The organism is Devosia sp. Root635 (assembly GCF_001427605.1).
GTDB lineage: Bacteria > Pseudomonadota > Alphaproteobacteria > Rhizobiales > Devosiaceae > Devosia.
The window spans coordinates 102519-158609 of sequence record NZ_LMGZ01000020.1 but is presented as its reverse complement, the minus strand read 5'-3'; the positions used below and the strand labels follow the sequence as shown (position 1 = coordinate 158609).

At 62.9% G+C, this 56091-nt stretch carries 54 protein-coding genes and 3 pseudogenes; 33 read left to right on the top strand and 24 right to left on the bottom strand.

The genetic code is table 11. The features are described 5' to 3' along the window. Positions 1–2: 2 nt before the first annotated feature. Genes ASD80_RS13710 through ASD80_RS13695 form a run of 4 tightly spaced genes read left to right on the top strand, consistent with a single transcriptional unit; the run spans position 3 to position 5200 of the window. Positions 3–854, top strand: a complete 852-nt coding sequence (locus tag ASD80_RS13710; protein WP_244489009.1) for a type IV toxin-antitoxin system AbiEi family antitoxin domain-containing protein — start codon at positions 3–5, stop codon at positions 852–854. Beyond that, the gene (locus ASD80_RS13705; RefSeq protein ID WP_056233770.1) at positions 844–1761 is read left to right on the top strand and encodes a nucleotidyl transferase AbiEii/AbiGii toxin family protein; all 918 of its coding nucleotides are present in this window, start codon (positions 844–846) and stop codon (positions 1759–1761) included. Before ASD80_RS13710 ends, ASD80_RS13705 begins: the two co-directional genes overlap by 11 nt. A gap of 45 nt (positions 1762–1806) precedes the next feature. Continuing rightward, positions 1807–3882, top strand: coding sequence for a hypothetical protein (locus tag ASD80_RS13700; protein ID WP_056233767.1), 2076 nt, complete (start codon positions 1807–1809; stop codon positions 3880–3882). A gap of 55 nt (positions 3883–3937) precedes the next feature. Next, positions 3938–5200, top strand: a complete 1263-nt coding sequence (locus tag ASD80_RS13695) for a CocE/NonD family hydrolase (protein ID WP_244489008.1) — start codon at positions 3938–3940, stop codon at positions 5198–5200. A 394-nt stretch (positions 5201–5594) separates the two neighbouring features. Here the strand turns inward: ASD80_RS13695 and ASD80_RS13690 are convergent, their stop codons facing one another. Further along, on the bottom strand, positions 5595–5861 hold the full coding sequence (locus tag ASD80_RS13690; RefSeq protein WP_056233762.1) for a hypothetical protein: 267 nt from the start codon (positions 5859–5861) through the stop codon (positions 5595–5597). A 34-nt stretch (positions 5862–5895) separates the two neighbouring features. Continuing rightward, complete coding sequence (locus ASD80_RS13685; protein WP_082555285.1) at positions 5896–6567, bottom strand: helix-turn-helix domain-containing protein; 672 nt, start codon at positions 6565–6567, stop codon at positions 5896–5898. Between the two features lie 116 nt (positions 6568–6683). Here ASD80_RS13685 and ASD80_RS13680 point away from each other — a divergent pair, with 116 nt between their 5' ends. Further along, entirely contained in the window at positions 6684–7409 is a 726-nt protein-coding gene (locus ASD80_RS13680) for a response regulator (RefSeq protein ID WP_056233758.1), read from the top strand. Here ASD80_RS13680 and ASD80_RS13675 read toward each other — a convergent pair. Continuing rightward, the gene (locus ASD80_RS13675) at positions 7384–8943 is read right to left on the bottom strand and encodes a PAS domain S-box protein (RefSeq protein ID WP_056233756.1); all 1560 of its coding nucleotides are present in this window, start codon (positions 8941–8943) and stop codon (positions 7384–7386) included. The genes ASD80_RS13680 and ASD80_RS13675 overlap by 26 nt on opposite strands. A gap of 109 nt (positions 8944–9052) precedes the next feature. Then, the gene (locus ASD80_RS13670) at positions 9053–9499 is read right to left on the bottom strand and encodes a pseudoazurin (protein WP_056233754.1); all 447 of its coding nucleotides are present in this window, start codon (positions 9497–9499) and stop codon (positions 9053–9055) included. Positions 9500–9721: 222 nt separating this feature from the next. On the opposite strand from ASD80_RS13670, the gene nirK reads away from it, so the two are divergent. The 4 genes from nirK (at position 9722) to ASD80_RS13650 (ending at position 14220) form a co-directional block, all read left to right on the top strand. After that, positions 9722–10852, top strand: coding sequence for a copper-containing nitrite reductase (gene nirK, locus ASD80_RS13665; RefSeq protein ID WP_056233752.1), 1131 nt, complete (start codon positions 9722–9724; stop codon positions 10850–10852). A gap of 65 nt (positions 10853–10917) precedes the next feature. Then, positions 10918–11808: an SUMF1/EgtB/PvdO family nonheme iron enzyme gene (locus tag ASD80_RS13660; protein WP_056233750.1), complete on the top strand. Its 891-nt coding sequence runs from the start codon at positions 10918–10920 to the stop codon at positions 11806–11808. Positions 11809–12099: 291 nt separating this feature from the next. After that, positions 12100–12795: a Crp/Fnr family transcriptional regulator gene (locus tag ASD80_RS13655; protein ID WP_320410359.1), complete on the top strand. Its 696-nt coding sequence runs from the start codon at positions 12100–12102 to the stop codon at positions 12793–12795. A 210-nt stretch (positions 12796–13005) separates the two neighbouring features. Then, on the top strand, positions 13006–14220 hold the full coding sequence (locus ASD80_RS13650) for an NnrS family protein (RefSeq protein ID WP_056233746.1): 1215 nt from the start codon (positions 13006–13008) through the stop codon (positions 14218–14220). Here the strand turns inward: ASD80_RS13650 and ASD80_RS13645 are convergent, their stop codons facing one another. The 4 genes from ASD80_RS13645 to ASD80_RS13630 are packed head-to-tail and all read right to left on the bottom strand — an operon-like array spanning position 14221 to position 16654. Then, on the bottom strand, positions 14221–14529 hold the full coding sequence (locus tag ASD80_RS13645) for a metal-sulfur cluster assembly factor (RefSeq protein ID WP_156460453.1): 309 nt from the start codon (positions 14527–14529) through the stop codon (positions 14221–14223). It lies immediately after the preceding gene. After that, entirely contained in the window at positions 14526–15035 is a 510-nt protein-coding gene (locus ASD80_RS13640) for a DUF2249 domain-containing protein (RefSeq protein WP_056233742.1), read from the bottom strand. Before ASD80_RS13640 ends, ASD80_RS13645 begins: the two co-directional genes overlap by 4 nt. Next, positions 15032–16390, bottom strand: coding sequence for a hypothetical protein (locus tag ASD80_RS13635; RefSeq protein ID WP_056233740.1), 1359 nt, complete (start codon positions 16388–16390; stop codon positions 15032–15034). The genes ASD80_RS13640 and ASD80_RS13635 overlap by 4 nt, the downstream gene beginning before the upstream one ends. A 12-nt stretch (positions 16391–16402) precedes the next feature. Continuing rightward, the gene (locus ASD80_RS13630) at positions 16403–16654 is read right to left on the bottom strand and encodes a DUF2249 domain-containing protein (protein WP_082555304.1); all 252 of its coding nucleotides are present in this window, start codon (positions 16652–16654) and stop codon (positions 16403–16405) included. A gap of 262 nt (positions 16655–16916) precedes the next feature. On the opposite strand from ASD80_RS13630, the gene ccoN reads away from it, so the two are divergent. Genes ccoN through ccoS form a run of 8 tightly spaced genes read left to right on the top strand, consistent with a single transcriptional unit; the run spans position 16917 to position 23795 of the window. Continuing rightward, complete coding sequence (gene ccoN / locus ASD80_RS13625; RefSeq protein WP_056233736.1) at positions 16917–18560, top strand: cytochrome-c oxidase, cbb3-type subunit I; 1644 nt, start codon at positions 16917–16919, stop codon at positions 18558–18560. Positions 18561–18564: 4 nt separating this feature from the next. Further along, positions 18565–19293: a cytochrome-c oxidase, cbb3-type subunit II gene (gene ccoO / locus ASD80_RS13620; protein WP_056233734.1), complete on the top strand. Its 729-nt coding sequence runs from the start codon at positions 18565–18567 to the stop codon at positions 19291–19293. Further along, on the top strand, positions 19293–19469 hold the full coding sequence (locus ASD80_RS18545) for a cbb3-type cytochrome c oxidase subunit 3 (protein WP_082555284.1): 177 nt from the start codon (positions 19293–19295) through the stop codon (positions 19467–19469). Before ccoO ends, ASD80_RS18545 begins: the two co-directional genes overlap by 1 nt. Continuing rightward, the gene (gene ccoP, locus ASD80_RS13615) at positions 19457–20341 is read left to right on the top strand and encodes a cytochrome-c oxidase, cbb3-type subunit III (RefSeq protein WP_056233732.1); all 885 of its coding nucleotides are present in this window, start codon (positions 19457–19459) and stop codon (positions 20339–20341) included. The genes ASD80_RS18545 and ccoP overlap by 13 nt, the downstream gene beginning before the upstream one ends. Further along, positions 20338–20553 (top strand): hypothetical protein, encoded by a 216-nt coding sequence (locus ASD80_RS13610; RefSeq protein WP_056233730.1) that lies wholly within the window; start codon positions 20338–20340, stop codon positions 20551–20553. Before ccoP ends, ASD80_RS13610 begins: the two co-directional genes overlap by 4 nt. A gap of 19 nt (positions 20554–20572) precedes the next feature. Further along, entirely contained in the window at positions 20573–21376 is an 804-nt protein-coding gene (locus tag ASD80_RS13605) for a DUF2189 domain-containing protein (protein WP_056233728.1), read from the top strand. Next, on the top strand, positions 21373–23625 hold the full coding sequence (locus tag ASD80_RS13600) for a heavy metal translocating P-type ATPase (RefSeq protein WP_056233726.1): 2253 nt from the start codon (positions 21373–21375) through the stop codon (positions 23623–23625). Before ASD80_RS13605 ends, ASD80_RS13600 begins: the two co-directional genes overlap by 4 nt. Beyond that, positions 23622–23795 (top strand): cbb3-type cytochrome oxidase assembly protein CcoS, encoded by a 174-nt coding sequence (gene ccoS, locus ASD80_RS18540; protein ID WP_082555283.1) that lies wholly within the window; start codon positions 23622–23624, stop codon positions 23793–23795. Before ASD80_RS13600 ends, ccoS begins: the two co-directional genes overlap by 4 nt. On the opposite strand, the gene ASD80_RS13595 is transcribed toward ccoS, so the two are convergent. Continuing rightward, entirely contained in the window at positions 23792–24247 is a 456-nt protein-coding gene (locus tag ASD80_RS13595) for a hypothetical protein (protein WP_056233724.1), read from the bottom strand. The two genes, ccoS and ASD80_RS13595, sit on opposite strands and share 4 nt — an antisense overlap. Positions 24248–24385: 138 nt before the next feature. Here ASD80_RS13595 and ASD80_RS13590 point away from each other — a divergent pair, with 138 nt between their 5' ends. The 3 genes from ASD80_RS13590 to hemN are packed head-to-tail and all read left to right on the top strand — an operon-like array spanning position 24386 to position 26858. Further along, complete coding sequence (locus ASD80_RS13590) at positions 24386–24832, top strand: hemerythrin domain-containing protein (protein ID WP_162247365.1); 447 nt, start codon at positions 24386–24388, stop codon at positions 24830–24832. Further along, on the top strand, positions 24829–25515 hold the full coding sequence (locus ASD80_RS13585) for an NnrU family protein (protein ID WP_056233722.1): 687 nt from the start codon (positions 24829–24831) through the stop codon (positions 25513–25515). Before ASD80_RS13590 ends, ASD80_RS13585 begins: the two co-directional genes overlap by 4 nt. Further along, positions 25512–26858 carry an oxygen-independent coproporphyrinogen III oxidase gene (gene hemN, locus ASD80_RS13580; protein WP_056233720.1) on the top strand — a complete coding sequence of 449 codons (1347 nt, stop codon included), beginning with the start codon at positions 25512–25514 and terminating at the stop codon, positions 26856–26858. The genes ASD80_RS13585 and hemN overlap by 4 nt, the downstream gene beginning before the upstream one ends. Here the strand turns inward: hemN and ASD80_RS13575 are convergent. Together ASD80_RS13575 and ASD80_RS13570 are read right to left on the bottom strand one after the other, a co-directional pair. Continuing rightward, entirely contained in the window at positions 26855–27421 is a 567-nt protein-coding gene (locus ASD80_RS13575; protein ID WP_056233715.1) for a UbiX family flavin prenyltransferase, read from the bottom strand. The two genes, hemN and ASD80_RS13575, sit on opposite strands and share 4 nt — an antisense overlap. Further along, entirely contained in the window at positions 27418–28926 is a 1509-nt protein-coding gene (locus ASD80_RS13570) for a UbiD family decarboxylase (protein WP_056233713.1), read from the bottom strand. Before ASD80_RS13570 ends, ASD80_RS13575 begins: the two co-directional genes overlap by 4 nt. A gap of 106 nt (positions 28927–29032) precedes the next feature. On the opposite strand from ASD80_RS13570, the gene ubiT reads away from it, so the two are divergent. The 5 genes from ubiT to ASD80_RS13545 are packed head-to-tail and all read left to right on the top strand — an operon-like array spanning position 29033 to position 32211. Beyond that, complete coding sequence (gene ubiT, locus ASD80_RS13565) at positions 29033–29527, top strand: ubiquinone anaerobic biosynthesis accessory factor UbiT (protein ID WP_056233712.1); 495 nt, start codon at positions 29033–29035, stop codon at positions 29525–29527. Between the two features lie 2 nt (positions 29528–29529). Beyond that, positions 29530–30507, top strand: coding sequence for a ubiquinone anaerobic biosynthesis protein UbiU (gene ubiU / locus ASD80_RS13560; protein WP_056233710.1), 978 nt, complete (start codon positions 29530–29532; stop codon positions 30505–30507). 5 nt (positions 30508–30512) lie between these two features. Continuing rightward, on the top strand, positions 30513–31439 hold the full coding sequence (ubiV, locus tag ASD80_RS13555; RefSeq protein ID WP_056233708.1) for a ubiquinone anaerobic biosynthesis protein UbiV: 927 nt from the start codon (positions 30513–30515) through the stop codon (positions 31437–31439). Next, positions 31436–31807, top strand: a complete 372-nt coding sequence (locus tag ASD80_RS19095) for a hypothetical protein (protein ID WP_244489007.1) — start codon at positions 31436–31438, stop codon at positions 31805–31807. The genes ubiV and ASD80_RS19095 overlap by 4 nt, the downstream gene beginning before the upstream one ends. Next, complete coding sequence (locus ASD80_RS13545; protein ID WP_056233704.1) at positions 31804–32211, top strand: YbaN family protein; 408 nt, start codon at positions 31804–31806, stop codon at positions 32209–32211. The genes ASD80_RS19095 and ASD80_RS13545 overlap by 4 nt, the downstream gene beginning before the upstream one ends. Positions 32212–32753: 542 nt before the next feature. Here ASD80_RS13545 and ASD80_RS19090 read toward each other — a convergent pair. The 4 genes and pseudogenes from ASD80_RS19090 to ASD80_RS13525 all read right to left on the bottom strand — a co-directional run bounded on the left by ASD80_RS19090 (position 32754) and on the right by ASD80_RS13525 (position 36030). Continuing rightward, complete coding sequence (locus tag ASD80_RS19090; protein WP_413813380.1) at positions 32754–32864, bottom strand: integrase core domain-containing protein; 111 nt, start codon at positions 32862–32864, stop codon at positions 32754–32756. Beyond that, positions 32865–33625 (bottom strand): annotated as a pseudogene (locus tag ASD80_RS13535) (Mu transposase domain-containing protein); the annotation flags it as partial. Positions 33626–33796: 171 nt separating this feature from the next. After that, a pseudogene (locus tag ASD80_RS18535) lies at positions 33797–34266 on the bottom strand (transposase); the annotation flags it as partial. Between the two features lie 102 nt (positions 34267–34368). After that, positions 34369–36030, bottom strand: coding sequence for a Na/Pi cotransporter family protein (locus ASD80_RS13525; protein WP_056233697.1), 1662 nt, complete (start codon positions 36028–36030; stop codon positions 34369–34371). 188 nt (positions 36031–36218) lie between these two features. Here ASD80_RS13525 and ASD80_RS13520 point away from each other — a divergent pair, with 188 nt between their 5' ends. Beyond that, positions 36219–37250 carry a LacI family DNA-binding transcriptional regulator gene (locus ASD80_RS13520; protein WP_056233695.1) on the top strand — a complete coding sequence of 344 codons (1032 nt, stop codon included), beginning with the start codon at positions 36219–36221 and terminating at the stop codon, positions 37248–37250. Here ASD80_RS13520 and ASD80_RS13515 read toward each other — a convergent pair. The 8 genes from ASD80_RS13515 to ASD80_RS13480 all read right to left on the bottom strand — a co-directional run bounded on the left by ASD80_RS13515 (position 37183) and on the right by ASD80_RS13480 (position 46599). Beyond that, on the bottom strand, positions 37183–38817 hold the full coding sequence (locus ASD80_RS13515; protein WP_056233694.1) for a metallophosphoesterase family protein: 1635 nt from the start codon (positions 38815–38817) through the stop codon (positions 37183–37185). The two genes, ASD80_RS13520 and ASD80_RS13515, sit on opposite strands and share 68 nt — an antisense overlap. After that, positions 38817–39434, bottom strand: a complete 618-nt coding sequence (locus ASD80_RS13510; protein WP_056233936.1) for a dual specificity protein phosphatase family protein — start codon at positions 39432–39434, stop codon at positions 38817–38819. The genes ASD80_RS13515 and ASD80_RS13510 overlap by 1 nt, the downstream gene beginning before the upstream one ends. 31 nt (positions 39435–39465) lie before the next feature. Beyond that, on the bottom strand, positions 39466–40317 hold the full coding sequence (locus ASD80_RS13505) for an inositol monophosphatase family protein (RefSeq protein ID WP_056233933.1): 852 nt from the start codon (positions 40315–40317) through the stop codon (positions 39466–39468). Positions 40318–40357: 40 nt separating this feature from the next. Beyond that, complete coding sequence (locus tag ASD80_RS13500) at positions 40358–41224, bottom strand: inositol monophosphatase family protein (protein WP_056233692.1); 867 nt, start codon at positions 41222–41224, stop codon at positions 40358–40360. Positions 41225–41296: 72 nt separating this feature from the next. Then, a complete protein-coding gene (locus ASD80_RS13495; RefSeq protein WP_244489006.1) occupies positions 41297–42394 on the bottom strand; it encodes an ABC transporter substrate-binding protein in 1098 nt (365 codons plus the stop codon). A gap of 79 nt (positions 42395–42473) precedes the next feature. Further along, positions 42474–43568, bottom strand: a complete 1095-nt coding sequence (locus ASD80_RS13490; RefSeq protein WP_056233688.1) for an ABC transporter substrate-binding protein — start codon at positions 43566–43568, stop codon at positions 42474–42476. Positions 43569–43670: 102 nt separating this feature from the next. Then, entirely contained in the window at positions 43671–44846 is a 1176-nt protein-coding gene (locus ASD80_RS13485; RefSeq protein ID WP_056233686.1) for an ABC transporter ATP-binding protein, read from the bottom strand. Position 44847: 1 nt separating this feature from the next. Further along, positions 44848–46599, bottom strand: a complete 1752-nt coding sequence (locus tag ASD80_RS13480; RefSeq protein WP_244489013.1) for an ABC transporter permease — start codon at positions 46597–46599, stop codon at positions 44848–44850. 391 nt (positions 46600–46990) lie between these two features. Here ASD80_RS13480 and ASD80_RS13475 point away from each other — a divergent pair, with 391 nt between their 5' ends. From ASD80_RS13475 to iolG, 7 genes are all read left to right on the top strand, one after another. Then, positions 46991–48325 carry a phytase gene (locus ASD80_RS13475; RefSeq protein ID WP_162247364.1) on the top strand — a complete coding sequence of 445 codons (1335 nt, stop codon included), beginning with the start codon at positions 46991–46993 and terminating at the stop codon, positions 48323–48325. Between the two features lie 49 nt (positions 48326–48374). Continuing rightward, positions 48375–48854, top strand: a complete 480-nt coding sequence (locus ASD80_RS13470; RefSeq protein WP_082555279.1) for an NUDIX hydrolase — start codon at positions 48375–48377, stop codon at positions 48852–48854. Positions 48855–48939: 85 nt separating this feature from the next. After that, positions 48940–50874 (top strand): bifunctional 5-dehydro-2-deoxygluconokinase/5-dehydro-2-deoxyphosphogluconate aldolase, encoded by a 1935-nt coding sequence (locus ASD80_RS13465; RefSeq protein ID WP_056233680.1) that lies wholly within the window; start codon positions 48940–48942, stop codon positions 50872–50874. Positions 50875–50898: 24 nt separating this feature from the next. Beyond that, positions 50899–52743 carry a 3D-(3,5/4)-trihydroxycyclohexane-1,2-dione acylhydrolase (decyclizing) gene (gene iolD, locus ASD80_RS13460; protein ID WP_056233678.1) on the top strand — a complete coding sequence of 615 codons (1845 nt, stop codon included), beginning with the start codon at positions 50899–50901 and terminating at the stop codon, positions 52741–52743. A 28-nt stretch (positions 52744–52771) separates the two neighbouring features. Beyond that, positions 52772–53689, top strand: coding sequence for a myo-inosose-2 dehydratase (iolE, locus tag ASD80_RS13455; protein ID WP_056233676.1), 918 nt, complete (start codon positions 52772–52774; stop codon positions 53687–53689). Between the two features lie 44 nt (positions 53690–53733). Beyond that, positions 53734–54534 carry a 5-deoxy-glucuronate isomerase gene (gene iolB, locus ASD80_RS13450; protein WP_056233674.1) on the top strand — a complete coding sequence of 267 codons (801 nt, stop codon included), beginning with the start codon at positions 53734–53736 and terminating at the stop codon, positions 54532–54534. A gap of 31 nt (positions 54535–54565) precedes the next feature. Beyond that, positions 54566–55594, top strand: coding sequence for an inositol 2-dehydrogenase (iolG, locus tag ASD80_RS13445; protein WP_056233671.1), 1029 nt, complete (start codon positions 54566–54568; stop codon positions 55592–55594). A gap of 72 nt (positions 55595–55666) precedes the next feature. Here iolG and ASD80_RS13440 read toward each other — a convergent pair. Further along, positions 55667–55979, bottom strand: a pseudogene (locus ASD80_RS13440) (aldehyde dehydrogenase family protein); the annotation flags it as partial. Between the last annotated feature and the right edge of the window lie 112 nt (positions 55980–56091).

Sequence of the window (56091 nt, the reverse complement as noted above, 5' to 3'; positions counted from 1 at the left end):
TAATGTCCAGTATGAGTGGACAAAGAACGGATAAACTAAAGAATCTTCTGGAAACGGTCCCTCCCGGATTCCTCATAGATTCACGTTGGCTCAACGAGCAGGATATCTCGCGGCAGCTCGCCTCCAACTACGCCAATTCGGGGTGGCTCGAACGGCTGTCACAGGGCCTGTATCGCCGGCCGTTCACGCGCGGCCACAACCCGGACGTAGAGCGCGACTGGAAAATCCCCGTGCTCTCCGCGCAATGGATCATGCACTATAGCTTCCACGTCGCAGGCACGACAGCCATGGAGCAGCATGGCTACGCCCACTATTTGCGCCTGTCGGGTCCGGGTAAACTCTATGTGCATGGCGATGTTCCAACCTGGCTATCCAAGTTGCATTTCCGAGCGACGCTCGTTCACCGCCAAGGCTCTTTGTTTGGAGATGCGGCCCTTGGCGTTGAGAACAACGACTTCTCGCTTGAGGAGGAAAACCAACAAGATCTGGGAGAAAGTCCGTGGCTCTGGCCAATGCGGCTATCTTCGCCCGAGCGATCCTTGCTGGAAACCATAGATGAGGTGCCACGCCTCGAAAGCTTCCACCTGGTCGACGTGCTGTTCCAGTCGATGGCCAACCTACGCCCCAAACTGATGACCCAACTGCTGCGGGAATGCCGTAGCATCAAAACTAAGCGCCTCTTCTTTGCCTTTGCCGATCGCCATGCGCATGCGTGGAGAAAATACATCGACCAATCCCTGATCGATCTCGGCAGCGGCGACCGCATGCTCGTGGAAGGCGGCAAGCTGCATCCAATCTACCGCATCACGATGCCAGCCGAGTTCGTGACGAGCGAGGCCCGCGATGGCTCGTGAAACCTATGAGCAACAAGTGCGCCTGCTGGTGCGCTCACTCCCTTCGATCGCGAAACAGGATGTCTTCGCCCTAAAGGGCGGTACGGCCATCAATCTCTTCTACCGCGACATGCCCCGCCTGTCGGTGGACATTGATCTCACCTACTTGCCCGTGCAGGACCGCGAAACTTCGCTCTCTGCCATAGACTCGACACTGGAAACCATCCGCGACGACCTCTCGAAAAGCATGCCGGGAACACAAGCGACACGTATCGCCGGCGGCGGCGACAACGACACGCGTATCCTGGTTCGGCAAAACAACGTGGGCATCAAGATCGAGACATCGCCGGTTGCTAGAGGCGCCGTGCATCCGCCTGTGCTTATGCCGATCAGCGATGTGGTGACCGAACAATTCGGCTTTGCCGAAATGCAGGTCCTGGCGTTCGAGGACCTCTTCGGTGGCAAACTCCACGCAACGGTCGATCGTCAGCACCCGCGCGACATCTTCGACGTCAAGCTGCTCTATGAAAACGAAGGTATGAGCACGGCGCTCTTCCGCACCTTCCTTATCTATGTGGCGAGTTCGGGCCGGCCAACGCACGAATTGCTGCGACCTGCTCCGCAACCTCTCGATGACCGCTTCGTCGCCGAGTTCGAAGGCATGACAGCAGAACCAGTGAGCGTCGCGGAACTGGATGCGGCGCGTGGGCAGCTCTTTGCCGACCTTCTGTCATCGCTCGATGAGGCTGCCATGAAGTTTCTGCTCACACTTCACGACGGCGAGCCGGACTTCGACGCGATCGGGTTGCCGCAGGCAGCAAACCTCCCGGCGGTGAAGTGGAAACTGCAGAACCTTGCCAAGCTGAAGACCGCCAACCCCACTAAGCACGCAGAGCTTCGAGAGCTCATAGAGCGTCTGAGAGGCTAATCCGATGAGAAAAACACCGACTGCAGACGTGAGCCAGTACGCCAAATGACGCTCACCGGTGCGATCTCTGACTCGGAGCTATTTCGAAAAGTAAAAAAAGGCAAGGAGCTGCCGCATCCAACAGCGAACGCCTTTGACTCGCTGCTCTGGATGAGCGCCTACGCCGCACTCGAAAACCCAAACCCACGAGACAAGGAACTGTTGACTGCCGCACTCTATTTCGGGCGGGAGATTGGGCGTCTCCGCGAGAACATAGAAAAGTTCCTCGTAGAACCGTTCACCCGGGAATCCGGCACGCGACTCCTATGTGCGGTCGCCAATCAACAGTTTCTCGTACTGGAGCAGAAGGGGCGCAGCGCAAACCGGCGACAGGCACGTTCGGGTGCGCCCGGCCATAGCGAAGTCGTTGGGCAAACCCTCATTCGCAGCACCGGCGGTCAGAACCTCACCGCCGATGACCATGTGACGCAAATTGTCGACACGCTCCCGCATTGGCTTCATCATCTTTGGTCCATGCCAAGCGATCGGTCCGTGTCACCGCCAAAAGATCCTTTCGGGAATGCGATGGCCGGCCTGACACTTGCTTCCGTTGAGCGGGCGCTTCGCGACCTGTGGCATACTGTCCTTTGGGAAGGCAGAACGCTAACCCGTCAGGACGGCACATTGCTGCTCTCCCCGCGGGACCGCAAGCTCCCCGAGCAATGGCTAAAATGGCACCTCAGAGAGTATTCCCTGGTGACATGGGAAACCACCATGCACACGGCAGCGATGATGGTGGCGGGAAAGAAATCCATACCTGTCACGCCGGTTCTCGACCGGACTGTTCTGGCAATCCGGCGCCTGAACGGCAAGAAGCGGGAGTTCGTCATCGGCCGAACCAACGGAAAACACTCGGCACAGGCTCGCCATGTAAATGAACGCGACATGCTGGAACGCGTCTATACAGGTCTATTCCTTGACGACGTTCTTCCGAAAATCGAAGGCGCATCCCTAACGTGCAGGGATCTTTGCCGGGCATGGTGGATCATTTCCGATCTGGCCGGCGTGATGATGGAAGAGGTGCGCGGCCGCAAACTGGACGACCCCAAAGTTCTCGATGCAACGGCCTTCACGGTCACAGTCCAGGAATTGGAGCTGGTGCTGTCGACCGCGCTATCGACCACCCCGGACCACGCCAGAAAACTCATCGAGCTTTTTACGTGCGATCCGGAGAACACGACAACACTTTTCAAGGAGAGTGTCTGGTTCCGCCCGTTGCTGCCTGCGCAGCGAGATAGGCTCCACATTGTTATTGCGCCGCTATTGGTTGGGTCACCGATCAGGCGGATCGAGTGGTGGCTCGAGATGGGCGGCATCAGCGACCAGGGCAAGATCAACGGACGAGGCAAGCCTTTCGAGCGTCACGTACGGACGACGCTGGCGTCTGCCCTTTCCGGCAATCCGTTGATCAAGCAGCACCTCATCCATCCGCATGGGCTGAAACGTGTAGGCACATCCGAAGAGATCGACCTGCTGATCCGTATCGGTCGCACGATCATCGTGGGCGAAGTAAAATGCTTCCTGGCACCGGTGGAGCCGAACGATCACTACAACTATCTGAACGCCTTGGACGAAGCTGCGGGGCAGGCGCACAAGAAGCTGACGTGGACCAAATCAAATCTGCCGGCAGTGCTGAAGACGCTCGGCGTCTCCGATACGTCGGCTTCGGATTGGAACATCCTTCCGGTCGTGGTCCTGAATCAAGGAACCGGATTCGGGTTGGACATTGACGGCATCGCGGTAACGGACCTTCATTTCCTGGAATTGCTGCTTGGCAATTCCGAGTATCAAGGGGCAACCCGCTTCGAGTTTGGCCGCATGGTCGGCAGCCCCGTGCGGTTGTATGGCTCACAGCAGGAACTTGAGCGCAACATGGGAGCTATCCTCAAGGATCCCCCGCCACTTCGCCGATATGAGGGCCAAATCGGTTGGAACAAGGAACCCTTCCCCTCATCCGATGACCGGCCTTTCGTCATCGAGATGCCGCGACTCGTGGGGACACCAATCGATCAAACTGAGCTCAATGCGTTGATGGAATCCTTGCCACAAGCAAGCCATCTGGGCGTTCAACAATGCGCATGAAAGCCCTGTCGTACGCGATGATCCCCTGCTCGCCAAGGCGCTCGCGGCGGAGGATTTGCGCGCTTGGTTCAAGGCCATGCCGTGGTCGGAAGGACGTTCGCCGGTGCGCTGGGTTCCCGACTACGAGGCCTACCTGCTTGAGCAATGGCGGCATGGCACATTCGACGATTACTGGCGGCAGGTCGGGCTCTATGCGGCCGGCCACTACGACCGCTTTCCCGATATCCCGGTGGCCTTCCTGTCGAGCTGGTACGATTGCTATGTCAGCTGCACATTCGACAATTATGCGGGCCTCTCCAGGTTGGGCACCCGTCACCTCGACCTCATCATGGGACCTGGCCTGCATGGTAATCGCAACACCAGCTTTGCCGGGGATGTGTCATTTGGCCCGCAGGCCGCGATCGGCGGCAATATAACGCCCAGTTGGCTGGATTTTCGCCGCCACTGGTTCGACCGCTGGCTGAAGGGCATCCAGCCAGCTGAGTCCACGGAACCGCTCGTGCGGCTGTTTCTCATGGGCGGTGGCACCGGGCGACGGGACGAAAACGGTCGTCTGGACCATGGCGGCGCCTGGATCGAGAGTTCCCAATGGCCGCTTCCGCAGAGTGAAGAATGGCGCTTTTACTTGCATGCGGACGGTCGGCTTTCCCAGAGCCGCCCAACGAGTGCTGCCGCGCCGCTGGTCTATGACTTTGACCCGGACGATCCGGTTCCCACCATCGGCGGCGCCCTGACCAGCGGTCGGCCGGTCTTCGAAGGCGGCGGCTTCGACCAGCGAGAAGATGAACGTTTCTATGGCGTAAGCCGTATCGGGCTCCCCCTGTCCGCCAGGGCAGACGTGCTAAGCTTCGAGACCGAGGCGTTGGAGGCCGACATGGCGATCGTCGGTCCGGTGACCATGCGGCTGTTTGCCAGCACGGATGGGCCGGATACGGACTTCACCGCCAAGCTCATCGACGTCTATCCGCCCAGCGAGGACTATCCCACCGGATTTGCCCTGATCCTCACCGATGGCATCTTCCGCTGCCGCTACCGAAAGTCCTTTGAACAACCGGAGCCCTGCATGCCTGGCGAGGTCATGGAAATTACCATCGAACCATTCGCGACTGCCAACCTATTCAAGGCGGGTCACCGCATTCGGGTCGATATTTCGTCCAGCAATTTTCCTAAGTACGACGTCAATCCGAATACCGGTGCGCCCGAAGGTCTCGGTCGAACGCGGCGGGTCGCACGCAACGCGGTCTTCTGCGACAGCACTCGCCCCTCGTCACTGACGCTTCATGTGGTCCCGCCCGAGCGGCTCACTTACGTCTCATAGCGTTGGACAATTAGGTACAACAAAGTTCATCGTGTCGACTGCTCTGACATTTGTGCCAGTTGGCGGACGTCCGCAATCGAGTCGAGAGGCTAGGCAGAAACGCGCCCTCATTCCGGTCATTTCGGTACTTGTGGTCTGCCTCCGAAGCAGACAGGCATTACGGGAAGGCGACCATGTCCAACCTGGCAACTTCAGCGGGCCAAGGCGACTGCCGAATTGTCCGTATGCCGCCGAGCCTAAAGATACTAGTGATCTTACCCATCGTATAAGCATTGCCAGAAGGCTTGACTGAACGGCTGGACCCTTTCAGTCTTTGAGAGGCCAAGTGACGCCTTGACCTTCGATACTATTGCCGCGGTTTTTAACCGCCCGGGTTCGAGGGCCACACCTCTTATTATTTGATGCTGTCGGCCGCGTCGTCACGGGTGACGACGTCGTGCAGCTGCACGCTTTGAGCGTTGCTCTCAAGGAGGGTGCGGGCGACGAGTTGCTCTTCGTCCAGCGTTTGCAGATAAACCCGCAGGACGATGGTCCCGCGAGGATCGGCAGCAGCTTGGTCGGTGGAAGTCGGCAGGCGTTCGAAACGGGTGATGCCGAGCGCCGCAAGCCCTAGGACCACGCTTTCGGCATCGCCTTGCGTGGCAAAGACACCGATGGCCATTCGTCGACGAGTCCGGTCCATGGCATGATTCCATTTAGTGCATATTGCCTTCGCACTGCGCCAGGAGGCGCAGGCGATCCATGTCCCGCACCACGAAGCTCCCGCGATTGGGCAGGTCGATCACCCGCATGGCCTTGAGGCGCGTCATGTTGCGGCTGACCGTTTCGATGGTGAGGCCGAGATAGTCGGCGATATCGGCCCGGCACATGGGCAGCGGCAATTGCCGGCCTACCATCGGCCCGGCGCTCTTGCCGGCCATGGTCAGCAGGAAGCTGGCAATACGCTCGATGGCGGTCTTGCGGCAGAGCAGGATGGAGAGGTCCTGCATGTTGGCCACTTCCCCGCCGGCCACTTCGAGCAGCTTCTCGCCCAGTTCAGGCCGCTCGCGCATGGCGCGCAGCAGCGAGGCCTTGGGGATCATCCGCACGCGGGTCGAGGTCAGCGCGTCGCAATCGAAGCGATAGGTTTCGCCATGCCCGAAGCCGACAATGTCGCCGGCAAAGGCAAAGGCAACGATCTGGCGGCGCCCGTCGGGGAAAATCTTGTAGGCGCGGACGGCGCCGCTCAGGATTTCGTAGAAGCCAGTGGTCTCATCGCCTTCCCGGAACAGGGAATCATAGGCGGAGAGCAGCCGCACGCCCGTGCCGATGGCACCCATGGCGGGCGTTTGAGTCTGGACTGCCAATGCGATAGTGGAAAGCTGCATGATATCTACCCTGGACCCTCAACGTCCTGTCGTCGTTGTGGCCATATAGACACCGGTCTGTAAGCGCCGTGCGGGCGCTTCGTACTGAATTGTAACGCTTTGTAACGGGACGATTTATGCCGGAAGCGCAACATCACATTCTGGTCGTTGACGACGATGACCAGGTGCGGCGCATGCTGCGGCGCTGTTTCGAGGACGAGGGCTATCGCGTATCCGAGGCCGTGGACCAGGCCGGGGTAACCCTGGCGCTGGGCGATGGCATTGATCTCATCACGCTCGACCTCAATCTGGGCGGCACGGACGGGCTCACCATTGCCCGCGCGGTGCGGCAGAGCTGGGACCTGCCCATCATCATGATCACGGGCAAGGGCGACATGATCGACCGCATCGTGGGGCTCGAAATCGGCGCCGACGACTATATCGCCAAGCCCTTCCATCTGCGCGAAGTGCTGGCCCGCGTCCGCTCCGTGCTGCGCCGCGCCGGCTCGCGCAGCCAGCCGGCGGCCGCGCCCGCGGCATCAGGCGGCGCACAGATTCGTTTCGACGGTTTCGTGCTCGATCTCGACCGGCGCGAATTGAGCGGCCCGGCTGGGGACATCCGCATCACCAGCGGCGAATTCGACCTTCTGTCGCTCTTCGCGCGGCATCCGCATCGCGTGCTGAGCCGCGACCAGATCATGGACCTCCTCAAGGGGCATGACTGGGCGCCCAACGATCGCAGCATCGACAACCAGATCGCCCGGCTGCGCAAGCTGATCGAAACCGACGGCAACCAGCCGCGCCTGCTCAAGACCGTGCGCGGCGCCGGCTACAGCTTTACGCCGAAGACCCTTTCGCCTTGAGCGCATCGTCGATGGCCGACGCCAGGTCCGCCATGCGATAGGGCTTGCGCAGGATCTTGAGGTCCGCATCGGGCTTGACCTGGTTGCCCGCCAGTTCCTCGGCATAGCCCGAGGTGAGCAGCACCGGCATCTGCGGGTAAAGCGCGCGCACCTTCTGGCGCAGCTCGTAACCCGACATGCCACCCGGCATGACCACATCGGTAAACAGCAGGTCCACCGCCTTGCTCTTGAGCAGCTCCAGCGCCTCGGCGCCGCTGGCCGCGGCCAGCACAGTATAACCGAGCTGGGTGAGGCGGGTGACCGTGAGCTTGCGCACCCGCTCGTCATCCTCGACGGCCAGGATCACCTGCCCGCCGCCCGGCAGGGTGGCATCGGCATCGACTTCGCCCAGCCGCACCGGCTCGACGCGGTGGCGCGGCAGGTAGATGGTGACCGTTGTGCCCTTGCCCTCGACGCTCTCGATCGTGGCCTGCCCGCCCGACTGCTTGGCAAAGCCATAGATCATGGAGAGGCCGAGCCCGGTGCCACGGCCCTGCTCCTTGGTGGTGAAGAAGGGCTCGAAGGCCCGCTCGCGCACCGAAGCCGGCATGCCCGTGCCGGTATCGCTGACGGCCAGCCGCACGTAATCGCCCGGCGGCAGGCCATCGAGCCTTTCCGACATGTCCATGTCGATCGCGGCATTGCCGGTTTCGATCAGCAGCCGCCCGCCCTCGGGCATGGCATCGCGCGCATTGACCGCCAGGTTGACGATGGCGCTTTCCACCTGGGACGGATCGACCCGCGCCGACCACAGGTTCGGCGTCAGCGCATTGGAGAGATAGATGGTCGCCCCCAGAGTGCGATGCAGCATATCGGTGAGGCCGACGACGAAATTGTTGAGATTGACGCTTTCCGGCTCGAGATGCGAGCGCCGGGCAAAGGCCAGCAGCCGCGCCGTGAGCCGGGCGCCCAGGTCGGCGGCCTCCAGCGCCTCTGTGGTCAATTCGCGCTGCAGGGGCGTCGTCAGCTTGCCCTCGAGCATTTCGAGATTGCCGATGATGACGGTCAGCAGATTGTTGAAGTCATGCGCGATGCCGCCGGTGAGTTGGCCCATGGCCTCCATCTTCTGGGCCTGGCGCAGGGCCATTTCGGTCGCCTTGTGGGCCGAGAGGTCATGGATGATGCCGGTGAAATGCACCCGCCCGTCCATCTCGAACTCGCTCACCGCCAGGTGCATGGGAAAGAGCGTGCCGTCGCGCCGCCTTCCGGTCACCTCGCGGCCGATGCCGATGATCTTGCGCCGGCCCGTGGTGCGGTAATTGCGGATATAGCCGTCATGCTCGGAGTGATAGGGCTCGGGCATGAGGAAATGCACGTTGCGGCCGAGAAATTCGTGCTGCTCATAGCCGAACAGCCGCGCCGCGGCCGGATTGACCGTGGTGATGGTGCCCTGCCCATCGATGGTGATGATGGCATCGACCGCCGATTCCAGCATGGCCTGGAGCTTGCGGGCCTGGCCGAGCAGGGAGGAATTGAGTTCGTCTGGTTCTGCCACGATGCGCCCGCCGTTCTGGATCGATGCCGAATCTAGCGAGGCGCGGCGCCAGGCACAACAAAAAGCCCCGCAGGCGAACCTGCGGGGCCGGGGCGTGAGCGTTGAGTTCTCAGAGCCCCAATGCGGCGTAGATTTCCTCGAACCGTTCTTCGACCTTCTTGGGCACCTTCACTTCTTTGATGGCGTCCAGGTTGGCATTCTCGTCGCCGACGAAGATCAGCCCGACCATGCCCATGGCGAAATGCGGCGTGCACTTGACGCCATAGACGCCGGGGACATCGAACGTGACCGTGAAGGTCTCGTTGATCTTGCTCTTGAAGGTCTCGGCGCCCTCGGGGAGCATGTCCTTGATGGTCTCGACATTGTGCCCCTTGTCGGTGGGGATGAAGGTGACCGTATCGCCCGGCTGCACCTGCACATAGGCAGGCTCGAACACCATGGCGCCGGCAGCGCCCTTGTTGAGCATGTGGACTTCGTAATCGGCGGCGAAGGCGGGGGCCATGGCCAGGCCCGCGAAGGCGATGGCCGCGACGATGGGGGTGAGGGCGTTGCGCATGATTGGTACTCCTTCAATGCGGGTCCATTCGCGGGCCCGTTTCGGCTCTGCTCTATGCCTGGGGTGACGCCGCTTCTTTGATACGTGTCAAACTTGTTCGAATTTTCGGTGCGGCAAAAATCGATCAATTATTTGCTTCAGATCAAAGAAAATGGACGAACCCTGCAATATTCCTGATCATACGGGCAAAGAGAAGTTCTCGCCCAAGAACAGGATAATAAAATGGCAAATCGTCAGGGACTTTCGCGCCGCGCGTTGCTTGCTGGTGCCACAGCTATTGGTGCCGCAGTACAATTGTCGGCAATATTACCGGCTGCCGCACAGGAAGCCGCTGCCACGGCCGCTGCCGTCGACCTGAGCACGCTGGAACGCGTCAAGGTCGAGCTGGTTCCCCCGCCTTTCGTCCATGCCCATGAGCAGGTAGCGACCGGCGCGCCGAAGATCGTCGAGTTCACGCTGACGATCGAGGAAAAGCTGCATGAAGTGGACAATGACGGCACGACGCTGTGGGCCATGACCTTCAACGGTTCGGTGCCCGGCCCGCTGATGGTGGTGCATGAGGGCGATTATGTCGAGCTGACCCTGGTCAATCCCGACACCAACATGATGCAGCACAATATAGACTTCCACTCGGCAACCGGCGCCCTGGGCGGCGCGGGCCTGACCATCGTCAATCCGGGTGAAAAGGCGGTGTTGCGCTTCAAGGCCACCAAGGCCGGCGTCTTCGTCTATCACTGCGCCCCCGAGGGCATGGTGCCCTGGCACGTCACCGCCGGCATGAATGGCGCCATCATGGTGCTGCCGCGCGAAGGCCTGACCGATGGCAAGGGCAATGCCCTGCCCTATGACCGGGTCTATTATGTGGGCGAGCAGGACTTCTATGTCCCCAGGGATGCCGACGGCAATTACATCGCCTATGAGAGCATCGGCGACGGCTATGCCGATACGCTCGAAGTAATGCGCAAGCTGATCCCCAGCCACGTCGTGTTCAACGGCAAGGTGGGCGCTCTCACTGGCGACAATGCCATGACGGCAGCCGTTGGCGAACGCGTGCTGATCGTCCATTCGCAGGCCAACCGCGACACGCGGCCCCACCTGATCGGTGGCCATGGCGACTATGTCTGGCAGACGGGCAAATTCCACAACGCGCCCGATGTCGACCAGGAAACCTGGTTCATCCCCGGCGGTGCGGCGGGTGCGGCGCTCTACACGTTCCTGCAGCCGGGCGTCTACGCCTATGTCAACCACAACCTGATCGAGGCCTTCGAGCTGGGCGCTGCCGCCCACTTCAAGGTGACCGGCGAGTGGAATGACGACCTGATGACCAGCGTGCTGGCCCCCAGCCCGATCTGATCCGGGCTGACGACTGATGGCATGGCGCCAGGTGGCGCCATGCCCCTCCCCCGCGGAGACTGAAAATGACCGCCCTCGCCCATCCCATCGACAGATTGCGCAATTCGGTCGCCCTGCCGGCCATCCTGCTGGTGGCGGGCGCGCTGCTGATCGGCGCCCAGCTCGATCTGCCCGGCCTCATCCCGGCCCCTGATACCAATGGGCCCGAAACCGTGACGCTGGTCCCGGCCGACTTCACCTATCGCGCCGAGGGGCATTTCCTGCGCAACGGCAATCCCATCGATGCGCCCATGGTCACTGCCCGGCTCGATGCGCCGCTGGTCATCATGAAATACCAGGTCAGCGCCGCCGACTATGCCGCCTGCGTCGCCGACGGCGCCTGCGCCCCGGCCGAGCCGCGCAATATCGGCGTGGGCGATGTGCCGGTGACCGGCGTCAACTATGACGACGCCACGGCCTATGCGGCCTGGCTCTCGGCAAAGACCGGCCAGGACTGGGCCCTGCCGACCGACCGGCAATGGGCCTTCGCCGCCGGCAAGGGCTTTGCCGACGATGCGCTGGGGCTCGACGACGGCAATACCAACCCCGCCGAACGCTGGCTTGCCAACTACGAAAAGGAAGCCGCCCGCGAAAGCGATGCCGGCCGCCTGCCGCTGGCTCTGGGCAGCTTCGGCATCAACGAGAACGGCATTGCCGATATGGGCGGCAATGTGTGGGAGTGGACGCAGACCTGCCACCGCCGCGTGCATGTCGACGCCGACGGCGCCGTGCTGAGCGAAGTTCCCGCCTGCACTATCAAGGTGCTCGATGGCCAGCATCGCACGCCGATGAGCTTTTTCATCCGCGACGCCAAGAGCGGCGGCTGCTCGGTCGGCATCCCGCCGGACAATCTGGGCTTCCGCCTGGTGCGGCAGCAGACCTGGTACGAACCGCTGCTGGACTATTTCCGGGTTTGAACATCCCACCGGGCTTGGCTCTTCCCTTCTCCCCTCGTGGGAGAAGGTGCCCGAAGGGCGGATGAGGGGGCGCCGAGCCATCCCCTCGCATCGAAGCATGGGATGGCGCAGCACCCCTCACCCGGTTCTTCCGCTGAACGCGGAAGAACCACCCTCTCCCACAAGGGGAGAGGGGTAGAGCAAAGCCGACAGTGGACCACGGAGCACTCGGCTGACTGCGGCCGATTGCCGAATACCGGCGCCCCGGACTATCGTGTATGGCAAGGCCGTCAACACGATAGGACCCCGATCTTGGCAGCAATTGACCGCAGCCTCGTGCGCGCCTTGCCGATGTTCGAGAAGCTCAGTGACGCCGAACTCGATCGGATGCTCGCCCGCGCCACCTTGCGCCGCGTGCCGATTGGCGAGGCCGTGTTCGAGCAGGGGCAGAAGGCCACCCAGTTCTTCCTGCTGCTGCATGGCAGGCTCAAGGTGACCCAGGTCACCTCCGACGGCCAGCAGATCATCGTGCGCGTGGTTCATCCCGGCGACATTTTCGGCTTTGCCAAGGCGCTGATGCGCGACGACTATCCCGGCACACCCACCGCCGCGGCCGAAAGCCTCGTCCTGTGCTGGCCCACCGAAGTCTGGGGCCTCTTCGTCGAGCAGAATCCGCATCTGGCCGTCAATGCCATGCAGACGATCGGCCAGCGCCTGCAGGAGGCCCATACCCGCATCCGCGAAATGGCCACCGAGGAAGTCGAGCGCCGCGTGGCCCATGCCGTGCTGCGGCTGATCGACCAAGCCGGCCGCAAGGAAGGCGAGGGCATCCGCATCGACTTCCCCATCTCCCGGCAGGACATTGCCGAAATGACCGGCACCACGCTCCACACCGTTTCGCGCATCCTCAGCGCCTGGGAAGCCAAGGGGCTGGTGGAGGGCGGGCGGCAGAAGCTGCTGGTGCGCGATGCGGCGGGCCTCGCCACATTGGCCGAGGGCGAGAGCTGACTTCTGTGGCTCCCGCCACCGTCCGTGGGCACAATCGAGGCCCTGCGCTGATCGGACTTCCCTCCCCCTTGTGGGGAGGGAATGAGGGTGGGGGTGAGTCACGCATACCAGCCCTCGAGGAACCGCCAATCTGCTTGCGCCAGCGCAAAGACCCTGGCGTCGAACTGACATAAAGCGCCCGCTGAACCACCCTGTTCAGCCGGAGCCGCCATGAACGAGATTTCCCCCGCCGCCAAGCGCATCCCCGTGCCGCGCGGCATTGCCCGCAGCGGGCCGGTGATCTTTTCCTATGGCTTCCGGCCGTTCTTCCTCGCGGCCGGAATCTGGGCGATTGCCGCCATGGCGCTTTGGATCGGTGCACTCGCTGCCGGCTGGGAGATCGGCGGCAGCTATGGCGGGCCTTATTGGCACGCCCATGAAATGCTGTTCGGCTATAGTTCGGCCGCCCTGGCAGGGTTCCTGCTGACCGCCGTGCCCAACTGGACCGGCCGCCTGCCGGTTTCGGGCCCGCCGCTGATCGTGCTCTTTGCCGTCTGGTGCGCCGGGCGGCTGGTCCTGCTGGCACCAGATGTTCTGGGGCTTGTCCCGTCCATCCTGATCGATTCCGCCTTCCTGCCGCTGCTGCTGGCCACCTGCGCCCGCGAAATCATTGCCGGCCGCAAATGGAAGGACCTCAAGATTCTGGGCGGCATCCTCGCGCTGGCCATTGCCAATATCGGCTTCCACCTGCTCATCGCCTGGACCGGCGATACCGGCCTTGCCAATCGGCTGGGCGTGGGCGCCTTCGTCATGCTGGTGTCCATCATGGGCGGTCGCGTCGTGCCCAGCTTCACGCGCAACTGGCTGGTCAAGCGCCACGCCATCGACCTGCCCGTCCCCTACAACCGCTTCGACACCGTGGCCCTGCTGGTGGGACTGGCGGCCCTGACGCTCTGGGTCGCCCTGCCCGGCACCATCTGGACGGCTTTGGCCTGTCTTGTGGCCGGCCTCCTGCATCTGGTACGGCTATGGCGCTGGCGCGGCTGGCAGAGCTGGGACGAAAAACTCGTCCTTGTGCTGCATCTCGGCTATGCCTTCGTGCCGCTGGGATTCCTCGCCATCGCCGCTGCGCAACTGGGCTGGACCGAGCCGGTCGCCTCGCTCCATGTCTTCACGGTCGGCGCCATCGGCGTCATGACCCTGGCCATCATGAGCCGGGCCACGCGCGGCCATACCGGCCTGCCCCTGGCCGCCTCGCGCGTCACGGCATTGAGCTATACTGCGCTGATCCTGGCTGCGCTGCTGCGCCCGCTCGCCAGCGTCTGGCCGGACTATTATACCGAGCTGCTCTCGGCCACGGGCCTGTGCTGGATCGTCGCCTTTGCGCTCTATGTGGCTGAATATGGCCCGGTGCTGGTGCAGAAGCGCCGCGATCGGCCGGAATGACTAGCGCCCCCCCAGGAGGCCCGCGATCTCAGGCGCGATGAAGCTGGGCGACCAGGGCGGATCGTAGGTCAGCTCGACATCGGCGAACTCCACCCCAGGCACGGCCCAGGCCACATCCTGCACCGCCTGCTTGAGGTAGCCAGTGGCCGGGCAGCCGCGCGTCGTCGTGGTCATGCTGATGCGGACCACGCAGTCGTCGATCACTTCGATCTCGTAGATCAGGCCGAGATCGACGACATTCTGCCCCAGTTCGGGATCGATCACCGCCTTGAGCGCCTCGCGGATCTCATCGACCTTCTCCGCGCTCACTTCCGCCCTCCCGATCGGATCATCAGCCGATAGGCCGCCCCGGTCTCGTCGAAATCACCGGCCCAGGCATGGCCGCGCGACTTGAGTTCCGGGAACAGGAAGATCGGCTCGCGGCCCAAAAGCGCAAACAGCACCTCGCCCTCCGGCATGGTCTCGAGCTGGGCCAGGATGCGCACCATGGGCTCGGGCGGATCGAGCTCGGCGCAATCGAGGTAATGCGCCGGGTCTGGCCAGCTCTCGGGCGAATCCGGGCTGGATTCGACCACGGCCACCCGCTCGCCATCGACGGGCGTGAAGATCACCATCCACTCACCGTCTTCCAGAGGGCTCGCCTCGTTGGAAAAACCCTGGCTGGCCATGACATGGAACAGCGGCTCGGGCTTGAACGTGGCATAGAGCTTGAGGCGCTGGCCCTTGGCCAGCCGGTTCACTGCGCCCATGATGGCGCCGAACGGCTCCCGGCCATGACGCAGGATGGGGCGGACATCGAGTTCGAGATCGTTCATGGCAGTTTCCTCGCAATGGGTTGAGGCCAGAAGGGATGGGGCCGAGCAAAGCCGCGCCGCAGGTCGGCCGGCACATTGAGCAATTCGCGCGAGCGATAGAGGTGGCGGATGATCGCCAGCGTGGCGACGAGCTGCATGAAGGCGAAGAACCGGAAGGCCAGCGCCAGGTCCACCAGCAGGGTCAGCGTGCCCAACCCAACCGCGGCATAATAGACGCCGAACCACGGCGCCGCATGGCGCTCATCGACCAGGTCCTGCACGCGCGGCGTCTGCCTTTTGCCGAGCACCGACGCGAAGCATTCGAGCCAGGTGAGGAAGGCAACGATCTTGTAGAGTTTGGCTAGGCCCAGTCCGCCGAGCCAGCCGAAAGCGAAGAGATAGGTCAGCGCCCCGACATGAGCAGGCAAGCTGCCGGCAAACAGCAGGAAAACCAGCAGCAAGCCGGCAGCGAGCAGGGCGGCAAACGCCCCGATTGCCGCCACGGCATTGAGCTCGATATTGCGCCTCTTGCGCTGGCGGTAGAGCGCCAGCATGTCGCTGCCATAGACGCCCAGCGCGCAGAGCCCGGTCACCGCCGCCGCCAGCAGCATGCCCCCGACCCCGCCCCCCGCCGCCATGGCAAAGGGCGTTGCCGCGGCAATGAGCACCAGCGTCAGCGTGCCGATGATCAGGACGATACTGGTCGAGAAACGCTCGGTTTCCGGCGCCAGCATGAACATGGCGAGCAGCCGGTAGCTGACCCCCATGGCGGTGAAACTCATCCACCCGCCCAGCCCCAGCAGCGCATGCAGCGGCACCCCATTGAGCAATAATGACAAGGCTGCTTCGCCGCCCACCAGCCCGGACAGGATCAGCGCAAAACTCTCGCCGAACAGGGCCGTGGCGGCCAAGGCCGCCAGCCCCACCACGACGAAGCGGGCCGGCATGGCCAAGGGTCGCGCAGCCCAGAGGGTACGGCCCAGCGAGACAATGACGAGCCCGAAGCCGATGACGAGCAGGAGCCCGCCCAGCGGCATAACTTCAAGCGGAACCACAATAATTCCCGCCATGGCGGCAAAGCCGGACAACAAAACGCCAAGGCCGAGAAGGACGAAAGCCAGCGCCACGGGCGGCAGCTCTTCGCCCAGCAGCGGCCGCGCCACCAGCACGGGCACGAACTGGAACAGCGCCCCGCACAGCAACAGGCTCAGCCAGCCGATGGCGACCAGATGCACCAGGATCAGCGTTTCGGGCGCTTCGATCGCCGCGCCCGGATAGCCAAAGCCCATGACCATCAATGCTTCTGCCGCGACCAGGCAGGCCAGGGCGCAGGCGAAATAGGTGAGGGTCCAACGGGAAAGGCTTGCTCCGGGCATGGCGATCGTCCGTCAGGCCTCGGCCTGTCGGCCCAGCTCGACGCGCCAGACTTCCGGGCCGCTTTCGAGATAGGTCCAGGAGAACTGGCCGGGATATTCGGCCTGCAACTGGTAATGCAGGGGCTTGGGGTCGTGGTCATTGATGATGGTGAAGGATTCCCCGATCTCGAGCGCATGGGCCATGGCGAAGATGCGGGGATGGCGCTGGCCGGGCGGCACGATGCGGACATCGATGAAGGAGGGGAAAGCCTCGGTTTCGGACATGTCGGTCACTACTCCGTTCGGCCGCATACAGGAGGAGCGCCGGGCAGCGGCCAGAACCCGGGCTGAACCATGGCTTAGCGCCATAAGGACCGCACCACTTTGTCGCCGGACAAACAAAACCACCGCGACAGGGCGGCACGGCGCGCACATGCGAGCGCGATAAGTCGCGGTCTTTGTCCTGGATCAAAGACCGGGGCGGTTTTTCCGCTACGGCTCGGCGGGAAGGCAGGCTTCGCGCCTGACGTTGAGGCAGGGCTAAAACATGATTGCAGATCTGACGCGGGCCGAGCGGCTTTGGGCCATGCTGATCCTGGGAGCGCTGGGGCTGATCGGACTGGCTATGGCCATTGGCGGTCGCAACGACCTGCTGGGCATCCATGGCTGGATCGTGCTGGCGGCAGGGTTGGGCGGCTTCATCGCCGTCATGCGCGGCCTGGACGCGCCCGAGCCCAGCGCGGAACGGCTCAACGAATATTACGATGCACCCACGCGCGTCGGCCTGATCCTGACGTTGCTCTGGGCGGTTGTTGGCATGGGCGTCGGCTTCTGGGTCGCGGCCCTGCTGGCCTGGCCGGACATGACATTCGACGTTCCCTGGCTGAGCTTTGGCCGCCTGCGTCCGGTCCATACATCAGGCGTCATTTTCGGCTTCGGCGGCAATGCGCTGATCGCCACCTCGTTCCATGTGCTGCAGCGCACCACCCGCGCGCGCCTGCCCGACCAGATCAGCCCGTGGTTCGTGCTGCTGGGCTACAACCTCTTCTGCATCATTGCCGCCAGCGGCTATCTGATGGGCCTGACCCAGTCCAAGGAATATGCCGAGCCCGAATGGTATGCCGATATCTGGCTGGTGGTGGTCTGGGTGGTCTATTTCGCCATCTATATGCGCACCCTCGCCCGCCGGAAGGAGCCGCATATCTATGTGGCCAACTGGTACTACATGGCCTTCATCCTGGTCGTGGCGATCCTGCATATCGTCAACAACCTGGCCGTGCCGATCTCGCTGGGCAGCGCCAAATCCTATTCGCTGTTCTCGGGCGTGCAGGATGCCATGACCCAGTGGTGGTACGGCCATAACGCGGTGGCCTTCTTCCTCACCGCGGGCTTCCTGGGCATGATGTATTACTACCTGCCCAAGCGCGCCGGCCGGCCGATCTTCTCCTACCGGATGTCAATCATCAGCTTCTGGGGCATCACCTTCATGTATATGTGGGCCGGCTCGCACCACCTGCATTATACCGCCCTGCCCCATTGGGTGCAGACGCTGGGCATGGCCTTCTCGGTCGTGCTGCTGGTGCCGAGCTGGGCTTCGGCGGGCAATGCCCTGCTGACGCTGAACGGCGCCTGGCACAAGGTGCGCGACGACGCCGTGCTCCGCTTCATGGCCCTGGCCGCGATCTTTTACGGCATTACCACGTTCGAAGGCTCGTTCATGGCCATTCGCGCGGTGAACTCGCTCAGCCATTATACCGACTGGACCATCGGCCATGTGCATGCCGGGGCGCTGGGCTGGGTGGCCATGATCACCTTCGGCTCGCTCTATTCAATCGTGCCGTCCATGTTCAGGCGCGAGCGCATCTATTCGCAGAAGCTGGTCGAGGTTCACTTCTGGCTCGCCCTGTCGGGCACCGTCATCTACGTCTTCGCCATGTGGAATTCGGGCGTCATCCAGGGCCTGATGTGGCGCACCTATACCGAGAGCGGCGGCCTGACCTATTCGTTCATCGACAGCCTCGTGGCCATGCACCCCTATTACATCGCCCGCGCCTTCGGCGGCCTGCTATTCCTGCTCGGCGCGCTGACCGCCCTCTACAATGTTGTGATGACCATCCGCATGCCGGCTCCAGCCGCCGATGACGCCGCACTCGACATTCCCGCCAAGCCCGCCTTGCAAGCCGGAGAATAGACCCATGTTCGGCCTACACTATAATCTCGAACGCAGCGCGGTCGGCCTTGTCGCCTTCATCGTCCTCGTCGCCTCGATCGGCGGCCTGATCGAGATCGCGCCGCTCTTCACCATCGACGAAACGGTGGAGGAAGCGCCCGACATGCGCGTCTATACTCCGCTCGAAGTGGCCGGGCGCAACATCTATATCCGCGAAGGATGCTATGCCTGCCACAGCCAGATGATCCGCACGCTGCGCGACGAAGTCGAGCGCTATGGGCCTTATTCGCTGGCGGTGGAGTCGAGCTACGACCATCCCCAGCTCTGGGGTTCCAAGCGCACCGGGCCGGACCTGGCGCGGCTGGGCAACAAATATTCCGACGCCTGGCACACCATCCACCTCAACAACCCGCGCGACGTCGTGCCCGAATCCAAGATGCCGGCCTATCGCTGGCTGCTGCGCGCGCAGCTCCATACCGATGACCTGGGCGAACATCTGGCGGCTTTGCGCGCCGTGGGGGTGCCCTATACCGACGAGCAGATCGCCAATGCACCGCTCGACGCCTATGGCCAGGCCAACCCCGACAGTGCCGCTGCCGGCGGCGTGGCCAAGCGCTATGGCGACGCCACCAATATCCGCCTGTTCGACGGCGAGGCGACGCGCCTCACCGACATGGATGCGCTGGTCGCCTATCTCCAGGTGCTCGGCAACCTGACCGACGCCGCCCATCAACCCCAGCCGGAGGCCGAATAATGCCATTCGACCACGACACCGTCGTCGGCTTTTCCAAGTCGTTCGGCCTGTTCTATCTCGTCGCGCTCAGCGTGATCGCTTTGGTGTGGACCTATTGGCCCTCCAACAAGAAGGGCTTTGACGAAGCGGCAAAGCGCCCCGTGCTCGAAGAGGAGGACCGGCCATGGCGGGGTTGATCGAACGCGACAAGGTCTCGGGGCAGACCACGACCGGGCATGAATGGAACGGCATCAAGGAACTCAATACCCCGGTTCCGCGCCTGCTCTGGGCCTTCCTCATCACCGCGACCATCTTTTCCGTCACCTGGACGGTGCTCATGCCGAGTTGGCCAGGCATCAACGGCTACTTCCGAGGCCTCCTGGGGGTGGACCAGCGCGTGGCCGTGACACAGAGCGTCACCGAGGCTGCGGTTGAGCGGGAAAGCTGGACCAGCCGCATCGACAGCGAGGATTTCGCCGCCATCCAGGCCGATGACGCGCTGATGGCCATCGTGCGGGAAACCGGCGCGGCCCTGTTCGGCGACAATTGCGCCGCCTGCCATGGCACCAATGCCCGCGGCACGCCGGGCTTCCCCAATCTCGTCACCGCCCCAACCATGTGGGGTGACGATCCCGAAACCGTGGCCGAGACCATCCGCGTCGGCATCAACGGCACGAGCCCGGAAACGCGCTATGCCCAGATGCTGGCCTTCGGCCGCGACCATATGCTGGAACGCGCCGATATCGACGCCGTGGTGAGCTATGTCGAGACCCTGTCGCAGCCCGAACTGGCCGCCGGCATGGATGCCGACACCCTGGCCTATGGCGGCGAAGTCTTCGCGGCCAATTGTGCCGGCTGCCATGGCGAGGATGCCCGGGGCATGACCGATACCGGGACACCCAACCTCACCGACCAATACTGGACCTATGGCGGCGACCGCGCCAGCATCCGCCACTCGGTCTATCACGGCCGCGCGGGTACCATGCCATCGTGGGAAGGGCGCCTGTCGCCCACCCATATCAAGCTGCTGACGCTCTATGTTCTCGACCTCAGGGCCAATGAGCAATGAGCGCGCCCGCGGCCACGCATGACAATGACGACCGGCGCCGGCGCAGCACGCGCCGCATGCTGACCATCGCCGCCATCGTGATCGTCGGCGTGCTGCTGGCCGCCAATGCCCACCTTGTCTATGTCGCCTTCTCCTCGCAGCCCGACTGCGTGGCCCATCTCAAGGGCGAGGGCGACCACGGCACCTATCGCGCCGCCAAATCGGCCTGCTGACCAGTAAAGGGAACCGCCCATGGCCAAGACGCTGCACCCCATTCCCGCCCATGTGGCACCCCTGCCCAAGGCGGTCGATCATAACCGGCACCTGCCCGCCAGCGCCGCTTTCCGCTGGCTGGCTTTGGGCTGGCGGGACCTCTGGACCCATCCGATGCCCAGCCTGCTCTATGGGCTGGGCGTGGCTCTGCTCTCCCTGCTGGTCATCGCCGCCATGGTCAATTTCGGCTGGGCGCAGATATTGTTTCCCGCTTTGTCGGGGTTTCTCGTCGTCGGGCCTCTGCTGGCCACCGGGCTCTATGAAAAGAGCCGGCGGCTGGAAGCGGGTGAACCCGTCTCGCTCTGGCGCATGCTGTTTCCCGGCCGCGGCGCGGGCGCCCACCTGCTGTTTGTCGGGGCGATCCTGCTGACGCTCATGCTGGTCTGGATGCGCGCCGCCGTGCTGCTCTATGCGCTGTTCTTCGGCTGGCGGCCTTTCCCCGGCTTCGACCATATCGTCGCCATGCTGTTCACCACGCCGACGGGTCTGGCCATGCTGGTCACCGGCACGGCGATCGGCGGGCTCTTCGCTGCCTTCTCCTTTGCCATCAGCGCCTTTTCCATTCCCATGCTGCTCGACAAAAAGCTCGACGCCTTCTCGGCCATGGCCATGTCCATGTCGCTGGTGTGGAACAACCTGCCCGCCGCTTTGCTCTGGGGCGCCATCATCCTGCTGCTGACCCTGCTGAGCCTGGGCACGGCTTTGATCGGGCTCATCATCATCTTCCCGCTGCTCGGCCATGCCACCTGGCATGCCTATGCGGCGGTGCGCGACGAGAAATGAGCTGCTGCCTGCCACCGCCTGAATTCATCGAGGCCGCTGCCGGCCCGATCCGGCGCGGCCCGTCGGATGACGAAATCCGGCTGGCCAGCCGTGACCTCGGCAAGGGCATGCGCCAGATCGACCTGTCGGTGCCGGCAGTGCATTGCGGCGGCTGCATCCAGACCATCGAAAAGGCGCTGAACGCGCTCGAGGGGGTGGAGTCGGCACGGGTGAACCTCTCGACCAAGCGCGTGGCCATTCGCTGGCCCGAGGGGCGCGCACTGCCGCCCATGGTCGAGACATTGGTCGGGCTCGGCTATGAGCCCCATCTCTACGAGACCGAGGATAGCCAGAAGGACCGCACCCTGCCCGGCCTGATCCGGGCGCTGGCGGTGGCCGCCTTTGCCTCGATGAATATCATGATGCTGTCCGGCTCCGTCTGGTCGGGCGCCGACGGCGCGACACGCGACATCCTGCACTGGATCTGCGCCGGGTTGACCCTGCCGGCTCTGCTCTATTCGGGCCGCGTCTTCTACCGCTCGGCCTGGAACGCCATAAGCCATGGTCGCACCAATATGGATGTGCCGATCACCATCGGCATCGCTTTGGCCTTTGCGCTGAGCCTCTACGACACGATCCATTCGGGGCAGGAGGTCTATTACGATGCGACGGTCTCGCTGATCTTCTTCCTGCTGATCGGACGTACGCTTGACCATGTGATGCGCGAACGCGCTCGCACCGCGGTCAAGGGCCTGGCAAAACTCGCTCCGCGCGGCGCGCTGGTGCTCGGCGACAATGGCGCCCCGGAATATCTGCCTTTGCGCGAGATCATGCCCGGCATGACGATCCTGCTGGCGGCCGGCGAGCGCGTGCCGGTCGATGCGGTGGTGCTGAGCGGCGCATCGGACCTCGACCGGAGCCTGATCAGCGGGGAAAGCCTTCCGGTGGCGGCCGAGGCGGGCACCCGGCTTGAAGCCGGGGTGCTGAACCTTACCGGGCCGCTGACCATAAGCGCCGAGGCGGGGGAGCAGGATTCGACGCTGGCGCAGATGGTGCGGCTGATGGAAGTGGCCGAAAGCGGGCGCAACCGCTATCGCCGCATTGCCGACCGCGCCGCCGAACTCTATTCGCCAATCGTGCATCTGGCAGCCTTCGTGGCATTCCTCGGTTGGATGGCTTTCAATGGCGACCTGCATAATGCCGTCACCGTGGCCATTGCGGTGCTCATCATCACCTGCCCCTGCGCGCTCGGCTTGGCCGTGCCCATGGTGCAGGTCGTGGCGGCGCGGCGCCTGTTCGATGCCGGCATCATGGTCAAGGATGGCTCGGCGCTGGAGCGGCTGGCCGAGGTGGACAGCGTGGTCTTCGACAAGACGGGCACGCTGACCCTGGGTTCGCCGCAATTGCTCGACCTGGGCGATATCGCGCCGGAAACACTGGCGCAGGCTGCGGCGCTGGCGGCCCATTCGCGCCACCCCTATTCGCGCGCCATCACCAGGGCAGGCGCGGGCCTCGGCGCCATGCCGGGCTTCACCACTATCAGCGAGTTGCCCGGATTTGGCGTTGAGGCCCTGCTGGGCGATGACCGCTACCGCCTTGGTCGCGCCGACTGGGCCTTGTCGGATGCGGAGGGTGCCGGTGGCACGGTACTGAGCCGCAATGGCATGGAACTGGCCCGCTTCGCCTTTGCCGATGGTTTGCGGGCCGGTGCGCACAGCGCGGTCTCTGCCTTGCGCGAAGCCGGGCTCGCGGTCGAGATCGTCTCGGGTGATACCAGCGCCGCCGTCGCTGATGTGGCGATTGAACTGCATATTGCCGACAGTGCGGGTGGCGTGCTGCCGGGTGGCAAGGCCGACCGTATCGCCGCCCTGCGGGTCGAAGGCCGCAAGGTGCTCATGGTGGGCGATGGGCTCAACGACGCCCCGGCTTTGATGGCGGCCCATGTGTCCATGGCGCCGTCGAGCGCCGTCGATGTGGGGCGCAGCGCCGCCGATTTCGTCTTCCTGCACGATGATTTGTCGGCCGTGCCGCTGGCTTTGGCCGTGGCGCGCGATGCCGGGCGGCTAGTGCGGCAGAATTTTGCGCTCTCGGCGCTCTACAATGCCATCGCCCTGCCCATCGCCATTGCCGGCTATGTCAATCCGTTCATTGCCGCCATCGCCATGTCGCTGTCGTCCATTGTCGTGGTGCTGAACGCCTTGCGGTTGGGTTGGGGCGGCTATCGCTTCTATCGCTGGCCGCTGCACCAGGCCGTGGCGGTGCGGCCATGAGCGACTTTTTCTACCTGATCCCCATTTCGATCGTCCTGGGGGCCATTGGGCTCGTTGTGTTCCTCTGGACGCTGCGGGATGGGCAATATGACGATCTCGACGGCGCCGCCGAACGGATTCTCTATGAGGATGACGAGCCGCGCCGCGACCAGCAGAAGAACAATTCCTAGATACCGCTCATCAGTGCGCCGGCGGCCAGCCGTGACTGGACCTTGAGCAGGAGCCGCTGGCGCATCACGCCATCATGGATGACCACGTCCTTGAGCAGCCGCGCCAGCGCATCGCTGACTTCCGCCACCACGGCGGCGCTATGCAGCGGCAGGACGACCAGGGCGCAATCGAGCAGGATATCGGTCAACTGATCGATCGTCGCGGCATCGAGCATGCGGATGGATCTGGCCAGCCAGTCGCCATCCACGTCGGGGCGCTTCTCCAGGAACAGAGTTGCCTGCAGAAAGGATGCCGCCGCCGCTTCCGCCTCTTCCCAGCGATTACCCACCAGCCGGTCCATGGCCGGGCGCAGGGTCGGATTGCGTCGCACCCGCTCGCTGAACTCCGCGACCAGCGCGGCGAGATCGGCTTCATCGAAATAAACGGAGGGGGCGAAGGGTGGAAAGGGCATGAATGGCGACGTCTCGACTGGCTTCCGGCATGGCACACTCTAGCCCGCCAAACCATGGTGAAGTTGATCGGGGTCAAACGCCGGAGGCTTTTGTCCTGCTAGGATGACAGGAATGACAGGCGGTCAGGGGGGTCGATCGTGGTGCCGAAGGGCAGGGCAGGACAGTTGGAGCAGAACTATCAGAGCCTGCTCGACCTTTGCGATGCGCTGGAGGCGATTGCCGACAGCCTGCCCCATCCCGACGCGCGCCTGTGCCTGGCGACGGCCGATGCGCTCGAAGCGCTGGTCGAGGATACCCATAAGCTGGAGGAAGCCGTCCTGTTTCCCATTCTCGTGGCATCGCGCCGCCCCGAACTGGATCGGACCATGGCGCGGCTGCGGCGGGAGCACCTCTCCGACAGCGACACGGTGGGCGAGGTGAGCGAGGCCCTGCAGAGCTTCGTCGCGGGCCACTCGACGCTGTCGCCAGACGCGGTGGGCTATCTGCTGCGGTCCTTCTTCGGCAGCATGCGCCGGCATGTGCATGGCGAAATCGAACTGCTTCGGTTGTTCCTGCCCGATGCGGAAGGAAAGAGCATCAATTGACCCAGTTTCTTCTCGCGCTGGTCCTGTTCCTGGCGCTGCATATGGTGCCCGCCATTCCCGCCTTGCGAGCCACGCTCGTCGCGGCGGTGGGACGACGGGCCTATCTCGTGGTCTATTCGCTGGTTTCGCTGCTGACGTTGGCCTGGCTGTTCCATGCCGCCTTGCAGCTCGATTTCGTGCCCCTCTGGGACCCGGCGCCCTGGCAGGCCTGGTTTCCGCTGGTGCTGATGCCGATCGCATTGGTGTTGCTGCTGGCGGGGCTGTTGAGCCCCAATCCGGCCTCGATCACCTTGCGCAAACCGGACCTCAGGCCGGGCGCCATCACCACGGTGACCCGCCATCCGGTGCTGTGGGGCTTTGCGCTGTGGGCCGGTAGCCATCTGGTGCCCAATGGCGATCTGCGCAGCCTGTTGCTGTTCGGCGCGCTCCTGGCTTTTGCCTTGCTCGGCATGGCCATCACCGATCGGCGCTCGCGCCGCAGGCTGGGGGCGCAATGGGCGGAGATTGCCCGCACGACCTCGGTTTTGCCGTTTGCCGCGGTGCTGGTTGGTCGCACGAAGCTGCGCTTCGACCTTGCGCTGGCCATCGCCATTCTCACTAGCGCCGCGCTCACCGCCTGGTTACTGCTGGGTGGCCATGCCGTGCTGTTTGGTGCCGACCCATTGGCGATGGCCACGACATGACAACCGACCTGATCGAGCGCTATTCGGCCCCCGTGCCGCGCTATACGAGCTATCCCACGGCGCCGCATTTTCATGCCGGCATCACGCCGGACACCTATGCACGCTGGCTGGGCGAGGTGCCGAACGCGGCGACTATCTCACTTTATCTGCACATCCCCTATTGTGACCGGCTGTGCTGGTTCTGCGGCTGCCACACCAAGCACACCTTACGCTATGAGCCGATCGCCCAATACCTGCTGGCGCTTTATGCCGAGATCGACTGGGTATCGGCGCAGCTGGCCGGCCGGGGCAGGGTGACCGCCATCCATCTCGGCGGCGGCTCGCCCACCATGCTTTCGGCGGCGGATATGGCGGCGCTCAAAGCGCGGCTGGCGGATCGCTTCGCCATCGCCCGCGATGCCGAGATCAGCATCGAGATCGATCCCAACGACCTGGGCGAAGACCGCTTCGATGCCATGGCCGATTTCGGGCTGACGCGGGCCAGCGTGGGCGTGCAGGATTTCGACCCGCGCGTACAGAAGGCCATCAACCGCATCCAGACTTTCGAGCAGACTCAACACGTTATCGACCAGGTTCGGGCGCGAGGTGTGCATTCGGTCAATGTCGATGTGCTCTATGGCCTACCCTACCAGACGCTCTCCAGCATCGAGGCAACCATCGCGCAAGTGCTGTCGCTGAGACCCGACCGCACGGCCCTGTTCGGCTATGCCCATGTGCCCTGGATGAAGAAGCACCAGCAGATGATCCCCGATGCGGCCTTGCCCGATGTTAGCGCGCGTTTTGCCCAGTCCCGGCTGGCGGCAAGCCTGCTCGATTCTGGTGGTTTGCATCCTGTTGGCTTCGATCATTTCGCGCGGGAGAACGACAGCCTCGCCATTGCGGGCAGAACCGGGAAATTGCGGCGCAATTTCCAGGGCTATACCGATGACCGGGCGGATTTGCTGATCGGGCTCGGCGCATCGTCGATCGGGCAGTTGCCGCAGGGCTATGTGCAGAACGTCACGCCGACAGGCGAATACCAGAAGGCTGTGCTGGCCGGTAGTGGCGCCACGGCGCGCGGCTTCGCGCTCGGTCCGGCCGACCGGTTGCATGGCTTTGCCATCGAGGCGCTGCTGTGCCGTTTCGCATTGACGCGGAATGAGCTGCGGATTTTTGGTGCGGCGGGTGAGGCGCTGTTTGAGACAGCCCGCGGTATCGCCGCCGCGGATGCGGACGGGCTGACAACTGCCGACGCGGAGTACTTCAGCGTGACCGCACTCGGCCGGCCCTTCGTTCGGGCCATTGCGGCAAAATTCGACACCTATCTGGCGCAGGGCACGGCGCGCCATTCGCTGGCCGTCTAGCCCTGCCATTCCCTTGCCAGTGGCGCTACGGGGAGACCTAGCAGGTCTATGGCGCGGGCGGCGAGTTGGTCGACGATGTCGGCGACGCTGGCGGGGCGATGGTAGAAGGCCGGCACCGGCGGCATGACAATGGCGCCCATTTCGGTGACGGCCACCATATTGCGCAAATGCCCCAGATGCAGCGGCGTTTCACGCGCCACCAGCACCAGCCGGCGGCGCTCCTTAAGATGCACATCGGCCGCCCGCACGATCAGATTGTCGGCAATGCCGGAGGCGATGGCGGCCAGCGAGTGCATTGAGCAGGGCGCGACCAGCATGCCAGTCGAACCGAAGGAGCCGCTGGCAATGCTGGCGCCGATATCGTCGACCGGGTGAACCACATCGGCCAATGCACGGAGCCTGACGGCGGCATCGGGGCCTACTTCATGCGCCAGGGTCCGTTCGGCGGCCTGCGACACCACAAGGTGAATTTCCACGTCCGGCAGCGCATGCAGCAATTCGGCGGACCGCAGCCCGATGGCGGCGCCGGATGCCCCGGTCATGGCAAGGACCACGCGTGTCATGGCAGGTTCAGTTCGTGCCAGATGACATCGACGCGCGTCGTTACTTCAGGCGTCATGGCCAGCACGCGGCCCCAGTCGCGGCTGGTTTCGGGGCTCAGCTTGTTAGTGGCGTCGAGCCCCAGCTTGCCGCCCAGGCCCGGGCTGGGCGAGGCGAAATCGAGATAGTCGATGGGCGTATCGGGCACGACGACAAGATCGCGCGGCGCATCAAACCGCGTGGCCAGCGCCCACATGACGTCTTCCCACTTGCGGATGTCGATATCGCCATCCACCACAATGATGAGCTTGGTATAGCTGAACTGCGGCAGCATGGACCACAGGCCGAGCATGAGCCGCCGCGCCTGGCCGGGATAGCGCTTGTCGATGGAGACGACCATGGCGCGATAGGAACAGGCCCCGGGCGGCAGGTGCAGGTCGATGATTTCGGGGAATTGCCGGCGGGCCAGCGGCGCGAAAAGAGGCGTCATCGCCTCGCCCAGCCGGGACGGCTCGTCGGGCGGGCGGCCGGTATAGGTCGAGAGATAGATGGGCTTGTCGCGCATGGTGATGGCGCTGAGCGTCATCACCGGGAAGGGTTCGACGCTGTTGTAATAACCGGTGTGATCGCCATAGGGCCCCTCGGGCGCCGTCTCGCTGGCCGAGACATGGCCCTCGAGCACGATTTCGGCGTGTGCCGGCACCGGCAGCGGCACCGTCTTGCCCGTGGCGACTTCGGTGCGGCGGCGGCGCAGCAGGCCGGCAAAACCCAGTTCGCTCATGCCCTCGGGCAGCGGCATGACGGCGGCAAGGATCGTGGCCGGATCGGCGCCGATGGCGACGGCCACCGGCATGTCGCGCCCTTGTCTTTGCCACATGCGATGATGCCGCGCCCCGCCGCGATGCGCCAGCCAGCGCATGATGACGCGGTTTGGCCCCAGCACCTGCATGCGATAGATGCCGACATTGATGTCATCTGGGTCATCGGGCGCTGACGTGATGACCAGCGGCCAGGTGATGAGCGGCGCGGGCTCGCCCGGCCAGCACCACTGAATGGGCAGGCGGCCGAGATCCATCGCCTCGCCCGTCAGCACCCGGCTCTGGCTGGGCGCACGATCGACCTGACGCAGCCGCATGTTGAGCGCGCCCGCCAGCATGCCGCGCTGCGCCCAGGCCTGTTTCAACCCGCGCGGCGGGCGGGGATTGCGTAGGTCGGCTAGAGCCTCGCCCAGTTCAGGCATGGCACCGGGCGCGATGCCCATGCCCCAGGCGATGCGTTCCTGCGTGCCGAAGAGGTTGACCAGCACCGGCATCTCACCGACCCGTCCCGCCGCATCCACCGGCCGCTCGACTAGCAGCGCCGGTCCGCCGGCAAGCAGCACGCGACGGTGAACCTCGGTGAGGTCATGCACCAGGCTCACCGGCTTTTCGATCCGGTGCAGGCGCCCGCGCCGTTCCAGTGCATCGAGAAAGCCACGCAGGTCGGTCGCGGGGGGAAAGGCGCTTTCGCGCGGGAGGGCGGTGCTCATGCGCGCGACGATAGGGATGCTGCGCGCGCAGTCCTTGCGCCAGCGCAAAGTATTGGCGGCCGGGCCGGCCTAGCTTGAGCGTGTCGCAACCTGCCGGAGGCCCCGCATGATCCTGCCCAAAGCCATTTCGCAGCCGATCAATCGCCTGCCCCTGCCGGTCATCCAGCGGGGCACGAAACTGGTGTTCAACCAGATGCTGCGCCAGCATCCGACCCTTTTCGACCGGCTGGGCGATCATGCCACCAAGAGCTTCCGCTTTACCCCAGCCGATCTGAACCTGAGCTTCCTTATCGTGCCGGCGCGGCGCAGTATCACCGTGTCGCGCAAATCGGCCCGCATGCCGGCCGATGCCTCGGCGGGTGGACCGCTGCTGACCCTGCTGGCGCTGCTGGAAGGGCGGATCGACGGCGACGCCATGTTCTTTGCCCGCAGCCTGTCCATCTCCGGCGACATGGAGGCCATGCTGGCCCTGCGCAATGCGCTTGATGACAGCGGGTTCGACCTGCCGCGCGACCTGGGCAAGGCCGCCGGGCCGTTTGCACCACTGGTCACGCGGCTGGCCGAAATGGTCCGCCAGCGGGCCCTGGTCGGGTTGGTCTAGCCATGGAACTGATCTGCCCCGCCGGCACGCCCGCCGCCTATCGCGAAGCCGTCGATGCCGGCGCCGACGCGGTCTATTGCGGCTTCCGCGACGAAACCAATGCGCGCAACTTCCCCGGCCTCAATTTCACCCGCGAGGAGCTGGCCGCCTCCATCGCCTATGGCAAGGCGCGGAATGTCCAGACCTATGTGGCGCTCAACACTTTCATGCGGGCCGGCGCGGAACGGCTCTGGTACAAAGCCGCCGACGATGCCGTGCTTCTGGGCGCCGATGCGCTGATCGTCGCCGACCTGGCGCTGATGGCCTATATTTCCGAGACCCATCCGCGGCAGCGCCTGCATGTCTCGGTGCAGGCCTCGGCCTCCAATGCCGATGCCATCAATTTCCTGGTGCAGACCTTTGGCGCCAAGCGCCTGGTGCTGCCCCGCGTGCTCACGGTCGCCGATATTGCGGCGCTCGCGCCCAAGGTCGCCTGCGAGCTGGAAGTCTTCGCTTTTGGCGGGCTCTGCGTCATGGCGGAGGGGCGCTGCTCGCTCTCGTCCTACGCCACGGGCCTGTCGCCCAACATGCAGGGCGTCTGCTCGCCGGCCAGCCATGTGCGCTACCGCGAGGACGGCGAGGAGATGGTGTCCGAACTGGGCGGCTATACGATCAACCGCTTCGGCGCCGACGAGCCGGCCGGCTATCCCACGCTGTGCAAGGGTCGCTTCCACATTGCCGATGACGGGGGCTATGCCTTCGAGGACCCTGTGAGCCTCGATGTCATGGAGCATCTCGACGCCCTGCGCGCTGCCGGCGTCACCGCGCTCAAGATCGAGGGGCGCCAGCGCGGCAAGGCCTATGTGGCCGAAGTCGTCTCGCGGCTGCGCCAGGCACTGGCCGCGACGCCCGAACAGCGCCCGGCTCTGCTCGCCCATCTCCGCCGCCTCAGCGAAGGCCAGCGGACCACGGCGGGCGCTTACGAAAAGAAGTGGCGGTGATCCCGATGGCTGGGAGGAACCTCCGGATCACCCTCGGTCCCGTCCCCTATCTGTGGGACGGCGAGGCTTGGCGCGACTTCTACTTCCGCATCGCCGACTGCGCATGGATTGATGCGGTAACTCTGGGTGAAGTGGTCTGCTCCAAGCGGCTCCACTTCACCCAGCCTTTTATCGACGCCGTGGCCAACCGCCTCGCCGATGCCGGCAAGGAAGTGGCCCTGGCCTCCATGGCCATGGTGACGCTGGAACGCGAGGCGATGCTGACCCGGAAGCTGGTCGAAGCCAGCCCATGGCCGGTGGAAGCCAACGATCTCTCGGCGCTGGGCCTCCTCTCGGGGCGGCCGCATCTCATCGGCCCCTTCGTCAATGTCTATAACGGCGCCACCGCCCGCATGCTGGCCAGCCGCGGCGCCACGCGGATATGCCTGGGGCCGGAATTGCCGCTGGCGTCCGTGACTGAAATCATCGGCGCTGCTTCCGGCGCGGATTTCGAGGTCTTTGCCTTCGGGCGCCTGCCGCTGGCCATTTCGGCGCGCTGCGCCCATGCCCGCGCCAAGGGCAACAGCAAGGACAATTGCCAGTTCGTCTGCCAGGACGATCCCGACGGGCTGGCGGTGGACACGCTCGATGGCCAATCCTTCCTGACGCTCAATGGCGTGCAGACCATGTCCCATACCTGCCAGGTGCTGCTGGCCGAACTGCCGGCCCTGCAGCAGGCGGGGGTGAGCCATATCCGCCTCTCCCCGCAGCATTGCGACATGGCTGATGTGGCCGAGGTCTTCGCCGCGGTCCGCGACGGACGGATCGATGCGGCGGAGGGCGAGGCAAGGCTGCGCGCCATCTATCCCGACGTGCCTTTCTCCAATGGCTTTCACCACGGCACGACCGGGGCCGCCTGGATTCCTGCCGCAACAGAACAGGTGCCAGCATGATGTATTATGGCCCGCCCTTGGCCATCGAGCGCGACGAGGACGCATCGGGCCTGACACGGCGCATCCGCAACCTCATCGGCACTGTGGCGCTCGATTGCGATTGCCGGCAGCGGGTCAATGACGCCCTGCAGCGCTTCGCCGCGCAGGAACAGCATCGCCACGACCGGCAATGCCTGATGGATGCGCGCCAGCAACGCGCCTCGATCGCCGCCCTGGTGGACCTGCTCGGCGAGCTGGAAGAGGTGACCTGGCAGGAGGGCGACCGCAGCGTCTTTGCCGAACTGGCCCATATCTTCGACGACATTGCCCGCATGGCGGCGCAGGGCTCGGCCGCCATGCAGATGATCTCGCGCGAGACGACGCCGTGACCCGGTTCCGCGTATTCTATTTCTTGACGGGCTGGGTCGCGCTCGGTCTGGGCGCCGCCGGAACAGTGCTGCCGCTGCTGCCCACCACGCCATTCCTGCTGGCCGCGGCATGGTGCTTCTGCCGCTCGTCGCCGCGCATGGCCGGCTGGCTGCTGGACCATCCCGTACTGGGAAAGCCGCTGCGGTCATGGCAGCGCGAGGGCGCCATTTCCACGCCGACCAAACTGGTGGCCGTAGCCAGTATGGCCATCGGCTATGGCTTCGCGATGCGTTTTAGCGAACTCGGATCGGTTCCGGCCAGCGGACTGGCTTTGCTCCTGCTGAGTGTCGCCGTCTTCATCGTGACCCGCCCCCGTCCGCTCCTGCCCAAGTCAATGGTCAATGTCGGTCGAGGCCGGAGTTAACTTCTGAATCATAGACGGTTGAAGTCTGAGCAGACCACAAGGACGCCCACCGCCTTGGCGCCAGACACGCATTTTGCGTCTTGAGCCACACTTGGGCGGACCAACGTCCGAGTATGTCTGGAGGACACCCCAAAGCTGTCGGTCCGCAGTCGGCCCCAAAACTGCCGGTTGTGGAGCGCTGCCCTCTTGGGCAGCAGTCAAGCCTTTGGAGCCTATGGGGGGCCGGTTTCAGGCGAAATTTGTCTGAACTTGTTGCTTTGTGCCCGAAACTGCGCGGCAAAATGATTCAAGAATCGATCACTTACGCTTACGCGCAGTTTGCGCACCGTCTAGGATAGTGACGGACGCCGAGCCTTAAGCACCTGAAGTTACTAAAGAATTTGGCGCACCCCCTGCGACATAGATGGGCACTGTAATTATTGGGAAATTTCGCTTCAACTGGATGCGAAGGACTGATGTACCGCAATAGGGCGGGTGTCAAAGTCGGAGAAGGTCGGGAGCCCCTCCGGTTTTGAGGAGAGTCCTTAGGTTGATGTTTGGCCCTATGCGGCCTGTATTTCCAGTGCCGTTTGCACGACGAACGCGTTGGGCGTGAGATTACCCAGCGAGGAGTGCGGTCTGTGGCTGTTGTAATCCTCCTTCCATGCGCTGATCCGGTCCCGCGCCTCGGGTACGCTGTAGTAGTTGCCGCCGATGGCAACGAACCCATCATGGCTGACCCGCCGCTCCAGCTTGAGCACCGCTCCAAAGGGTTGGTCGGGCAAGTTCTGCAGCTCGTTCTGTTCGGCGGCAAAGGCTTCGGCGACGATCCGTTGTGTCGTGCCATGGGTAAGGGCATTGGCAACGCTGCCGAGCCAGTCGATCAACTGGACGTTCATATCCTCGAGGTTGCGGAAGCGGCGAGCCTCTGCAGATCCTGGTGCAGCACATAGCGGGCAAACAGGAAGCGAGAGTGCCCGAGCACCAGGCTGAACAGCCAAACGATCCGGCTGGTACCCGGATCATCGGCGAACTCGACCACGAAGCGGGCAAAATCCACCTGGGCCTGCACGCCGGGCGGGGTTTCGAAACGCACCTCACACGGCTTGGGCTGGCCTTCGGGGCGGATCGCGGCAAGGTAACGCTTCACCGCGGTATAAGCGCCAGTGTAGCCAAGCTCTCGTACCTCCCGGGTCAGCCGCGCGGCGCTCAGTTCGGGAAACGCTGCCACGCGCTCGCTGAGAAAATTCAGATAGGGCGCCAGCTTGCTCGGCCTGCCGACGGAGCGTGGACCATAGCTCGGCGCTTCGATGCCTTGTTCGATGTATTTGCGCTTGGTCTTGGGATCGCGCCCGGTCCGCCGTGCGATCGCGGTGATGGACAGTCCTTGTCGATGCAGTTCCAAAATCATCATGAGTTCTCCAAGTCGGACCATCTGCCCCATCTCCTCGCCAAAGCGAGCATAGAGCGAGAGGTCGGCCGGTCTCATCTCGGTGCCGATAACCGCATTGAAATGAGACCCAGGGGGCCACCAACTAGGGAATTTTCAAAGCCCACTTTTGCGGAGAATTGCAGTGCCGGGCGCAATGTAGTGCCAGTCGATCTACCGGTCCTGCGACCAGCGCAGGATGGCCATGCTGGTGAACTCGGTGCCGTTGTCGCTGACCACCGTCTATGGCCGACCGCGTCGGGCGATGATGGCGTCGAGCTCGCGCGCCACCCGTCGGCCAGACAGCGATGTATCGGCAACCAGGGCCACCCCATGCACCAGGCAGGCTTGAGCCACCGCATCTCGCTTCGCGGCGGGCGCTACCATTTTTTTGCCGCGACATCCTTGAGGATGGCGTTGTCCAGCATCGCCTCGGCCAGCAGCTTCTTGAGCCGGGCGTTCTCGTCCTCCAAAGCCTTCAGCCGCCGGGCATCGGACACCTCCAGCCCGCCATACTTGGCCTTCCACTTGTAGAAGGTGGCACTGCTGATCCCATGCTTGCGGCACAGATCGGCCGTCCCAAGCCCAGCCTCCTGCTCCTTCAATATCGAAATGATCTGCTCTTCGTTGAACCTGCTGCGCTTCATCCGATCGTCCTTTTGTGACGTCGGACTCTACCAAAATCTGGAGGAGATCTAGGGGCTCAGGTCAAGTCCCCCCCAATCGTGATGCCTTCGCTGAATTGGCAGCTAGGGCGCTGTCCGGTCCGGCAGGGACAATAGTCTGCTTGATGTCGTATGCCCCGTCTGCTCGAGGACAGATGCCGCAACCGAGGCAAAATGGGCGTTGATGCGCTTCAAGTCCCGCAGCATATCGAGGTGCAGGGAACTCGTTTCCAACGCTTCGGAACGTCGCTCACGGACGCGTTGAAGATGCTGCGTAGAGGACTCCGCTTCGAGACGCCTGACTTCCACTTTCGCCAGGGCCAGGCGGGTGGCCAAATCCTCGTCCCTGGTCAGGAACACAGACTGTGAAAGCTGAAGATTTTCCAGGGTCTTCTCAAAGAGGGCTCTCAGTTCCGCCAAGCCTTCCGACGAGAAGGACAGGTGACCCGCGGACTTCTTCATGGCGAGTTCACATAATCCGATATGGATGATATCACCCGCATGTTCGAGATTGATCGCGTAGGAGACGATCTCGTCCGACCTTAGACGGTCCTCGTCGTCAAGTTCGGCCGGATTTAGCTTCGCCAGGTAGAACTTGATCGCCTCCTGGGACGCATCGACCTGGTCCTCGAGCGTAGACAGATGGACCCTCAGCTCTGGATCATTGCTGATCAAGCCACGTAGGCTTGCTTCGAGCATCTGCTTCACCAGGTCACCCACCTTGAGTGCCTCCCGGGCCGCGCCGACCAGCGCGAGCGCGGGCGTAGTGAGCGCACTCTCGTCGAGATAGCTGCCAGAGCTTTCAGACGTCTTCGCCTTGGGCAACAGCATCCCGGCCAGATGGTAGATCGGGCCGATGACAGGCAAGAATACTAGAAGCAATGCCACGTTGAAGATCAGATGGATCGCGACGGCGATCATGTCAATGTCGGGAAGAATGCCTTCCATGGCCCGCACGAATGGGGCCGCGACGAGCATCAAGGCCACTGAACCGATGGCCCGCACAATCAGATTTGCAGTTGCAAGACGCCGTGCTTCCGGGCCGTCGTTGAATACCGCCAGCCAGGGCGGCACCGCCCCGCCCAGGTTCGCCCCCGCAACAAGAAAAACGACAAGCAGGGCAGAAATGACCCCGCCTTGAAACAGCAGCGAAGCAAAAAGGACGACCGCTAGGCTCGACGACGAAATAAACGCCAGCAAAGCCGCGAAGATTACGGCCAAGACTGGCGCCTCGCCCAACGCCGCCAGTAGATCGATGACCACCTCCGAGTTGCGCATGGGCTCGGTCACATTGGCCATGAGGCGAAGCGCGACCAGCATCAACCCCAGCCCAAGCAATGCCCTTCCGATACCCTTCCCTGCCGCCAATTTGCTTCTGGTACTGATTGCCACGCCCACCAGGATCATGGCGGACCCGAACCAATGGACGTCCAGGGAGAGGACCAGTGCCGCGATGGCAGTCCCGACATTGGCGCCTAACATGACCGCCTGGCCCATCTTGGGATTGATGAGCCCACGACTGGCGAAAGAAGCGGTGACCACAGCGGTGGCAGTGCTGGATTGCATCGCGATGGTGGCAAGAAGCCCCGCAAAGGCAGCGTTTACCCGATTGCCTGTCCCCCGCCGAATCCACTGCCTGAGAGACGCACCGAATGCCCTCAATATCCCCGTCTTGATGAGGCGCAGACCCCAAATCAGGAGTGCGCCAGCGCCGAGCAGGTCAATCAGTTGTACGGTGGATGCCATAGGGATCTACTCTCGAGATGCCGAACAAGCCGATGCCTTGCACGCGCGTGCAATTTTGCCCTCTAAGTCGCTGGGGGTCAAGAACTAAAGTTGATTCAGGATCAGAAATTTCGTAGCCTTCATTCATGGTTGGCAAGAGCCTATCTTGCAGGCGAAACTGCACAGCAGTGCAATCTAGAGTGACTTCAATGGAAATACGCGAGCGAAGCTTCGTCACTGCGGAAGAGGTTGCCAAACTCGCAGGCGTATCGAGATCCGCCGTTTCCCGCACGTTCACCGATGGGGCAAGCGTGTCACCGGGAACCCGTAAGAAGGTACTGCAGGCGGCAGAGACCCTAGGCTATCATGTCAACCACCTGGCACGCGGCCTCTCGCACGAGAGGAGCAACATCATCTGCCTCGTGGTGTCGGATGTTTCGACCCCGTATCAGGCTCAAATGATCGACATCGTGACCAAGAAGCTCCAATCCGTGGGCAAGATCGCGATGGTCATCAATACCATCGGCAGTACGGAAGAGGTTGCGGCCGCCATGCGGCAAACAGTGAACTATCGTGCTGAGGCCGTCATCGTCCTCTCCGGTACTCCCTCGCCTTCCCTGATTGCTACCTGCCTGTCCAATGGTCAACGCGTTATCCTGATCAACCGTGACGACCAGTTGAGCGGGCCCACGAATATCGTTGTCCAAAACGGTCAGGCAGGCAGAGAGGCATATCAACTTCTCAAGAGGGCGGGCTGCGCGAGAATTGCTGTCGTAAGCTCCACCGCCGGCACACCAAGTCTGATGGCCCGAGAGACGGCTTTCATTGCGGCAGCCCGTGAGGACGGGCGAGACACCCAAGTCATGCGTACAGGTCCCACGGGTTACGCCACTGGTGCGGAGGCTGCTCGGCAGCTTTTCAGCCGAACCTCTGCCCCAGACGGCATCTTCTGCATCACCGACCTGCTGGCAATGGGTTGCATGGACGTTGCTCGTGACGAATTCGGCATCGTCGTGCCGGACGAGTTGAGCATCATCGGCTTTGATAATATCGAGCAGGCATCCTGGATTGCCTACAACCTCACGACGTTTAGCCAGCCCCTTGGTGCCATCGCCGAGCACATTGCCTCGCTTTTGGTCGCCGGCGGCTCAAGCGCCGCGGCGAACGAGACCGTCAGTTTTCACCCAGTTCCAGTGTGGCGTCGTTCTGTTCGCCCAAGGATGCCACGCTCCGGGGAGTGACCCCTGCATCGGCCAACTGAACTGAAACGGTCATGTCGCGATCGGCAAGGTAACTTCCCATCATCATCATAAAGAGTCGAAACGCCGATGCCGCGCTGCCGGCAGGAAAGGTGGCCCCTGCGTAATGTCCTGCCAGGTTCCGGTAGAGATCTAAGCAGGGTTCGCCGATCAGGTGATGAGCCAGAGGACCGGCCCGACGCAGACGGTACCAGTCCCCGACGACCTCCTGCAACGGACGGGACCCCCAGGGGCCCGGATCCAGGCCGAATGGTGCGGCCATATCCGCAATAGTTGATGATGAAAACGTCTGCGCAATATTCCGTGGCCACTCGCGTCCGAGGTAGCGCTCGACCGCAAGTCTGCCCTGTTGATTGCTCAGGAACCCGGCATAATCGTCAACCGCAACTACCGAGGCAGCAGCAGATCCGGCGAATGCTATCTCGGATTCATATGCCTGCTTGGCGATATCAAACCCAGGCACACCTCCGAGGGAGACTGTCTCGATATCGGCGCGATCTTCCTCAAGCCGAACAATCTTGTAGGCCGCTGGCAACGCAACGATCGACGGCACCGCGACATTTACCAACCCTGCTCCCGCTGATGTCCCATCAACGTGCCAATGCCCGCTGAAATGCAGCCGCGCGCCTGTCCCCGCAAAGCGCTGGCTGGTCGCCTTCGAGGGCATTCTGGCCAACAGATCGGAGGTGCCGAGGAGATCATGTTCTTGTGCAGGATCACTGCTGAGCGGGGGCAGCACCGGGTAGTGCGAGAATACGACCAGCCGCTTCCCCGATGCCTCCGACCTCGCCACCACCGACGACAGCCAGTCGAGCAGATAGGGCTTGTGCAGCACGGCCGCGTTCCACCCAGCGTCGGAACAATCGATCGCGCCGTCGGGGACGCTTGCATCTGGTATCCATACATTTGCATCCAACGAAAGCAGCCATAGGCCGTCTGTCGGTTCGACGAGGTAGGATGCGTCAAACATCGAACCGCCCTGCCCCGTACCCAGCCCTGACAATTCGGCAAGCCGTGACTGGGGATCATCCTCCGTTCCGAATGGGGTCTCCCACAGGAGATCGCCTTCCTGGCGCATAAAGCCAAGGTTCGCGAAGGCGCCAATGAACGCCCGATAGCCGCCGCAATGCATGGCGTTCGAAACCACGTCGGCTGGGTCGCTCGCATCGCTGCTTACGTGATAGGTGGAGCCATCGGGGCGCAGGAAGGCTTTCCTGCGGTGGCGGCCGCTGATCGCAAACAGGTCGTGGTTGCCCACACATGCAAAGAACCGCAGTCCATGTCGATCCTCGTATTCACTCAGGATCCGGCGGGCGCAGGCAACGGCATAATCCTGGCCATCGTCCGTCAGGTCTCCGACCAGGATGACGTACGAAATGCCCCTGCGAACGAGGTCATCAAGGGCGGCGCGAAACGCCGGCACGCTTTCGTTGAAAACACGCGTTGACCCGACTGTTTGCGAAAGCGTTCGGAATGCACCCGAGCCGTCGCCAAGCGGATCGTATGACGTGTCATGCAGGTGTGGGTCGGCAATAATGGCAAGACGCATCAGCGCACTTGCTGCAGGTCTGCCTCGATGTGGCTTATCCACGTGGACGCTCGACGGGCGGCCTCGATCAGCACCGGCTTGGGCGCCTCAAACCATTCATCCGGCCGCAATTCGCGCTGGGTACGCACATGGTTCAATGCGTCATCCAGCGTGGGAAAGCGATCTGGCACCGTATGATGGAGAAACAGTGACACCAGGACAACCGACCGGCTCCGACCGCCTCGGCAATTCACCAGCACATTGCCGCGTTCGCGCCTCGGATAAGAGGCCCTGTCCGGCAGGATCTGCTGGAACGCTCCCTGCAGGAGGTAATAGCCGGCCAGCATCATTGTCTCTGGATTGCCCGGCCCGTCGATGAGGCCTAGCTTGTAATAGCGTATTGCCCCGGAGCCATGACCGACTTGGCTCTGACTGGCTTCCACTTGTGTGTCAGTGACGAAGTTGAAGTCCAGGTTCACGGCGCAATTCACGACCGTGGTGATGCGGTTGGCCTGCAGGAGCTCGACGTCGCTTGCTCCGTCGCTCCCGCTTATGAACACATCAACGCCGTAGGGCGGGACATTCTCTAGTATCCGGCTAATGCGCGGACGATCGTAACGAGGCGCGTTGGAGGTCATATCTGGGCTCTGGCTTTCAACTAAGGGCATCTCAGGCTTGGACCCCAAGACCCGCGAATGCTCGACGTAGGCCCAGGTCGATACGAGTTGCTTCGCTCATCAATTCCGCCAGCGCGGGCGCCACTGCCAAAACCGCTCCTCCCTTGGAAAGTCCATCCCGTTCAAGGAACGGCACAACGACACCTCCCGCCTCCTCCACCAGGAGCAGTCCCGCCAGGCAATCCCAGGGCTGCATATGCAGCTCGGCATAACAGTCGGAGCGACCATCGGCAACGTAGGCCAGAGCCAGAGCACCAGAGGCCCCACGCCTGACATTGGCCCCACAATTCAGAAGCCTCTCCAGGGTGTCTACGTAGACATCCTGGGGCACACGTCGCGACCATCCCAGTTCAACGCAGGCGACGGCGGGATCGGCGGTTATGGCCACTCGAATGGGAACCCCATTCAGTTCGGCCCCTCCACCGCGCCGAGCTATGTAAAGCTCGTCCAATGCCGGATTGTATATTGCGCCAAGCATTGTGCGACCGCGAGATACAAAAGCGATCGAGATGCAGAAGTGGGGGATGGCTCGTGCAAAATTGGCTGTTCCATCGATAGGATCGACAACCCACAGATTGTCGCCCAACACCTCTGATCCGGTTTCCTCACCGAGGAAGCCGTCTCGCGGAAAGGCGGCTGAGATCTGGGACTTTATGTGGTTTTCCACCGCGGAGTCGGTTTCCGTCAGGAAGTCCTGGGGACCCTTGTAAGCAATTTGGCTTTGCGTCCGGCGAACGAAGCCGACGCGCGCCAATGCACCCGCACTTGCGGCCAGTCCACGCAGGAACTCCACGCGCTCATCGAGATCAACGGCGGGAGCTGGTCCGGCCAATGCTGCGGTCATTTCGTGATGGTCCATTCTTGTTGGTCAGGTTGCGCGGATATCAGCGCGACAATTGGCGTCGTTCGGAGATGTCGGTGGCGACGCTATCGAGCGTTGGGTACCTGCCGCCGTCACCAATAGCGACGTAGCCGGGGCAAAGATGAGCGGCAGAGCCAGGTGCCACCTTGCCCAAAGGCAGCGGGCGATAGCTGCCGCCCGCGTTTCTGAGGATCAGCACGGCGGCGGTCACATCCCAGGGATTGCAGCCAAACCCGACCGCGGCGTCGGCCCAGCCAGCCGCGACATGCGCGATGCTGAGTGCCGCGCTGCCGGGGCGGCGCAGGGTGGAGAACGTTTCGGCCAATTCCCCAAAGCTGGCGAGAGCGCGTTCCTTTCCGTCCAACCGGAAGTCGCGTGCCACGGGGTACCCCGTGATCAGGGTGGCGTGACTTTCATCCGGGCAAGCGGCGGACCGAAGCACCTGCCCGTTCAGCCAGGCTCCGGTGAGATCGGCAGAAAACAGGTGGCCGGCGACCGGGTCATAGATGACGCCGGCAACGACCCGGTCGTCTATCACCGCACCGATGGACACACACCAGAAGGCGAGGCCACGAGCAAAATTGGAGGTTCCGTCGATGGGGTCCACAAACCACTGCACGCGACCGGAGCCGACACTGCCCCCCTCTTCACCCAGAAGGGTAGAATCCGGCTCCGTCTTGAGGATGTAGTCCCGTATCGTCGCTTCGGACTGCTTGTCATGCACCGTCACGATGTCGTGCAGGTCCACCTTGTAGTCCACCGCCATCGTGGAACGGAACGCGGCGCGAAGCGGCGCGCCAACCAAGGTGGCGGCCTCTTTTGCGATGTGCATGAGCCGGGCGGACTCCGCGAGATGTTGGTCGTCAGGCGCTGGACTGAGCAAGGTCATGATATTTCCAGAGGGTTGATGTGGCGTCCCCCGCTCGCGGGGGACGCCTAGTACAGCGGTGGGAGCCCGCCGTTATTTGGAGTAGTTGATCGTCCAGAGGTCCTGCCAATCCTGGCGGGTCTCCCAGTCGTCAAAGCCGGTCGACAAGTCGTAGGGGAAGAGGGCGTCGAGATGCTGGGCGAGGCCGGAGGGCTCGTCGTCGGGAATCTGGACTTCAGTATTGGTGGAAATCTTGCCGTCGGCCATCTGTGGGGCAATGCCCTCTTCGGTCAGCACATAGTGCACGAACAGCCGGGCCGCGTTGGGGCTATCCGTTTTGGAGGAGATCAGCGCCAGCTTATTGTACGTCCAGCCGACCCACGGCTTGATGTCTTCGCACAGGCCCAGCTTGTAGCCCTTGTCCTCGTTGTCACGGAACTTGGCCGAGCTCATCAGTCCGAAGAACGGCTCGGCCTGTCCGGGAGCGCCGACAGCTTCCGACGCCGGATCGTCGCCATCGGTCAGCAGCGGTGCATTTGCCGCGAGCGCCTTCAGCCACTGCTTGGTGGCGCTTTCGGAGCTGGTATCCAGCTCGGTGCCGAAATGCTCCTTGTAGGCAGCGGCGAGTTCAGCATCCCCGTGCTTTTCCATCTGGTTGAACCAGTCGGTGTAGGTGCCCTTGGTCAGGGGATCGACAAAGGCGACCTTGCCGCGCCATTCCGGCTCCGTCAGCTCCCACACATTGGAAACCGGGCAGGTCTCGTTAACCTCGGTGTTGTACGTCCAGACGTTCGCATTCGTCGAGACGGTCAGCGGGTTGCGGAACTTGGCGGGAATATTGTCGGTCAGATCATTGGGCACCCAGCTTTCAACGAATCCCTGAGGGATCAGCTGAGACAGCGCCGCGGGGGCATCGGTAATCATCACCACGTCGGCAACAACATTGTTTGCCTGGTTTTCCCGAATGATCATCTCGAGCTGGCTGTTTGCCGAGACCTTCTGCCCGGTCGCCTGGACACCATATTTGGCGGTGAAGGCCTCGGCCATGTCGACGATCTTGCCGGTGCTGTCATAGATGGTAATCGGCGGCTCGCCCTTCGCGGCCTCGATTATGGCATCCAGGTTGAATTCCTGGGCCGCAACCGGCAGCGCCAGGGCGGCAAAGCAGGTGCCGAGAAGCAGATGTTTCATCATTGTAGTCTCCTCCAATGTGCCACTCATTTTGTGGCATCGATCCCGCTGGTGCGGTATGGGTTTGTCGGGGCCTTGATCAACGCACGTAGTTCAGTTGCCAGAAGTCCTGCCAGTCCTGCCGGGTCTCCCAATCCTCGATGACGGTCGACATGTCGTAGGCGAGAAGCTGGTCCCAGGCTTCCGCGATGCCCGACGGCTCCCCTTCAGGCAGACCAACGTCCTTGTTGGACGACATCTTGCCGTCCTGCGCCTGGGGCGCGATCCCCTCTTCGGTCATCACGTAGCGCAGGAAGAGACGGGCTGCGTTTGGACTGTCGGTACCCGATGCGATCAGGCCGACCCCTGCATTGGTGAAGCCGATCCAGGGCTCCATCCCCTTGCAGAGACCCAGATGAAAGCCGCTCGCCTCGTTTTCGCGGAACTTGGCGGCACTGACCAGGGCAATAAAGGGCTCGGTCTGCCCGGGCGCCGCCGCCGCTTCCGAAGCGGCATTGTCGGAGGACGTCATTAGCGGCGAGTTTCCAGCCAGCGCCTTGATAAAGGCTCGCGTGGGCGTCTCGTCGCTATCCAGCGGCCTGCCGAAATGGGCTTCGTAAGCCGCTTCCAGATCGTCATTGCCATGCGCCTCCATCTGGCTGAACCAGTCGGTATAGACCGTCTTGCCAAGCGGGTCCTCGAAGGCGACCCTGCCCTTCCATTCGGGCTCGGTGAGTTCCCAGATATTGGCGATGGGACACGCGTCGAAAAGTTCGGTATTGTAGGCCCATACAACCGGCATGGTCACGACGACCAGGGGGTCCTGATAGCCCAGCTCGACCTTGTCGACGAGGTCCGGCGCCAGCCAGCTGCCAGCGAAACCCTGCGGAACGAGCTGCCCGACGGCCGCCGGGGCGTCGGAGATGATCACGACGTCGGCCTGCACATTTCCTGCCATGGCCTCGCGCAGGACCAGCTCAAGCTGTTCGGAGGCTTTCGCCTTTGTGCCGGTGGCCTGCAGCCCGTATTCTTCGGCGAAGTTCTCCGCCATTTCGACAATCTTGCCGGTGCTGTCGTAGACATTGATGGGCGGCTCGGCCCGGGCCGCTTCGATCATCGCATCGAGATCGAATTCCTGAGCCGCACCCGGCAGCGCAAAAGCCGCGAAACTGACGCTCATCAGCAGAAATTTCATTGAATTGTTCACTCGTTCCTCCTCGGTGGAAGCGCCTTTGAGGCGCTTGTTCCGCGTCTGCGGATTGATTTGAATGCTCGATATTCACTTGACGGAGAGGGGTTATCCTGCGGACGCAGTCAGCCCCTTAATTGTTGAGACCGCTGCGATCTTTCGTTCGGGCCGGAGCAGCCGATCGGCTTCCTCCATGCGTCGGCCCGCTGGGTCGAAGACGTGAAGCGCCTTGGACTCGGCCCACACGGTAACCGGTGTTCCCGATGTCGTTTCAGGGGGTTGATGGGTGGTCAGGAAGAACGTTCCATCAGCGCATTGCAGTTCGAGAATCCAGCTGCCGCCGGTGGGTAGGACACCCGACACATTCCCCTCAACCGCAAAGGCCCCATCGGGAACCGATTGCCCGATCTCGCTGATGTGCAGGGCTTCCGGGCGAATGCCTACCGAGCCCACCGAGACCAGCGCGCCGAACCGGTTGCGGAGATAGGCGGACATTGCCGTAGCCGGACCCGAGAGCGTCTCGGCGGATACCTCGAGGATGTTGATCGGCGGGCTGCCGACGAATTCGGCCACGAACCGGTTGGCCGGACGTTCATAGATGTCATCGGGGGTCCCCATCTGCTGCAGGGTGCCCTCGTTCATGACCGCGATGGTGGTGGCCAGGGTCATGGCTTCCCATTGATCGTGGGTCACGAAGACGATCGTGGTCTTGAAGGCGGCATGGAGCGCCTTCAGTTCAGCCCGCATTTCCAGGCGCAGCCGCGCGTCGAGGTTGGACAGCGGTTCATCGAGCAGCAGCACGTTCGGATTGACGGCCAGCATCCGCGCGAGTGCCACGCGCTGCTGCTGCCCCCCCGACAACTGAGAGGGGTAGCGATGCCGGTACTTCTCGATATCAAGCACCTTCATGACGGCATTCACGCGCTGCTCGCGCTCTGCCTTCGGAACCTTGCGCAGCCGCAGTCCGAAATCGGTATTCCGCTCGATCGTCAGGTGCGGCCAGAGCGCGTAGCTCTGGAATACCAGGCCCAGCTGGCGCTGTTCGGGCGGCACGAAAATGCCCTTCCCCACTGAATCGACCACGCGGTCGCCGATCCGGATTTCGCCACCCGACAGGTTCTCCAGGCCGGCAATCATCCTGAGGGTGGTGGTCTTGCCGCAACCGGAGGGGCCGAGCAGGCACATGAATTCGCCGTCGCCGATCTCCAGGTTCAGGTCGGACACCGCATTGGCCGTCTGGCCGCCGTAGCTTTTGTGCGCGCCGCGCAACTCGATATTCGGCATGTCAGCCTCCCAGCCCTTCGGCGATATTGGTTTTGGTTAGTTTCTGGGCCGCCACGGTGCCGAAATAGGCCATGGCAGCAATGATCAGCACCACGCCGTTGGCGGCTTGCGTGTAGTGATAGTCGACGAGGCGCAGAGAGAAGGTGGTGAGGACGTCGGTGGAGGGAACTGCGAGGATGACGAAAAGGCTCAGCCCCTTGATCCCGGAAATGAACGGCAGCAGCACGCCGGTGACGAGCGAGCCCTTTTGGATGGGAATGACCACGCTCACCATGCGCCGAAACCAGCCGGCACCGGCGATTTGGGCCGCCTCTTCGGGGTCCTTGCCGAGTTGCATCATCGCCGAGATGCCCGCGCGGGAGGCGTAGGGCATCTGGTCCGCCATCAGGGCCAGGATTAGTATCCACACCGTTCCATAAAGGGCCGGAACGGGGCCGCGCGCCACGGCGAACAACGAGAGATAGGCAGCGGCGAAGGCGATCCCCGGAACGAGATAGGGCAGAAAGGTCACCTGGCGGAGAAACGTCGATAGCGGGCGGAACGGGGTGCGCACGACAACGTAGCCCACCAGCAGCCCGAAAATTCCCGACGTGATCGATGCGCTTCCGACAATCCACAGCGTGTTCCATGCCGCCGCCCAAAGGTCTGGGCTGAGCAGGATTCCGGTGCGCAGCGCGACTGTTTCAAGGTCGCTGCCGATCCAGTAGTCCAGCGTGAAATTGTCGAGCGCGAAGTTGGCCGGCTGCCGCATGACCGTTGACAGCACAAGCGTCAGGATCGGCATGCAGACGCTCAGCACGAAGATTGCCGCGGCGAAGAGGGTCAGCGGCCAGCGCCAGGCGCCGAGCCTGCTCAGCCGGTTCATCGTGCCTTTCGAACCAATAGTCACGAAGCGACGGGCTTCCCGGACCAGCTTGGCGTCGATCATCAGGGTGACCACGCCGATGAGCATGATCGACCCGGCGATGACGGCGCCTACGCCGGTCTGACGGGACGCGATGTTGCGGAAGAGCGACGTGGAAAGTACCTCGAATTTCACCGGCAAGCCCAGCACATAGGGCACGCCGAACTCACCGAGGCACTTGGCGAAGATCAGGATGATCGCGGAAAGCAGGGCCGGCCGCATCAAGGGGAGAATTATCTGCCAGGCGACCTGATAAGATCTGGCCCCCAGGATGCGCGCGGAATCTTCGAGTTGGGAGTCGAACCGCCTCAGCGCACTGCCAAAGAGCAGGATGATGAACGGCGTATAGTGCAGCGCCAGGATGATGGTGATCGGTACGCGCCCATAGGCCAGCCAGTCCGGCGGCGCGAAGCCGAGGGCTTCCAACCAACCAGGCTGGCCGCCGACCGTGCGGTTCTTGAAAAGCGTCGTCCAGGCTAACGCGAAGGTCCATGCCGGAAGCATGTAGGGGACAATCAAAGCCGTGGCGAACCAGCGGCGGGCGAACATGTCGGTGCGGCTCAACAGCCAAGCCAGCGGCGTGCCGATGACCATGGCGATGGCAATGGCGCCGGCCGCCACCGTCAGCGTGTTCGCCAGCGGCTCCCAGAACAGATCACGGGAAATCGCGGAGAAGAAGGTCCGGTTCAGATAGTAGAATGTCCAGCTGGCGGTCTCGAGCGCCGTGCGGCGCTCGTCGCCGAACTGAACCGTCGCCGCCTGCACCAGCATGGACAGGATCGGCACGAGGATCAGATAGGTGAAGATCAGCGCCATGACGACGCCCAGCAGCGAAGTGGGCTCGCGCATCGCGACCCGCAGCCGGTATTTCAGCAAAGTTCGCCTGCTAGGACGAGGCTGAGCCTCGCTCTTCGAAATAACGTCCGATGCTGGAGCGACATAACTCATCGCCTAACTCCCGCCCCGGCTTGGGGGCCGCATTGGCCACGCTGGTGGGTGATCACCGTAAAACTCCTCCATCAAAACTCGGCGCTTCCATCCATGCACCCAGCACCGTCCGCGGCAATCTTCACAGAACGAAGAAGCACGTCAACCCTAAATCTGAAATTTATTGCACGTGCGTGCATTCGCCTTGGTTCCTGCTTTTAGCTAACATAATCGTTGACAATCAAAGATCAGCAGCTATTTTTGCACGCGGTTGCACTGAAGAGTGCGGATCGTGAAAAGGGAGGATAGTGCATTGTTACGATTCCATAAGAAGATCGGCACCAGTCATGTGGCGCTGCTGGCACTCGCCTGCGCGCTGACGCCCGCCGTGTCGGCCACCGCTGAGGACTACGTGGTCCATGAAGTGGCGCCGAGCGTGCAGACCCAGGCGGTAACCGACGCCGATGATGCCGACGCCGACGATCCCGCCATCTATGTCAATGCCGAGGACGTCGCCAAGAGCCTGTTCATCACCGCCGTCAAGACCGGCGGGATCCGGGTGTACGGCTTCGATGGCGCGCTTATCCAGGCGATCGCCGCTGAAGAAGACGGTCGCATCAACAATGTCGACATCATTTATGGCTTCCCGCTGAGCGATGGCGCCAGTGCCGATCTCGTCATTGCCGCCGACCGCGGGCTAGACATCATCCGTATCTATCAAATCGGCACCGACCGCGAGGCACCCCTCACCGAGATCACCGCAGCAGATGCCGGTCGCGCCTTCCCCAGGCGGCCCACGGCTGATGGCGCTCAGGAAGACAATCCTGTCGATGACCAAGCAACCGTTTATGGTTTGACCGCCTGGCACGACAAGGCCTCCGAAAAGGCCTGGGTGGTCGGCACGCAGCGACACCAGCCGGTGGTTGGCGTCTTCGCGCTGGAAGCGCGTGAGAATGGCACAGTCGCGGCCGTGTTCGATCACGCCTTCAGCGCTCCAACCGAGCATGACGGGCAGGATCTTTGGAAGGAGAGCGAGGACGATGTGCTGGCCGATTTCAGCCCGCAGTTCGAAGGGGTGGTGATCGACCGCGCCACTGGTACGGTTTATGCCGGCCAGGAGGATGTCGGCATCTGGACAGTGCCCGTTACTGGCGGCGATCCGGTCCTTGCCTACGCGACGCGGGGATCCTCGTCCTCCAGCTTCTTTAATGCCGACAGCGTCATCACCCGCGACGTGGAAGGCCTCTCGATCTACTACGCCGAAAGTGGTGCGCGCTATCTGCTCGCGTCCAGCCAGGGCAGCGCCCACGGCGAAGCCCCGGTGTTCAGCGACGTCCCCTATGACGACAGTTTCGCCGTTTTCAACATCGGCGAGGGGGAGCTCGACCTTCTCGGCTCGTTCAGGGTGGCGGCAGCCGGCGACATCGACGCAGTTCAGGAGAGCGATGGCGACGACGTGATCTCGGTGGCCCTGCCAGGCTTCCCCAATGGCGTCTTCATCACGCAGGATGGTTATGCTGGCGACCTCAACGATCTGGACGGGGAATTCGCTGCCACCAATTTCAAGTTGGTGGATTGGGCGTTGATCGCCAACTCCTTCGATCCCCCGCTCGAAGTTACCCCAAGTGGTTGGGATCCCAGGCAGTAGGCATGTCTACAGCCAGCCCTATCGCGCCAACAGGTGACCGTAGACGGCCATGACCGGGTCGAACCGTGAGCCAAAGGCGCGAGCGCCCGACCGAAAGGCGTCGCCACTCTGTGAACAGGTGGCGGCGCTGCCTTGGCGCCAAGACGAAAGTGGGGCCGTCTTGGTGCTCCTCATCACCTCGCGCCGGAATGGCAAGTGGATGCTTCCCAAGGGCTGGCCGATGGCGGGTCGGTCTGATCCGGAAGCCGCCCAGGTGGAAGCGATGCAAGAGGCGGGCATCGTCGGTTCAGTGTCGGCAGCCCCGATGGGATCGTTCCGATCGTTCAAGCTCTTTGACGACGGACAGTCCAAACCTGCTCAGACCCTGGTCTACGCGTTGCACGTCACCAAAGAACTGAACAAGTGGAAGGAAAAGGGGCAGCGCCAGAGAAAGTGGTTCACCCCGGGTGAAGCGGCCAGCATTGTCTTCGAGCCTGATCTCGCCAGACTGTTGCAGGGTTTGGCTGCCGGGCGGGTGCCTCTAAGTTAGAGCCTGTCGCTGGCGGCGACGCAACTCTCTTCCCCTCCTACTCGCGCGAGAAGCGCGGTCAAAGCATATGAAAAGGCCGGCTTGGATGAATACGGATCGCAATCCCCGAGACAAAGACCTCGATATCATCACCATCGGCCGAGCCTCGGTCGATCTTTATGGTCAGCAGATCGGAACGCCCCTCGAAGACATCGGCACTTTTGCCAAGTCAGTCGGCGGCTGTCCGGCCAACATCGCGGTGGGTACGGCACGGCTGGGGCTGAAATCGGCGCTGATCACTCGTGTTGGTAACGAGCAGATGGGGCGCTTCATCCGCGAGCAACTCGGACGCGAGGGCGTGGAGACGGCGGGCGTCCACACCGACACGGATCGTCTCACCGCGCTGGTCCTGCTTTCCGTGCAGGGCGAAGGTCTGTCCCCCATGATCTTCTACCGCACCGACTGTGCGGACATGGCGCTGGACGAGAGCGACATCGACGAGAGCTTCATTGCTTCGGCGCGCGCCATCGTCGTCACTGGCACCCATTTTTCCCGCGCCCACAGCGAGGCGGCCCAGCGCAAGGCTATCCTGGTAGCCAAGGTGGCAGGGACGCGTGTCGCGTTCGACCTTGACTATCGGCCCAATCTTTGGGGGCTGGGCGGGCACGAAGCCGGCTTCGAGCGCTACGTCGCGTCTGACATCGTGTCGACAATATACAAATCGGTGCTCGCGGATTGCGACCTTCTCGTCGGCACCGAGGAGGAGGTCTTGATCGCATCGGGCGAGAAGGACATCGCATCGGCGCTGCGCACGATCCGGGAAATTTCGTCGGCGGTGATCGTGCTCAAGCGCGGCGCCATGGGTTGCATCGTCTATGATGGCCCCATACCGGACGTACTGGAAGAGGGCATAGTCGGCGCTGGCTTTCCCATCGAGGTCTACAACGTCCTGGGCGCGGGCGATGCTTTTATGTCCGGATTTCTTCGCGGCTGGTTGCGGGATAAGCCCCTTGCGACCTGCGCCAGCTGGGCCAACGCCTGCGGCGCCTTCGCGGTGTCGCGGCTTCTCTGCGCCCCCGAGTATCCCACCTGGGCGGAATTGAGCCACTTCCTTGACCAGGGCAGTCCGGAGCGGGCCTTGCGCAAGGACGCGACGCTCAACCATCTTCATTGGGCAACGACGCGCCGCCGCGATATCCCGCAATTGATGGCCCTGGCCATCGATCATCGCAGTCAACTCGAAGAGCTTGCCGGTGATGACCGAGACAAGCTCGCCCGCCTGCCCAGGTTCAAGGCCTTGGCGGTCGAGGCCGCTGCACGCATCGCTAATGGCCGGGCTGGGTTCGGCATGCTGCTCGACGACAAATACGGGCGCGATGCGCTGTTCAAGGCAGCTACCCTTCCCCAGTTCTGGGTGGCCCGGCCGATCGAGCAGCCCGGATCGCGTCCCCTCCAGTTTGAATTCACCCAGGATGTGGGTTCGCGCCTGGTCGAGTGGCCGGTCGACCACTGCATCAAGGTGTTGTGCTTCTACCACCCCGATGACCCAGCCGCGCTCAAAGCCGAGCAGATCGCCAAGCTGCGGTCTGCCTATGATGCCGCGCGCGGCATCGGCCGGGAGCTGCTGGTCGAAATCATCGCCAGCAAGCATGGTTCGGTCGGAGACAAGACGATCTCGCAGGCGCTGAGGGATGTCTATGATGCGGGGATCAAGCCCGATTGGTGGAAGCTGGAGGCACAGCCAAGTGCGGCCGCCTGGGGCCAAATCGACAGCGTAATTGAAGCGCGCGACCCCTTGTGCAGGGGTGTCGTGCTGCTCGGACTCGAAGCACCGCAAGACCAGCTCGAGGCCGGGTTCCGCATGGCCAGGCAGTCGCGGAGCGTGCGCGGCTTTGCCGTTGGACGCACGATCTTTGCCGATGCGGCGCGCCGCTGGCTGGTTGGCGAGATCGGTGACGATGCGGCAATCGACGACATGGCGCGTCGGTTTGGGGCCTTGGTCGATATCTGGCTCCGCCTTGGTGAAAAAGTAGCTGCCTGAATGGCCCGTACGGAGAGAATTGGAATGAGCGCAACGATCCGGCTGACGATGGCACAGGCAGTCGCCCGCTTCCTGGCAGCCCAAAAAACGGTGATCGATGGCGAAACGGTTCCGATCTTTGGAGGGATGTTCGCCATCTTCGGCCACGGCAACGTCGCTGGCATGGGCGAGGCGCTCTATGCGGTGCGCGAGAAGCTGCCGACCTATCGCGCCCAATCCGAACAGGGCATGGCCAATGCAGCGGTTGCCTTCGCCAAGGCAAGCTTCCGCCGCCGATTCATGGCCTGCACCAGCTCCATCGGGCCTGGGGCGCTCAACATGATCACTTCGGCGGCGCTGGCACACGTCAACCGCCTGCCTGTCCTGTTGCTGCCGGGCGACGTCTTTGCCAACCGGCTTCCCGACCCAGTGTTGCAACAGGTGGAAGACTGGGGCGATGGCACCGTCTCGGCCAATGACGCCTTTCGTCCGGTAAGCCGCTATTTCGACCGGATCACCCGGCCCGAACAAATCATACCCGCGCTCCGACGCGCCATGCAGGTGCTTACCGACCCGGCCGAATGCGGACCGGTGACATTGTCGCTCTGCCAGGACGTGCAAGCCGAAGCCTATGACTATCCTGATAGCTTTTTCTCCGAGAAGATATGGGTTCCGCGCCGCCCTATGCCGGACCCCGATGAGCTCGCCCATGCTGCGGCGGCGCTGAAACTGGCCAAAAAACCTGTGATCATTGCCGGTGGTGGGGTGCTTTACTCAGAGGCTGCGGAAACTCTCGCCGCGTTTGCGACCGAGCACAACATACCGGTGATGGAGACCCAGGCCGGCAAGAGCGCCCTGCCCCATTCCCATCCCATGAACATGGGCAGCGTCGGGGTGACTGGCTCCTCGGCCTCAAATGCCCTGGCCGAAGAGGCCGATGTGGTGCTTGCCGTCGGCACGCGCCTCCAGGATTTCACCACCGGGTCCTGGGCACTGTTCAAGAACCAAGGTTTCAAGATCATCGGGCTCAACGTGCAGCCCTTCGATGCGGGCAAGCACGGTAGTCTGCCGCTGGTGGCTGACGTCCGGGTTGGGCTGGAGGCCCTTTCGGCCGCTCTGACAGGGTGGAGTGTTGACGCAGCTTGGGCAGAAAAGGCGCATGACGGCCGAGCCGACTGGCTCAAGGCTGTTGCTGCCGCAACCGCTGCGGCCAACGCCCCCCTCCCCTCCGACGCCCATGTCATTGGGGCGGTGCAACGGGTGCGTCCAACTGCAACCGTGGTTTGCGCCGCGGGTGGCCTCCCCGGCGAGCTTCACAAGCTGTGGCAGGCAAGCGAACCGGGCAGCTACCACATGGAATATGGCTTCTCCACCATGGGATACGAGATCGCGGGCGGCCTTGGCGTCAAGCTGGCACGCCCTCAAGCCGATGTCGTCGTCATGGTCGGGGATGGCAGCTACATGATGCTCAACTCCGAAATCGCCAGCTCCATCATGCTGGGCGCCAAGCTCACGATCGTCCTGCTCGATAATGCCGGATATGGCTGCATCAACCGCCTGCAGATGGCCACCGGCGGCGCCAACTTCAACAATCTGCTCAAGGATACGCACCACGTGACCTTGCCCGGCATCGACTTTGCCGCCCATGCCGCCGCCATGGGAGCGGCCAGCCGCAAGGTCGCTTCGATCGCCGAACTGCAGACCGCGCTGGCGGAAACAGCCGACATCGATCGGACCACTGTAATCGTCATCGATACCGACCCTCTGCCGACGACAGAGGCGGGCGGGCATTGGTGGGATGTCGCCGTGCCCGAGGTGAGCGAGCGTCCGCAAGTCAATGCAGCTCGTCAAAATTATGTCGCCGCTCTGCAGGCGCAGCGCATCGGCTGATCTGACGAAGGCTATGAGGAGAAAGATGATGAAGGCAAAGCTCGGGATGTCGCCGATTGCCTGGTGGAACGACGATCTGGCGGAATTGAGCGACGACGTTTCGCTGGAGGAATGCCTGCGCCAGTCACGCTCCGCGGGGTTTACGGGCATGGAAAAGGGGCGCCGCTTCCCCGATGATCCGGACATCATGCTGCCCATCCTCAAGGCGGCCGACGTCACTCTGTGCGGCGGCTGGTTTTCCGGAACGCTGGTGGATGAGGATATCTCAGCCAATCAGGATCGTATCCAACCCATGATCGACCTGTTCAAGGCGGTAGATGCCCCCTGCATAGTCTATGGGGAAGTGGGCCGCTCGATCCAGGGCGACCGATCAAAGCCGCTCGCGAGCAAGCCCAGGCTTTCCGACGATGAGATGAAGGCCTATGCGGTGAAGGTCACCCGGTTTGGGGAATGGTGTGCCGACCAGGGCATGCCTTTGTCCTATCACCATCACATGGCGGCCGTGGTGGAGACCGAACCCGAACTCGACGCCTTCATGAACCACTCCGGCCCCGGCATTCCGCTGCTGCTCGACGCGGGGCACCTCGCTTTCGCCGGTGGGGACGTGCTGCGCGCCATCGACAATCATCACGCGCGGATCAACCACGTGCATGTCAGGGATATCCGCCGCTCGGTGGTCGAAAGTCTCGATCGCGGCAAGCAAAGCTTTCTCGATGCAGTCGCCCTGGGCGCTTTTACCGTACCAGGCGACGGCTCGCTCGATTTTGGCGCCATTGTTCAAGCCTTGGCTGACTATGGCTACGAAGGCTGGTTTGTGGTCGAGGCGGAACAGGATCCGCGCGCCAATCCACCCCTGCGCATGGCCCAGGTCGGGCATGCCGAGCTGATGCAGGTCATGACCGCTGCAGACTACACGGTGGAAACACAAGGCTTTCCCACCCACTGATCGCCGCGACCGGCGACTGGACTTCCACTCACTGGAGACACACCGTGTCCAAAACCGATCTCAGAATCCGCCCGCAAGGGATCAACGGCAAGGTGCATGACGTAACCCCTGCCTCGGCCGGCTGGGCCCATGTGGGCTTCGCCCTGCATCGGCTTGAGAGCGGCGAAGGCGCGGCCGGGGAAGCTGGGGAGCGAGAGCTTTGCCTCGTCCTCGTTTCCGGCAAGGGGCGCTTCAAAGTCGATGGCGTGGATTTCGGCGAGCTTGGCGAACGCATGAGCCCCTTCGAGGGCGCGCCATGGGCTCTCTATGTGCCTGCCGGCAGCGCCTGGACAGCGGAGGCGACGAGCGGCCTCGAACTCGCGGTATGCTCCGCACCGGGAGGCGGCAGTTTCAGGGCCAGGGTCATCGCCCCAGGCACGCACAAGCAACTAACCCGCGGCAAAAGCGCCAATATCCGCAACGTCAACAACATTATGCCCGAGGACGACGGCGCCGCCAACGCGCTGCTGGTGGTGGAAGTTATCACCCCTCAGGGAAACACGTCTTCCTATCCTCCACACAAGCATGACCGGGACGATCTTCCGCGCGAAAGCCAACTGGAAGAGACCTACTATCACCGGCTCAATCCGCCCCAGGGTTTTGCCATGCAGCGGGTCTATACCGACGACGGCAGCCTCGATGAGGCCCTGGTGATAGAAGATGGCGACGTGACGCTGGTGCCCCGCGGCTATCACCCCGTCGCGACCGTTGCGGGATACGACCTCTATTATCTCAACGTCATGGCCGGCCCGCAGCGGATCTGGAAATTCCACAACGCGCCCGAGCACGAGTGGCTGTTGGGGTGAACACAATGACGATTCAAGGGAAGATCAATCGATGAGTGTACGTTTCGGATTATTGGGCGCTGGCCGCATCGGCAAAGTGCACGCCAAGGCCATTTTTGCCAACCCCGCCGCCCAGCTGGTGGCAGTCGCCGATGCGATCGGCAAGGCGGCCACGGATCTGGCGGCACAATATGGCTGCGCCGTTCGCAGCGCCGAGGACATCGTCTCAGGCGACGATATCGATGCGGTAGTTATCTGTACCCCCACCGATACCCACGCCGATCTGATCGAGCAGTTGTCACGTGCCGGCAAAGCCATCTTTTGTGAAAAGCCCATCGATCTCAATCTGGGGCGGGTCAAGCAGTGCCTCGCCGTGGTGGATGCCGAGGGCGCCACGCTGATGGTCGGCTTCAACCGGCGGTTTGATCCGCACTTCATGGCGGTCAAGCAGGTTATCGAAAATGGTGAAATCGGCGCCATCGAAATGGTAACCATTGTCTCGCGCGATCCCGGTGCGCCTTCTGTCGACTATATCAAGCGTTCCGGCGGCATTTTCCGCGACATGACCATTCATGATTTCGACATGGCGCGCTTCCTGCTCGACGAAGAAATCGACACCGTCACCGCTCAGGCCTCGGTGCTGGTCGACCCCGCCATCGGGGAAGCCGGGGATTTCGACAGCGCATCGGTGATGCTGTCAACCGCTTCGGGCAGGCATGCAACCATCTCCAATTCGCGACGGGCGAGCTATGGCTACGACCAGCGCATCGAGGTGCATGGCTCCAAGGGCGCGGTATCGGCAGAAAATCAGCGCCCGGTATCGATCGAGGTCGCCAATGGCTCCGGCTACACCCGACCGCCGCTGCACGACTTTTTCATGACCCGCTATACGGAGGCCTATGCCCACGAGATCAGCGCCTTTATCGATGCCGTCCAGAGCAAGGCGCCTGCGCAGCCGAGCGGCATCGACGGACTTGTTGCCCTGGCGCTGGCCGATGCTGCCCTGATCTCGGTGCGCGACGGCCGCGCCGTGAAAGTCAGTGAAGTCACTGGCCCCCTGGCAGACGGGTCGGTATTTTAGGGCCGCTGGTCACGCCTCACTCGGCTGGCTGATTGGAAACGGGCCCGAAAGGGCCCGTTTTTAGTGGTAAATCTATTTGTGCCGGCCCGTGCCCCTATGGAGCTGGGGTGCCGTAAGTGGCATCTGGAACTCAGCGCCTTCCTTGATGCCGCTTGGCCAGCGGGCCGTGACCGTCTTGGTGCGTGTCCAGAACTTGATGGAGTCCATTCCATGCTGGTTGAGATCGCCAAAGGCGCTCGCCTTCCTGCCACCGAAGCTGTGATAGGCCAGCGGCAGCGGCACCGGGACGTTCACGCCCACCCACATTTACCCGCGAGGCGAAATTGCGGGCGATATCTCCATCGCGCGTAAAAATGGCGGTGCCGTTCCCATAAGGATTGTTCATCGTCAACTCGAGCTGACCTGAGCCCCAAGTTCCCTCCGGTTTTGAGGAGAGTCCTTAGGTTGATGTTTGGCCCTATGCGGCCTGTATTTCCAGTGCCGTTTGCACGACGAAC

Excerpts from the sequence above, each read along its gene's own strand:
- ASD80_RS13650 (WP_056233746.1), top strand. The coding sequence starts at position 13,006 with ATGAACGAGATTTCCCCCGCCGCCAAGCGCATCCCCGTGCCGCGCGGC.
- iolD (WP_056233678.1), top strand. The coding sequence starts at position 50,899 with ATGAGCGCAACGATCCGGCTGACGATGGCACAGGCAGTCGCCCGCTTC.
- ASD80_RS13705 (WP_056233770.1), top strand. The coding sequence starts at position 844 with ATGGCTCGTGAAACCTATGAGCAACAAGTGCGCCTGCTGGTGCGCTCA.
- ASD80_RS13610 (WP_056233730.1), top strand. The coding sequence starts at position 20,338 with ATGAGCGCGCCCGCGGCCACGCATGACAATGACGACCGGCGCCGGCGC.
- ASD80_RS13600 (WP_056233726.1), top strand. The coding sequence starts at position 21,373 with ATGAGCTGCTGCCTGCCACCGCCTGAATTCATCGAGGCCGCTGCCGGC.
- ccoN (WP_056233736.1), top strand. The coding sequence starts at position 16,917 with ATGATTGCAGATCTGACGCGGGCCGAGCGGCTTTGGGCCATGCTGATC.
- ASD80_RS13660 (WP_056233750.1), top strand. The coding sequence starts at position 10,918 with ATGACCGCCCTCGCCCATCCCATCGACAGATTGCGCAATTCGGTCGCC.
- ASD80_RS13635 (WP_056233740.1), bottom strand. The coding sequence starts at position 16,390 with ATGCCCGGAGCAAGCCTTTCCCGTTGGACCCTCACCTATTTCGCCTGC.
- ASD80_RS13520 (WP_056233695.1), top strand. The coding sequence starts at position 36,219 with ATGGAAATACGCGAGCGAAGCTTCGTCACTGCGGAAGAGGTTGCCAAA.
- ubiU (WP_056233710.1), top strand. The coding sequence starts at position 29,530 with ATGGAACTGATCTGCCCCGCCGGCACGCCCGCCGCCTATCGCGAAGCC.
- ASD80_RS19095 (WP_244489007.1), top strand. The coding sequence starts at position 31,436 with ATGATGTATTATGGCCCGCCCTTGGCCATCGAGCGCGACGAGGACGCA.
- ASD80_RS13685 (WP_082555285.1), bottom strand. The coding sequence starts at position 6,567 with ATGCAGCTTTCCACTATCGCATTGGCAGTCCAGACTCAAACGCCCGCC.
- ASD80_RS13710 (WP_244489009.1), top strand. The coding sequence starts at position 3 with ATGTCCAGTATGAGTGGACAAAGAACGGATAAACTAAAGAATCTTCTG.
- ASD80_RS13595 (WP_056233724.1), bottom strand. The coding sequence starts at position 24,247 with ATGCCCTTTCCACCCTTCGCCCCCTCCGTTTATTTCGATGAAGCCGAT.
- hemN (WP_056233720.1), top strand. The coding sequence starts at position 25,512 with ATGACAACCGACCTGATCGAGCGCTATTCGGCCCCCGTGCCGCGCTAT.
- ASD80_RS13570 (WP_056233713.1), bottom strand. The coding sequence starts at position 28,926 with ATGAGCACCGCCCTCCCGCGCGAAAGCGCCTTTCCCCCCGCGACCGAC.
- ASD80_RS13500 (WP_056233692.1), bottom strand. The coding sequence starts at position 41,224 with ATGACCTTGCTCAGTCCAGCGCCTGACGACCAACATCTCGCGGAGTCC.
- ASD80_RS13640 (WP_056233742.1), bottom strand. The coding sequence starts at position 15,035 with ATGAACGATCTCGAACTCGATGTCCGCCCCATCCTGCGTCATGGCCGG.
- ASD80_RS13470 (WP_082555279.1), top strand. The coding sequence starts at position 48,375 with ATGACCGGGTCGAACCGTGAGCCAAAGGCGCGAGCGCCCGACCGAAAG.
- ASD80_RS13505 (WP_056233933.1), bottom strand. The coding sequence starts at position 40,317 with ATGACCGCAGCATTGGCCGGACCAGCTCCCGCCGTTGATCTCGATGAG.
- ASD80_RS13630 (WP_082555304.1), bottom strand. The coding sequence starts at position 16,654 with ATGTCCGAAACCGAGGCTTTCCCCTCCTTCATCGATGTCCGCATCGTG.
- ASD80_RS13670 (WP_056233754.1), bottom strand. The coding sequence starts at position 9,499 with ATGCGCAACGCCCTCACCCCCATCGTCGCGGCCATCGCCTTCGCGGGC.
- ASD80_RS13700 (WP_056233767.1), top strand. The coding sequence starts at position 1,807 with ATGACGCTCACCGGTGCGATCTCTGACTCGGAGCTATTTCGAAAAGTA.
- ASD80_RS13690 (WP_056233762.1), bottom strand. The coding sequence starts at position 5,861 with ATGGCCATCGGTGTCTTTGCCACGCAAGGCGATGCCGAAAGCGTGGTC.
- ASD80_RS13680 (WP_056233758.1), top strand. The coding sequence starts at position 6,684 with ATGCCGGAAGCGCAACATCACATTCTGGTCGTTGACGACGATGACCAG.
- iolE (WP_056233676.1), top strand. The coding sequence starts at position 52,772 with ATGAAGGCAAAGCTCGGGATGTCGCCGATTGCCTGGTGGAACGACGAT.
- ASD80_RS13495 (WP_244489006.1), bottom strand. The coding sequence starts at position 42,394 with ATGAAACATCTGCTTCTCGGCACCTGCTTTGCCGCCCTGGCGCTGCCG.
- ASD80_RS13525 (WP_056233697.1), bottom strand. The coding sequence starts at position 36,030 with ATGGCATCCACCGTACAACTGATTGACCTGCTCGGCGCTGGCGCACTC.
- ASD80_RS13605 (WP_056233728.1), top strand. The coding sequence starts at position 20,573 with ATGGCCAAGACGCTGCACCCCATTCCCGCCCATGTGGCACCCCTGCCC.
- iolG (WP_056233671.1), top strand. The coding sequence starts at position 54,566 with ATGAGTGTACGTTTCGGATTATTGGGCGCTGGCCGCATCGGCAAAGTG.
- ASD80_RS13485 (WP_056233686.1), bottom strand. The coding sequence starts at position 44,846 with ATGCCGAATATCGAGTTGCGCGGCGCGCACAAAAGCTACGGCGGCCAG.
- ASD80_RS13515 (WP_056233694.1), bottom strand. The coding sequence starts at position 38,817 with ATGCGTCTTGCCATTATTGCCGACCCACACCTGCATGACACGTCATAC.
- ccoO (WP_056233734.1), top strand. The coding sequence starts at position 18,565 with ATGTTCGGCCTACACTATAATCTCGAACGCAGCGCGGTCGGCCTTGTC.
- ubiT (WP_056233712.1), top strand. The coding sequence starts at position 29,033 with ATGATCCTGCCCAAAGCCATTTCGCAGCCGATCAATCGCCTGCCCCTG.
- ASD80_RS13480 (WP_244489013.1), bottom strand. The coding sequence starts at position 46,599 with ATGCGCGAGCCCACTTCGCTGCTGGGCGTCGTCATGGCGCTGATCTTC.
- ASD80_RS13490 (WP_056233688.1), bottom strand. The coding sequence starts at position 43,568 with ATGAAATTTCTGCTGATGAGCGTCAGTTTCGCGGCTTTTGCGCTGCCG.
- nirK (WP_056233752.1), top strand. The coding sequence starts at position 9,722 with ATGGCAAATCGTCAGGGACTTTCGCGCCGCGCGTTGCTTGCTGGTGCC.
- ASD80_RS13465 (WP_056233680.1), top strand. The coding sequence starts at position 48,940 with ATGAATACGGATCGCAATCCCCGAGACAAAGACCTCGATATCATCACC.
- ASD80_RS13510 (WP_056233936.1), bottom strand. The coding sequence starts at position 39,434 with ATGACCTCCAACGCGCCTCGTTACGATCGTCCGCGCATTAGCCGGATA.
- ASD80_RS18545 (WP_082555284.1), top strand. The coding sequence starts at position 19,293 with ATGCCATTCGACCACGACACCGTCGTCGGCTTTTCCAAGTCGTTCGGC.
- ASD80_RS13575 (WP_056233715.1), bottom strand. The coding sequence starts at position 27,421 with ATGACACGCGTGGTCCTTGCCATGACCGGGGCATCCGGCGCCGCCATC.
- ubiV (WP_056233708.1), top strand. The coding sequence starts at position 30,513 with ATGGCTGGGAGGAACCTCCGGATCACCCTCGGTCCCGTCCCCTATCTG.
- ccoP (WP_056233732.1), top strand. The coding sequence starts at position 19,457 with ATGGCGGGGTTGATCGAACGCGACAAGGTCTCGGGGCAGACCACGACC.
- ccoS (WP_082555283.1), top strand. The coding sequence starts at position 23,622 with ATGAGCGACTTTTTCTACCTGATCCCCATTTCGATCGTCCTGGGGGCC.